Origin of the sequence: Brevundimonas intermedia, from assembly GCF_004614235.1 — a bacterium.
GTDB classification, from domain to species: Bacteria; Pseudomonadota; Alphaproteobacteria; order Caulobacterales; family Caulobacteraceae; genus Brevundimonas; species Brevundimonas intermedia_A.
Genome location: NZ_SPVH01000003.1, coordinates 1 through 44,086, shown reverse-complemented (window position 1 = coordinate 44,086; position 44,086 = coordinate 1). Strand labels below are relative to the sequence as shown.

General features: G+C 67.5%; 42 protein-coding genes. 25 read left to right on the top strand and 17 right to left on the bottom strand.

Annotation, left to right across the window (positions count from 1 at the left end; all coding sequences use genetic code 11):
* The 4 genes from EGY25_RS05950 to EGY25_RS05935 all read right to left on the bottom strand — a co-directional run.
* The coding region (locus EGY25_RS05950; RefSeq protein ID WP_135194145.1) for an efflux RND transporter permease subunit at positions 1–2,848 on the bottom strand (2,848 nt) is incomplete at its 3' end.
* Positions 2,845–4,146 carry an efflux RND transporter periplasmic adaptor subunit gene (locus EGY25_RS05945; protein ID WP_112863185.1) on the bottom strand — a complete coding sequence of 434 codons (1,302 nt, stop codon included), beginning with the start codon at positions 4,144–4,146 and terminating at the stop codon, positions 2,845–2,847. The genes EGY25_RS05945 and EGY25_RS05950, both read right to left, overlap by 4 nt.
* On the bottom strand, positions 4,143–5,501 hold the full coding sequence (locus EGY25_RS05940; protein ID WP_135194144.1) for a TolC family protein: 1,359 nt from the start codon (positions 5,499–5,501) through the stop codon (positions 4,143–4,145). The genes EGY25_RS05945 and EGY25_RS05940 overlap by 4 nt, the downstream gene beginning before the upstream one ends.
* A gap of 115 nt (positions 5,502–5,616) precedes the next feature.
* A complete protein-coding gene (locus EGY25_RS05935) occupies positions 5,617–5,979 on the bottom strand; it encodes a hypothetical protein (RefSeq protein WP_088582514.1) in 363 nt (120 codons plus the stop codon).
* 172 nt (positions 5,980–6,151) lie between these two features.
* On the opposite strand from EGY25_RS05935, the gene copC reads away from it, so the two are divergent.
* From copC to EGY25_RS05920, 3 genes are all read left to right on the top strand, one after another.
* Positions 6,152–6,514, top strand: a complete 363-nt coding sequence (copC, locus tag EGY25_RS05930) for a copper homeostasis periplasmic binding protein CopC (protein ID WP_088582513.1) — start codon at positions 6,152–6,154, stop codon at positions 6,512–6,514.
* 6 nt (positions 6,515–6,520) lie between these two features.
* Positions 6,521–7,456 (top strand): copper homeostasis membrane protein CopD, encoded by a 936-nt coding sequence (copD, locus tag EGY25_RS05925; RefSeq protein WP_135194143.1) that lies wholly within the window; start codon positions 6,521–6,523, stop codon positions 7,454–7,456.
* 126 nt (positions 7,457–7,582) lie between these two features.
* Positions 7,583–8,854: a type II restriction endonuclease gene (locus EGY25_RS05920; protein WP_088582921.1), complete on the top strand. Its 1,272-nt coding sequence runs from the start codon at positions 7,583–7,585 to the stop codon at positions 8,852–8,854.
* On the opposite strand, the gene EGY25_RS05915 is transcribed toward EGY25_RS05920, so the two are convergent.
* The 6 genes from EGY25_RS05915 to EGY25_RS05890 all read right to left on the bottom strand — a co-directional run bounded on the left by EGY25_RS05915 (position 8,817) and on the right by EGY25_RS05890 (position 12,040).
* Positions 8,817–9,140 carry an isoprenylcysteine carboxylmethyltransferase family protein gene (locus tag EGY25_RS05915; protein ID WP_205678542.1) on the bottom strand — a complete coding sequence of 108 codons (324 nt, stop codon included), beginning with the start codon at positions 9,138–9,140 and terminating at the stop codon, positions 8,817–8,819. The genes EGY25_RS05920 and EGY25_RS05915 overlap by 38 nt on opposite strands.
* Positions 9,137–9,478: a hypothetical protein gene (locus EGY25_RS05910; RefSeq protein ID WP_088582511.1), complete on the bottom strand. Its 342-nt coding sequence runs from the start codon at positions 9,476–9,478 to the stop codon at positions 9,137–9,139. Before EGY25_RS05910 ends, EGY25_RS05915 begins: the two co-directional genes overlap by 4 nt.
* Positions 9,475–10,197 carry a PepSY domain-containing protein gene (locus EGY25_RS05905; protein WP_088582510.1) on the bottom strand — a complete coding sequence of 241 codons (723 nt, stop codon included), beginning with the start codon at positions 10,195–10,197 and terminating at the stop codon, positions 9,475–9,477. The genes EGY25_RS05910 and EGY25_RS05905 overlap by 4 nt, the downstream gene beginning before the upstream one ends.
* 13 nt (positions 10,198–10,210) lie before the next feature.
* A complete protein-coding gene (locus EGY25_RS05900) occupies positions 10,211–10,681 on the bottom strand; it encodes a DUF411 domain-containing protein (protein ID WP_306418727.1) in 471 nt (156 codons plus the stop codon).
* A gap of 54 nt (positions 10,682–10,735) precedes the next feature.
* On the bottom strand, positions 10,736–11,290 hold the full coding sequence (locus EGY25_RS05895) for a YybH family protein (RefSeq protein WP_135194142.1): 555 nt from the start codon (positions 11,288–11,290) through the stop codon (positions 10,736–10,738).
* Positions 11,291–11,386: 96 nt separating this feature from the next.
* Entirely contained in the window at positions 11,387–12,040 is a 654-nt protein-coding gene (locus EGY25_RS05890) for a DUF2231 domain-containing protein (RefSeq protein WP_088582507.1), read from the bottom strand.
* A 116-nt stretch (positions 12,041–12,156) separates the two neighbouring features.
* Here EGY25_RS05890 and EGY25_RS05885 point away from each other — a divergent pair, with 116 nt between their 5' ends.
* From EGY25_RS05885 to EGY25_RS05865, 5 genes are all read left to right on the top strand, one after another.
* Positions 12,157–12,438, top strand: coding sequence for a hypothetical protein (locus EGY25_RS05885; protein WP_088582506.1), 282 nt, complete (start codon positions 12,157–12,159; stop codon positions 12,436–12,438).
* Complete coding sequence (locus EGY25_RS05880; protein WP_088582505.1) at positions 12,435–12,875, top strand: Spy/CpxP family protein refolding chaperone; 441 nt, start codon at positions 12,435–12,437, stop codon at positions 12,873–12,875. The genes EGY25_RS05885 and EGY25_RS05880 overlap by 4 nt, the downstream gene beginning before the upstream one ends.
* 8 nt (positions 12,876–12,883) lie before the next feature.
* Entirely contained in the window at positions 12,884–13,462 is a 579-nt protein-coding gene (locus EGY25_RS05875) for an RNA polymerase sigma factor (RefSeq protein ID WP_245159370.1), read from the top strand.
* 176 nt (positions 13,463–13,638) lie between these two features.
* Entirely contained in the window at positions 13,639–13,965 is a 327-nt protein-coding gene (locus tag EGY25_RS05870) for a hypothetical protein (RefSeq protein ID WP_135194141.1), read from the top strand.
* Between the two features lie 26 nt (positions 13,966–13,991).
* A complete protein-coding gene (locus EGY25_RS05865; protein WP_052004988.1) occupies positions 13,992–14,399 on the top strand; it encodes a copper resistance CopC family protein in 408 nt (135 codons plus the stop codon).
* 140 nt (positions 14,400–14,539) lie between these two features.
* Here EGY25_RS05865 and EGY25_RS05860 read toward each other — a convergent pair whose 3' ends face one another.
* The 6 genes from EGY25_RS05860 to EGY25_RS05835 form a co-directional block, all read right to left on the bottom strand.
* Positions 14,540–15,313: an HAD family hydrolase gene (locus EGY25_RS05860; protein ID WP_164952667.1), complete on the bottom strand. Its 774-nt coding sequence runs from the start codon at positions 15,311–15,313 to the stop codon at positions 14,540–14,542.
* Between the two features lie 171 nt (positions 15,314–15,484).
* Positions 15,485–17,008, bottom strand: a complete 1,524-nt coding sequence (locus tag EGY25_RS05855) for a copper resistance protein B (RefSeq protein ID WP_245159369.1) — start codon at positions 17,006–17,008, stop codon at positions 15,485–15,487.
* Positions 17,005–18,867: a copper resistance system multicopper oxidase gene (locus EGY25_RS05850; RefSeq protein WP_135194140.1), complete on the bottom strand. Its 1,863-nt coding sequence runs from the start codon at positions 18,865–18,867 to the stop codon at positions 17,005–17,007. The genes EGY25_RS05855 and EGY25_RS05850 overlap by 4 nt, the downstream gene beginning before the upstream one ends.
* Before the next feature lie 137 nt (positions 18,868–19,004).
* Positions 19,005–19,475: a DUF305 domain-containing protein gene (locus EGY25_RS05845; RefSeq protein ID WP_135194139.1), complete on the bottom strand. Its 471-nt coding sequence runs from the start codon at positions 19,473–19,475 to the stop codon at positions 19,005–19,007.
* A 55-nt stretch (positions 19,476–19,530) separates the two neighbouring features.
* Positions 19,531–20,211 (bottom strand): DUF305 domain-containing protein, encoded by a 681-nt coding sequence (locus EGY25_RS05840; protein ID WP_052004990.1) that lies wholly within the window; start codon positions 20,209–20,211, stop codon positions 19,531–19,533.
* A gap of 282 nt (positions 20,212–20,493) precedes the next feature.
* Entirely contained in the window at positions 20,494–22,842 is a 2,349-nt protein-coding gene (locus EGY25_RS05835) for a heavy metal translocating P-type ATPase (RefSeq protein WP_135194146.1), read from the bottom strand.
* 107 nt (positions 22,843–22,949) lie between these two features.
* Between EGY25_RS05835 and EGY25_RS05830 the strand changes: the two genes are divergently transcribed.
* The 8 genes from EGY25_RS05830 (at position 22,950) to EGY25_RS05795 (ending at position 33,278) form a co-directional block, all read left to right on the top strand.
* On the top strand, positions 22,950–23,225 hold the full coding sequence (locus EGY25_RS05830; protein WP_088582502.1) for a metal-sensitive transcriptional regulator: 276 nt from the start codon (positions 22,950–22,952) through the stop codon (positions 23,223–23,225).
* Positions 23,226–24,104: 879 nt separating this feature from the next.
* Positions 24,105–25,229 carry an acyltransferase family protein gene (locus EGY25_RS05825; RefSeq protein ID WP_088582501.1) on the top strand — a complete coding sequence of 375 codons (1,125 nt, stop codon included), beginning with the start codon at positions 24,105–24,107 and terminating at the stop codon, positions 25,227–25,229.
* Between the two features lie 315 nt (positions 25,230–25,544).
* Positions 25,545–25,991, top strand: a complete 447-nt coding sequence (locus tag EGY25_RS05820) for a hypothetical protein (protein ID WP_088582500.1) — start codon at positions 25,545–25,547, stop codon at positions 25,989–25,991.
* 53 nt (positions 25,992–26,044) lie between these two features.
* Positions 26,045–27,361 (top strand): TolC family protein, encoded by a 1,317-nt coding sequence (locus tag EGY25_RS05815; RefSeq protein WP_052004992.1) that lies wholly within the window; start codon positions 26,045–26,047, stop codon positions 27,359–27,361.
* Positions 27,358–28,620 (top strand): efflux RND transporter periplasmic adaptor subunit, encoded by a 1,263-nt coding sequence (locus tag EGY25_RS05810; RefSeq protein ID WP_035308110.1) that lies wholly within the window; start codon positions 27,358–27,360, stop codon positions 28,618–28,620. Before EGY25_RS05815 ends, EGY25_RS05810 begins: the two co-directional genes overlap by 4 nt.
* A gap of 14 nt (positions 28,621–28,634) precedes the next feature.
* Entirely contained in the window at positions 28,635–31,823 is a 3,189-nt protein-coding gene (locus EGY25_RS05805) for an efflux RND transporter permease subunit (protein ID WP_135194138.1), read from the top strand.
* Positions 31,820–32,548, top strand: coding sequence for a HupE/UreJ family protein (locus EGY25_RS05800; protein WP_035308114.1), 729 nt, complete (start codon positions 31,820–31,822; stop codon positions 32,546–32,548). The genes EGY25_RS05805 and EGY25_RS05800 overlap by 4 nt, the downstream gene beginning before the upstream one ends.
* A gap of 13 nt (positions 32,549–32,561) precedes the next feature.
* The gene (locus EGY25_RS05795) at positions 32,562–33,278 is read left to right on the top strand and encodes a transmembrane anchor protein (protein WP_135194137.1); all 717 of its coding nucleotides are present in this window, start codon (positions 32,562–32,564) and stop codon (positions 33,276–33,278) included.
* Positions 33,279–33,309: 31 nt separating this feature from the next.
* On the opposite strand, the gene EGY25_RS05790 is transcribed toward EGY25_RS05795, so the two are convergent.
* Positions 33,310–34,629, bottom strand: a complete 1,320-nt coding sequence (locus tag EGY25_RS05790) for an MFS transporter (RefSeq protein ID WP_135194136.1) — start codon at positions 34,627–34,629, stop codon at positions 33,310–33,312.
* A 67-nt stretch (positions 34,630–34,696) separates the two neighbouring features.
* On the opposite strand from EGY25_RS05790, the gene EGY25_RS05785 reads away from it, so the two are divergent.
* The 9 genes from EGY25_RS05785 to EGY25_RS05745 form a co-directional block, all read left to right on the top strand.
* On the top strand, positions 34,697–34,972 hold the full coding sequence (locus tag EGY25_RS05785) for a metal-sensing transcriptional repressor (RefSeq protein WP_088582496.1): 276 nt from the start codon (positions 34,697–34,699) through the stop codon (positions 34,970–34,972).
* Positions 34,973–34,979: 7 nt separating this feature from the next.
* On the top strand, positions 34,980–36,092 hold the full coding sequence (locus tag EGY25_RS05780; protein WP_135194135.1) for a nickel/cobalt efflux transporter: 1,113 nt from the start codon (positions 34,980–34,982) through the stop codon (positions 36,090–36,092).
* 7 nt (positions 36,093–36,099) lie between these two features.
* On the top strand, positions 36,100–36,294 hold the full coding sequence (locus tag EGY25_RS05775; protein ID WP_135194134.1) for a DUF1289 domain-containing protein: 195 nt from the start codon (positions 36,100–36,102) through the stop codon (positions 36,292–36,294).
* A gap of 310 nt (positions 36,295–36,604) precedes the next feature.
* On the top strand, positions 36,605–37,657 hold the full coding sequence (locus EGY25_RS05770; RefSeq protein ID WP_135194133.1) for a type III polyketide synthase: 1,053 nt from the start codon (positions 36,605–36,607) through the stop codon (positions 37,655–37,657).
* Positions 37,657–38,163, top strand: coding sequence for an isoprenylcysteine carboxyl methyltransferase family protein (locus EGY25_RS05765; RefSeq protein ID WP_245159367.1), 507 nt, complete (start codon positions 37,657–37,659; stop codon positions 38,161–38,163). Before EGY25_RS05770 ends, EGY25_RS05765 begins: the two co-directional genes overlap by 1 nt.
* 455 nt (positions 38,164–38,618) lie before the next feature.
* A complete protein-coding gene (gene radC / locus EGY25_RS05760; RefSeq protein ID WP_135194131.1) occupies positions 38,619–39,311 on the top strand; it encodes a RadC family protein in 693 nt (230 codons plus the stop codon).
* A gap of 7 nt (positions 39,312–39,318) precedes the next feature.
* Positions 39,319–40,224: a toprim domain-containing protein gene (locus EGY25_RS05755; protein ID WP_135194130.1), complete on the top strand. Its 906-nt coding sequence runs from the start codon at positions 39,319–39,321 to the stop codon at positions 40,222–40,224.
* A 51-nt stretch (positions 40,225–40,275) separates the two neighbouring features.
* On the top strand, positions 40,276–42,354 hold the full coding sequence (locus EGY25_RS05750; RefSeq protein ID WP_135194129.1) for a ParB/RepB/Spo0J family partition protein: 2,079 nt from the start codon (positions 40,276–40,278) through the stop codon (positions 42,352–42,354).
* Positions 42,355–42,518: 164 nt separating this feature from the next.
* The coding region (locus EGY25_RS05745; RefSeq protein WP_209308000.1) for a strawberry notch-like NTP hydrolase domain-containing protein at positions 42,519–44,086 on the top strand (1,568 nt) is incomplete at its 3' end.

The window sequence follows — 44,086 nt, the reverse complement described above, 5'->3', positions numbered from 1 at the left end:
GTTTGAGATAGATCAGCATCACGACGCCGAACTCCGCCGACAGGCCAGCGAGGGCGATGAAGCCAACCCCGGTCGCGACCGACTGATCGAAGCCCATCAGATAGAGCAACCAGAAGCCGCCGGTCAGGGCGAATGGCAGGGTGCCCATGATGAGGAGGGCTTCGTCGAAGCGCCCGAAGGTCAGATAGAGCAGGATGAAGATGATCACGAGCGTGGCCGGAACCACGATCTTTAGCCGCTCGGCCGCCCGTTCCAGATATTCGAACTGGCCGGAGTAGGCGATGCTGACGCCCGGCGCGAGATCCACCTCGCTGGCGACCGCCTGACGCAGATCGGCGACGACAGACGCGAGGTCGCGCCCCCGAGTGTCGACATAGACCCAGGTGGTCAGCCTGCCGTTCTCGGACTTGAGCATCGGCGGGCCGTCCGCGATCTGGATATTGGTGACCGTGCCAAGGGTGATCTGCTGGCCCGACGGCGTCAGCATCGGCAGGGCGCGCAGTTGCTCCAGACTGTCGCGCAATTCTCTCGGGTAACGGACGCTGATCGGATAGCGGGCGAGCCCCTCCACCGTCTGTCCGATCGTCTCGCCGCCCACGGCGCCCGATACGATCGATTGGACATCGGCGATGTTCAGGCCGTAGCGGGCCGCCGCGCGCCGGTCGATGTCGATGTCGACATAACGCCCGCCGGTCAGGCGTTCGGCCAAGGCGGAGGTCACGCCCGGTACGGTCCTGGCGACATCGGCCACCTGGGCCGCGATACGGTCCATCGCGGCCAGGTCAGAGCCGGACACCTTGACGCCGACGGGGCTCTTGATGCCCGTCGCCAGCATGTCGATGCGATTTCGGATGGGAGGGACCCAGACGTTGGACAGTCCGGGGACCTGAACCGCGCGATCGAGTTCTTCGATCAGTTTTTCCGGGGTCATGCCCGGCCGCCATTCATCGCGCGGCTTGAACTGGATGGTGGTCTCGAACATCTCCAGCGGAGCCGGATCCGTGGCGGTTTCCGCCCGGCCCGCCTTGCCGAACACGGTCGCCACTTCGGGCACGGTGCGGATCATCCGGTCCGTCTGTTGCAGCAGTTCCGCGGCCTTGGCCGGGGAGAGACCCGGCTGGGCCGAAGGCATATACAGCAGGTCGCCCTCGTCCATCGCCGGCATGAATTCGCCGCCGAGCTGGCTAAGAGGCCAGGCGGTGGTGGCGAAGATCAGCAAGGCTGCCACCAAGGTCTTTCTGGGATGATGCAGCACCCAGTCCAATGGCCCGCGATAGATGCGCGTGAGCCAGCGATTGATCGGATTGCTCTGTTCGGCCGGGATCCGTCCGCGGATCAGATAGCCCATCAGAACCGGCACGAGAGTGATGGACAGGATCGCCGCCGCCGCCATCGCATAGCTCTTGGTAAAGGCTAGGGGCGCGAACAGCCGGCCCTCCTGGGCCTGCAGGCTGAACACCGGGATGAACGACAGGGTGATGATCAGCAGGCTCAGGAACAGCGCGGGGCCGACCTCCACGGCCGCCTCGGTGATGACCTTCCAGCGATCTTCGCCCGCCAGCTTTTCATCCGGGTGATCGTGTTCCCATCGTTCGATGTGTTTGTGGGCGTTCTCGATCATGACCACCGCCGCATCCACCATGGCGCCGATGGCGATGGCGATGCCGCCCAGCGACATGATGTTGGCGTTCACGCCCTGAAGATTCATGATCAGGAAGGCCGCCAGGACGCCCAGCGGCAGGGTCAGGATGGCGACCAGCGCCGACCGGGCGTGCCAGAGGAACAGGCCGCAGACCAGGGCGACGACTATGAACTCCTCGATCAGCTTGCCGCTCAGATTGTCGATCGCCCGGTCGATGAGCTGCGAGCGATCGTAGGTCGTCACCACTTCGACTCCCGGGGGCAGTCCGGCTTTGAGCGTCTCGAGTTTCTCGGTCACGGCCGCGATCGTGGCGCGGGCGTTTGCGCCGGATCGAAGGATGACGACGCCGCCCGCGACCTCGCCTTCGCCGTTGAGCTCGGCTATGCCGCGTCTCATCTCCGGGCCGATCTGGATGGTCGCGACATCCCCGAGGCTGATCGGCACGCCTCCAGCCGCCGTGCGGAGCGGCACGGCCCGGAAGTCGTCGAGCTCGGTCAGATAGCCGTTGGCGCGGATCATGTATTCGGCTTCGGCGAGCTGGAGCACCGAGCCGCCCGTCTCGCCGTTGGCGCGCTGGAGAGCGTCCACCACCGCCTGATGGGTGACGCCGTAGGACGCGAGCCTGACGGGGTCGAGCACCACCTGGTATTGCCGCACCATGCCGCCCAGGCTGGCGACCTCGGCGACCCCCGGCACGGTCTTCAGCTCGTAGCGGAGGAACCAATCCTGCAGGCTTCGCAATTGCGCCAGATCGTTGCGGCCTGTGCGATCGACCAGGGCGTATTCATAGACCCAGCCTACGCCGGTGGCGTCCGGACCAAGTGCCGGTTGGGCGGTCGCGGGAAGCCGCGCCTGCACCTGGCTGAGGTATTCGAGGACCCGGGAACGCGCCCAGTAGAGGTCCGTCCCATCTTCGAACAGCACATAGACGAAGCTGTCGCCGAAGAAGGAATAGCCTCGAACCGTTCGCGCGCCGGGTACGGACAGCATGGTGGTCGCCAGAGGATAGGTGACCTGGTTCTCGACGATCTGGGGCGCCTGCCCCGGGTAGCTGGTGCGAATGATGACCTGCACGTCCGACAGGTCCGGCAAGGCGTCGACCGGCGTGCTGCGAACCGCGAACAGGCCGGCGGCGAGCAGGGCGACGGCGGCCATAAGGACGAGGAAGCGCCCCTTGACCGAGGCGCGAATGACCGCGGCGATCATTGGCTCGACCTCCCGCGCGAGGCGGGCGCGGCCATGGATGCGCCCGTTGGGGCGGCGGTGGCGGGCCGGGACGTCGGGCCGATCGGCCGCGCCGTTACGCCTGACAGGCTGGCTTCGGAATCGATCAGGAACTGCCCCGACGCGACGATCCGTTCGCCTTCCCTGAGACCGGCGAGGATCTCGGTTTGCCCCCCGGCTTCTCGCCCGACACGGACCTCGGCCGGTTGATACCGGCCTTCCGGCCGGGCGAGCATGACAATGTCCCGTTCACCCGTTCGGATCACCGCCTCGGTCGGCACGAGCAACGCCGTCGTCGAACCGCCGCCGAAGGTGATCCGGCCGAACATGCCGGGGCGCAAACGGCCCCCGCGATTGGCCATTTCGATCCGTCCCGTGACCGTGCGGCTGTCGCCGACGAGTTCCGGCAACAGGGCGGTCAGACGACCCGTGAACCGCTCTCCCGGGAACGCGGTCAAAGCCACCTCGACGGACTGTCCGACCCTTAGCCGGCTCCCCAGCGCCTCCGGGATGGCGGCATTGACCCAGACGGTGGCCAGGCCGTTGATCTCGGCCAAGGTCATGCCTTGGGTCACGCTCATGCCGGCGCGCACGCCCAGGGTCTTGATCACGCCGCCAGTGGGCGTTGAGATCGTGATCGTGTTTCGCGCCCGCCCGCTGCGCTCCACCGAGGCGATCAGGCTCTCGGACATGCCCATCAGCACCAGTCGCTGCCGCGCCGCCTGGATCAGGGGCGTGTTGCCGGTGCGCCGTACGGCCAGATATTCCGTCTGGGCGCCGCCCCAGGTCGGGATGAGCAAATCGACCAGAGGCGCGCCCGCAGCGATGACATCGCCCGGCGCGCGGTTGTAGACTCGCTGCACGAAGCCGTCGGCCCGCGACTGGACCACGGCGATGTCGCGTTCATTGTAATCGACCACCGCCGTGGCGCTCAGATCGCCCTCAAGGTCGCCACGGCGAGCCGTGGCATACCGGACCCCCAAATTCTGGGCCAGCGCCGGATCGATTCGAACGCCGGGGGTGGCGGTCGTTCCCCCCTCATCGGCATATTTGGGGATGGTCTCCATGTTCATGGACGACTTCCCCGGCCCCGGGTAGCGTTCGTTTGGAACCATGGGATCGTACCAATAGAGGATCTCGCGCTCCCCTCCCCCCTCGGCGGTCTCACCGCCGGCCCCATCCAGCCGCGGAGCGACGACGATGCCGGCCCCGACGCCGACCCCGACCAAAAGAAGCGCGCCCATGGCGATGCCCAGGCGTTTGTTGCGAAGGGCGTTCATCGGTCGTCGTTCCCATAGGTGAGAGTGATCTCGACCACTTGACGCATCACGGCGGCCTCGCGATCGAGCGTGTCGAGCCGGGCGTTGGCCACGGCGGTGAAGGCTTCGAGAACTTCAACGATGCCCGCCCGACCCGCCGCATAGCTCGCGGTTTCGAGATCGGAACGCTGAAGGACACTGGGCAGAACGACGTCGCGCGACCGGACCCATTGATCGTGAGCGGTCGCGTATTCGGCCAGGGCGCTTCGCAGCGACGCGGTCAACACGCGCTCAGCGTCCTCACGCTCGGCGGTGACCCGCAGCGCATCAGCGGCGCGCGCGGCGATGACGGGATCCTGCCTTCGACCGGGAAAGATCGGCAGCCGCACGCTCGCTCCGACGGAGAACAGATCGCCGAACCGCTCATCGCGGCGGGCGTAGCTGGCTTGGAACGACCAGTCCGGGCGACGTCCGGCGCGGGCCAGGTCGACCTCGGCTTCGGCGCGGCGCGCGGCGGCTCCATAGGCCCGCACGGTCGGCAGCTGGGCGATGCCGTTCCGCAAGGCGGTCAGGTCGAGATCGTCCTGCGGCGGCGGGCCAACCGTCTCGGGATCGGCGTCGCCCGTCCACCGGGCGAGTTCGGCTCGCGCCTTCTCGATGTCGGCGGCGAGACTGCTGCGGCGATCGTCAAGATCGGCTTTGAGCTGAACGGGCCCGAGAGCGTTGGCGGGCCGATAGGCGCCGGACGCGACTCCGGCCGGGGCGGCGTCCCACAGGGGTTGCAACGTCGCCAGCAGCTCTTCCAACGCCGCAAAGCGGCGTTCGGCATAGAACAGGTCGATCCACGCAAGGCCCACGGCGACCCGGACCTCTCGTCGCGCGACGGACTCCTCAGCGCCGGCGACGCCGATCGCCGCCTCGGCGATGTCTCGCTCGGCGCGACGACGCGCGCGGCTGGGCACCTCCTGCTCGACGCCGATCCTGAGCATGGTGAAGTCTTCATCGAATTGCCCCGCGAACGGCCCGGTCACCGGATATCCGTCGAGACCGACGGAGAGCCGGGGGTCCGGCAGAAGCCCCGCTGCCGGAACGGCCGCACGAGCGGCGTCGACACCCAATGCGCTGGCGCGCAGACTGGGTGCGCTGAACGCCGCGCGGGCCAGGGCCTCGTCGAACGTCTGGGGGTCAGCCTGGGCCGGCGCGGTCCAGACGCTCAGGAGCAGAACGGAAGCGGGAAGGATCGCCCAGCTTGCGGTTAGCTCACGGCACCGGGTGGGCGCCGAAGCCTCGGCTCGCCGCGTCGTGACGCGCGGCAGGCGGACACGGGGCGGCTGACAAGCAGACGCGCGTGTCGCCGTCCTCAAACGAATGGTCATGAAATTCCTCGAAACCATCGGACCCGCCGTGAGGGCAGGACACCGGCGAAGGGCTCAGATCGATCGGTTACCGCGGCGTAACGTCGCGCACGGCCTACCGTTCAGCGAAAGCGTTCTAAGCCAGCCGTTTCGGCGGATTCTTCAGTGGAAGCGGGCCTGCGCCCTCTCGCACGACATCGACGGCTGCGAACCGGAGTCCCCGCGGAGCCGAAGGCCGTTGAACGGTCGGCGCCGGCGGCATGGGCGCCGCGACGGCGGCGCAGCCCATCTTGGCGATGCAGTCGGGCGTCATCTCGTCGCAAGGGCTAGTAGCGCCGCCGGAAGGCCCGTCCGCCATCACCATCATCTCGGCGCAATCCATGTCCGCCATGCCGCCCGTCGCTTCGAATACCTGGAACGGCGTGGCGTGCGCGGACGACTGGCCGACGAAGCCGGCCACCGCCAGGGCGAACAGAAGGGTGCGGACGAGGTTCCACATGCGCGGTCATCCCACGCCCGTCGGCCGGCCGTGTCAAGCGACCGACGGGCTGGCGTCGGGCGCGCGCAACGCAATGCTCCGGATCAGCGCGCGCCCGCCCGCAGTTCGAACGAGGGATTCAACCCCGGCGCCCGTATAACTCATTGAACCCCTCTGGTTTCGGAGCCTCCCTATGACCACTCGCAAAATCCTTTCCGTCGTCGGCGCCGTCGGCGCCCTGCTGTTGGGGGCGACGCAGGCTGCCGCCCACGCGCGCGTCGTCGCCTCCAACCCGGCGGCGAGCGCGAGCATCGCCTCGCCGCGTTCGCTGACGGTCACCTTCAGCGAACGCGTCGTTCCCGCTTTCTCGGGCCTCGAGGTCGTGAACGCCGCCGGTGCCAAATTCCCGGTCGCGACCACCGTCTCCGATGACGGCATGACCGTTTCGGGACGGACGGCGCGACCGCTCGCGGCCGGCGCCTACAGCCTCAACTGGCACGCCGCCTCCGCAGACGGCCACCGTATGACCGGCGCCATCGCCTTCACGGTGCGCTGACCCATCGTGCTCGACGTTCTGGTCATCCTGCTCCGGCTCGCGCAGTACGGCGGCGCTGTCGTCCTGCTCGGGACGCCGCTGTTCCTCCTCTACGGGTTGCGCGGGTCGGACGCGGTGGCCCTCGGCTGGACGAGATCCTTGCTGGTCAGCGCGGCGGCCGTGGTCGCCATAGGCTCCGCCGCCGCCTTCGCGGCCCAGACCGCTGTGATGGCGGGCTCGCTGACTGAAGGTCTCAAGCCGGCGACGCTCGGCTTCATGCTCACGGGCACGAGCCTCGGACCCGCCTTTCTCGTCCGGACGCTGGCCGCGTTGCTCGCGCTTCTTGCGCTCATCCAAGACAAGCCGTCCCGCGGCCTGTGGGGATTCGTCGCCGTCGCCGGTCTGATCGTCGGCGCCAGCTTCGCCTGGACGGGACACGGCGCGGCCACCGAAGGCGCCGGGCGCTATGTGCATCTGACGGCCGCTATTTTGCACAGCTGGGCGGCGGCGGTGTGGCTCGGCGCGCTCGCGGCGCTGCTTATCCTGACCTTCGGGCGACGGTCAAAAACGGTTGATAGCGACAGGATCCTTCATCGAGCGCTTCACGGATTTGCCGGCGTCGGAACCGCATCGGTCGCCGTCCTGGTTCTGAGCGGACTGGTGAACAGCTGGTTCATGGTCGGACCCGATCGTATCGCTGGCCTCTTGAGCACGCCCTACGGTCTGCTGTTGACGGGCAAGCTCGTGCTCTTCGCGCTCATGCTGGTTCTGGCGGCCGCGAACCGCTTTTATCTGACGCCCCACCTCGGCAGCGCCCTGGACGATCCCGAGTATCTTGGCCCCGCCATTTCACGGCTGAAACGCAGCTTGGTGATGGAGACCCTCCTCGCCCTGGGGCTGCTGGCCCTGGTGTCCATCATGGGAACCCTGGCTCCGGTCTCGGCCATGGAAATGGCGATGTAGCCGTTGGCGCGCGCCGAACGCGCTGGAGCCAGGTGCGTCGCACGCGCTCTTGGGACCGGCTGCGAATGGCCGTTGGCCCAGCGACCTGGACCCGCCTAGACTGCTCAAGAATTGAGGGGGCGCGCCGTGTCAGATCGAGTTCGTGATCTTATTGAACAGTGGCGGCGCGACCCGGCTGCGACCTACCAGACCTGGTTCTTGTGGGACGAGCGTCTGAAGAATTTCCGCTCCATCCGTCGCGGCATCGGCCAGGTCGTCAAGGAGATCGAAGCAGGCCGGTTCGGCGTGGCCTATCGCGGGTCGTCGCTGGAGACGATCGTTCATTCGGTGGCCGAACAACGGCAGATCTTCAAGGGCGCGGACCATGCCTTCCTCTGGAAGCCCAAACTTCGCATCCCGGACATCTACGAAAACCCGGCCAATCAACGCGCTTTCGGCCGGCTCCTGCATCACTGCAGCTGTTGTTCGACAGCAACGGAAATTCTCGCGGGCATCCGCACGATCGACCAACTCCGAATCAAGGGACTCGGGCCTGCAGTGGCCAACCTGATCTATTTTCTCCATCCCACCCACGTTTCGCCGTTCAATACCGCGATCGTCAACGGCTACAACGCGATCACCGGATCAAAGGTCAAGCTCGGGAGCTGGGAGCACTACCTTGCGATGCGGCAAGGAATTTTGGCCCTCAACGCTCGCTACAGCGATCTTCTGTCCAACGATCTCGGGGCGATCGCGGGCTTCCTGTTCGACGTGGGCTCCGGCCGTTATCCCGCGCCGCCCCTGGACGACGAGAGTCTGTCCGCCAGCGGCTGGGACGCGCGGCTGGCCGAAGCGCGCGCCGAAGCGGTCAAGTTCGAGAAGACCGCGCTCCAGCAGGGCGAGACGGACCGGACCCACACAGAGATCCAGGCCTGGGTCCGTGATCTGGGTCGCGCGCTGGGCTACAGGGTCTGGATCGCGTCCAATGACCGCGGGCGCCAGCACGAGGGCGCACGCCTGAGCGAGGGCTGCCTAGAACAACTACCGCCGTCGCTGGCGAACGGTCCAGGCGCCGAGTCCATCCGGCTGATCGACGTACTCTGGCTGGAGGGAGACGCGGACCGCGTGGCGGCCGCCTTCGAGGTCGAGCATTCCACCACGATCTACTCCGGTGTCGTGCGAATGCTGGACCTCGCCCTGTCAGGCGAACTAAACATCTCCGCCGGCCTTTTCCTGGTCGCTCCCGACAGCCGCGAAAACGATGTGCGGGCGCAGTTGCAACGTCCGGCCTTCAGCCGGATCGCCGATCTCAATGTGCGCTATCTGCCCTACGGAGAACTGGAACGGCACCGGGCATCAATCGCCCGCTTCGGAACCGGTCTCAGGGCTCTGACCGAGATTTCGCACCGCGTGACCTGATCGTCGGTGACTGGCCCGCCTCGCATCCAGGTCGTTCTGGCTCACAGGCCTGATAGGCAAGAGCGCGATCCTCCAGCCGCACCCGCCAGGTGATCAGCATGGCATTAAGCGCGGTGAACACCACTGCTATCCAGACCTGGCCGAAAACCAGCGGCAGGATGGCGATCTCAAGAGATGCGATCCAGTAGTTGGGATGACGAATGACCCGGAAGGGCCGGATCGGACTAGCGGCGCGCCGGGCAGGTGATGATCCGAGTGGTCCAAAACCGGCCAAGGTCGCGATCACCCCGCTTGCTCCAGCGCGCTCGTCGTGCTCTCGGCCATCAGGGCGACTGCGTGTTCCAGGAACAGGTCGTTCCGCTCCGCGAAGCTGTGCGGCTGCAGATACCAGTCCATTGGGACGCACGAATGCCGTGTGTCGATCAAGGCGTTTCGATAGATAGGCGCCAGCCGCTCGAAACCGCCGTGGGTCGTGGCGAACATTTCGGCCCCGTTGGCCGCGACGTCCTCTTGCCGCAGGATGTGCGGCGGCCAGGCGGTGGTCAGGGCGGCGAGACGCGGTGGTGAAGTCCGGTCGTTGTCTCTTGGCAGAGCTTCCTGTGATCGAGCCGTCGCCTGCCTCATGGCTCCCGCTTGCGAACCGCACGCGCCATTTTCAGGTCGCGGGAGATCCGTATCCACAGCAGGATGAAGCCCGAAATCACAATGCTCAGGGTCAAGGCGGTAGTGATGATGATCAGGGGGTGATTGAAGTCCTCGCCGTCGTTCCAGTCCATGACGTGCAGTCGCCAGAAGAAGTCGAAGATCCGCCACACGCCCGAGCGGCGCGTCACCACTTCGCCTGTCGCTGGCGACAGGTAGAAGGCCGTCTTTTCGCGGTCGGCGAAGTCTACCCGCCACAGCGGTCCGGTGCGTCCCGTCTCCTCGGGCGCCGTCGCCAGAAGAACCGCGCCGGAAACCCGCGCCTCGCCCTTGTACGCGCCCTTGGCGAAGGCCGAGGCGTCGGCGGCCGACATCGGTCCGAACGGCCGGCCGGTCGCGGCGGACACGACGACTGGCTCGCCCGACGCCGGCTTCAAGGTCCAGGCCGCCCCCCGCGGCGTCGTGTGAAGCTCCGCCTGGACAGGCGCGACGCCCGCTCGGCGCGCGATCTCGCTCAGTGCCGGAAGCGCGCCGAGCTCCAGCGGGCTCGGCTTGAGGTCAACCGCCCGATGTTCGCCGCGCACCGTCTCGATCGGAATGGCCGTCATCACCAGACCGCCGCCGACCCAGAACAGGACCTGAAGGCCGACGACGAGCGCAATCCATTTGTGCAGCTGGGTGGAGAGCTTGAGAACCTTCATCCCTGGGCCTCGCCTAGCCGTGACGCGCGAAGACGCGCGTACCGCCGCCCTTGAGGATCAGCAGGGTCTCATAGGGCTCACGTTGGCCGTCTGGCGTCTCCATGCCGGGAGACCCCAGCGGCATCGCCGGCACTGCGAGGCCCACGGCCTCGGGACGTTCGGCCAGAAGCTTGCGGACATCCTCGGCCGGCACATGGCCCTCGAGGACATAGCCGCCGATCATGGCCGTGTGGCAGGAGGCGAGCGCCTCGGGCACGCCTTGGGTGCTGCGTATAGAGCGAAGGCTCGGGAGTTCGTTGACCCGCGCCTTGAAGCCGGCGGCGCGCATGTGATCCACCCAGGCCGTGCAACAGGCGCAGGTCGGGGTCTTGTAGACCGCGAGCTCGGTCGATGAACGGGCGCCCGGAGCGCAGGCCGCGACGGCGACGGAGCCGGCCCCCGCGGCCAGAAACGCACGGCGTGAAAGGGTGGGCATCGATCTCATGGGTCCCTCTGGCGAGCGATATCTGGAGGCCGCCGATGACGGTCGCCGCCGCGATCAGGCGGCGGGGCGGAAGGGCCGGGCCGAGGAGTGATAGACGTCGAACCTCCACTCGTCACCCCGCTTGCGCAGGACGCTCGTGGCGGCGCCGCGGCGCTCTATGGGGGCCCGGGCTCCGTCCTTGAAGGTGATGTGGAAGGTGTAGGTCTCGCTCACGAAGGCGGTGTCGCCGTCAACCTCGACTTTCATTTCGTGGTTGCGGAAGTCGAAGCCGGCCAGATCGGCGAATTCGGGCCCGAGATGGTGCTCCAGATAATAGGCGAACGATCCCTCCACGCCGCCGTTCTCGAAGATCTCCGAGTCGGTCCAGAACAGGGCCGGCGTCTGCGACACGTCCATCCGCTCGATGGCGTCCTTGTAGGCGGTGACGACCGCTCGGACCTGGGCCTCGTCAGCGGATTGCGCATCGCCGGGGGCGTGCGCCGAGCCTGGCGTATGGGCCGAGCCGGGGGCGTGGGAGCGGGCCGGCGCCTGTGATTGAGCTTGCGCTTGGCCGGAGGTCGCGAGGAGGGCGGCGACCGCCGATCCGGCGAGTGCTGAACGGAACATCATGGTGCAGTCTCCTGGTTTGCCGCGGCCGCAGTAGAACCCGGTCCGGCGAAGTAGATGAAGAACGAGGCGTTCGGGCGACGACGGACCCCAAGGCCGTCAGAACATCAGATGCCTCATGCCATGGGTCAGCATCCCGCCCAGCAGGCCGTTGACCACCACGGCGGCGGCGGTCACGGTCAAAAGACCGATGTAGATCAGCTCGCGCCCGCGCCCCGGCCGGCGGACCCATTGTTCCTTCGCCCACCAGCTCAGCAGGCCGAGCGCGGCGATCGAGGTGCCGAGCCACCGATGGTAGAGGTGAGTCACATCGTCCTTCCCGGGCAGCCCCATAGCGAACCATCCCAGCGCCACCGCGGCGACCGCGGAGATCGCCGCCAGGGCGATGATCACCCGCGTGCCCTGGGTCAGGACCGGCCGACGCAGCGTCAGGGCGGCGATCTCGAGGAGCGCGGCGACGAGGAACAGCGCGATCGGGAAATGGACGGCGGCGGGATGCATGGCGCCGAGCCAGCGATACAGGCGCTGGGGCATTGGCTTGGGACCCTCGTCCGCCGTCATGGCCCCGTGGTCCATGTCCATAGCCATCCCCGGCATGGCCATCACGCCGCCTTCTGGCACGGCGCCCGCCGGCGCGGCGGCCTGGGCACGGGCCGCGGCCTGCTTGTCATGATCCTCGTGCGCGAACGCGGGCGCGCTGACAGACAGCGCCACCACCAGGGCGATCCCCGACAGAAGTTTGCGTATCGACATTGTTCTCTCCCATCCCGTCCCTTCTGCTAACTACGCACCGGGGAGGCCGTCCCCTCGTTTGAGGGATTTGGCTTGTTTCGGCGTAGTAGGGATTAGGGGCGCAAGGAGAGTGTTCGATGGCGCGTAATTTGGATGATCTTTTGGCCGGATCGGCGGCGACGCCCTTGGGCCGGTCGCTCGACGGGCTCGAACCGCTCGTCTGGAGCCGGGTCGACGCGCTTCGCGGCGAAAGGCTCGCGTCGCAACTGCGTTTGGGGGCCGTCGCCATGGCCCTGGTCACCGGCCTGACGGCAGGCGGCGTCGGCGCGGTCGCCGCCCCCAGACCGGCCGGGGAGATGGCCATTTTCACGGTCGACGCGGGCCTGTCGCCTCTGGTGAGACTGGAAACCGGCCGATGAAGCGCGGCTGGCAGGCCATCGCCCTGACGGCCGTCCTGGCGGCGGTCGCCAGCGGCGCGGGCACTTGGATCAGCGCCAGCTGGGTGCTGAGCCGGCGCGAACCGCCATCCCTGCACGACATCGTGCACCACGACCTGAAGCTCTCGCCCGACCAGCTGACCCGCATCGACGCAGTCGAAGCCCGGTTCGCCGCGCGCCGGCCCGCGCTCGAAGCGGACGTCCGCGCGGCCAATCAGGAACTGGCGCGCGCGATCGCACGGAGCGACGGCGACGGTCCCCAGGTCCAGGCGGCGGTGGACCATTTCCACGTCGCCATGGGCGCCTTGCAGAAGGAGACGATCGCCCACGTCTTCGAGATGCGGTCCGTTCTGACGCCGGCCCAGGCCGAGGTATTCGACGACCGTATCGTCGAGGCCCTCGCGCCCGACGAAGGCTAGCGTTCCGCGTGGACAGCCCCAACGACCTGTCAGCCCGCGCCGCCGGCGGGGACCGGGCGGCCTTCAGCGAGTTGATGCGGCAGACCAAGACTTCTCTGTTCCGTTTCGTCCGGCGCTATGTCGGCGATGAACAGGACGCCTGGGACCTGTTGCAGGACACCTATGCGGCGGCCTGGATCAACATTCGCCGCTACGACCCGGTCCGACCCTTCGAGGCCTGGATCCGGACCATCGCACTCAATAAATGCCGGGACTGGAGCCGTCGCCGCTTCGTTCGGCGGCTCATCCGGGGCGGCGTCGACCTGTCGTCGCCGGAAGCCATGTCCGTGCCGGACGGGGCCGAGGCGGTGGATGACCGGATGGATGCCAGCGCAAGGCTGGCGCGGTTGAACGAGGCTGTGAGCCATCTGCCGCCGCACCTCAAGGCTCCGCTTCTGCTGACGGCGATCGAGGGGCGCAGTCAGGCGGAAACGGCCGGGATGCTGGGTGTCTCCATCAAGACCGTGGAGACCCGCGTGGCGCGGGCTCGTCGCAAGCTGTCCGAGGCGCTGGACGACACGCCCGCTGTCCGGGCCGCTCTTGAGTGATCAGCTCGAGGGTCCTCGGAACCTTCGTCGCGCCTTAGCCCCGCTCGGGCCGCAGCGGCGCTCCGTCGATCGACCTCCAGGCGGCGAGGGATGCGGCGCCCGTCCGCGTATTCTAGTATGAGGGCGTCGCGGGAAATCGACCCGATCATCGCCCTTTTCTTTCAGGAGCTTGTCACATGAGAGTCCCGATCCTAGCCGCCGCAGCGGCGATCACCTTGGGCGCCTGCCAGCCGGCCGCCGACCCTCAACCGGTCGAGGCCCAGACGGCGCCGGGCGCCTCGGCGACGACCCCGATGGAGGCCGCGCCGGTCGCCACGCCCGAGCCGACCCCGCAGCCGCAGGCCGCCGCATCAGCCCCGGCGCCGTCCCCCCGGGCCTCGACGCCCCGACCGACCCGCCCCGCGCCGGCGCCAGCACCCGCCCCGACGCCGCCGCCGGCCGATCCGATGGCCGGCCATGACATGTCGAAGATGGACGGCATGACCATGCCGCCCAACCAGTAGTCCACGTAAGCATCAGGAAGTCTCTCATGAACCGTTCAATCCTCACCAGCCTGGCCGCTCTGGCGGCGCTGGCTCCCGTCTCCCTCGCCCAGGCCCAGAGCCATTCGCACGCGGGCATGTCGGCGCAGGATCACGCCGCCATGCAGGCCCCCGCCAACGGCGTCGTCACCGCGCCCGCGGACAACGCCATGCTAGCGGTCGCGCCGACGACCTTCTCGGCGACGTTCCCGCACGCCATGACCCTGACCTCTCTCAGGCTGACGGGCCCTGACGCCCGGTCCATCGACGTGGCTGTGGTCGACGACGCGGCGCCGGTCACCACGGTCAGCGCGCCCCTCCCCATCCTGGCCCCCGGATCCTATTCCGCCGCCTGGGCCGCGAAGGGCGCCGACGGCCACCAGATGAACGGCCTCGTCCGTTTCATGGTTCACTGAGGGATCGGCCTCCCGCCTCCTGAGGGGCCGAAGCCGGATGTGGAAGGAACGCCGCGCGACCTGCCGCGCGGCGTTTTTCCGTCGTCGATCAGCGGTCGGCTCCCCGGCTGACCCCTCGCGATGGTCTTTCAGCCCTGGGCTCAGTCGGCGCGCCGTGATCGCCGGCCGGCGCGATCCATCCGGCCGGGGGGCGAACTACGCTCCTGAAGGTGGGGCGCCAAGCTCGCCAATGTCCGGGTCACAACGTGGGCGTCGCCGAAACCGCGTCCTACAGCTTGGCCAGCCTCCGGGTCGTACAGAATGGTGAAACAGCCCAGCGCCTTGGCCGGGCGAATGTCCCATTCCAGACTGTCTCCGACGACACAGACCTCGGGCGGATCGACGTTCAAGGCGGCAAACACTCGCCTGAACGCGCCCGGATCGGGCTTGCCAACGCCGACCTCGCCTTCAATCTGGATATGATGGAAACGCGAAGCCAGACCGAAACGCTCGATCTTGGCGCGCTGCAGTGGACCGGCGCCGTTGGTGAGCAGCGCGAGCCGGTATCCAGCGTCCCGCAGTTGGACCAACACGGCGTCCGCCTTGGGTTCGAGCCGCATCTGCCGGTCGCGATGGAGGCTGAAGGCGTCGGCGATGCGCTCTGCGATCTCGGGAGATACCGTTGGACTACTGTCGCGCCGCAAGGCCTCGAAGGCTTTGGCTGCGATGACGCGCCGGGCCTGCTTCGGGTCTGCGCGGCCCACGGCGTGGCTGTCCGGATCGCTCCAGAAGGCCCGCCCCGCCTCCGTCAGGGCGCGCGCTGCAACGTCCGGAGCGAGGTCGCCAAGCTCGGTCTGGTATACCTGACAGACGCTGCGCCACGCCAGATCAGGGCGGCGATAGGCTGAGAGCAGGGTGTCATCCAGATCGATCACGACGGCCCGGATCCGCCGCCCCGCTGTCATTGGACAACACCGGGCCGGTCACCGGCCGGCGCAAGGCACAGGCTGTAGCGAGGCCCTGGCCCCGGCGGGGGCGTCCTGACAACCGACCCGTTGCGTGCCTGTGGGGGCGCCGGCGTCAAGACAAGACCCGCCGCCGCTTCGCTAGAACCACGCCCGAATGCCGACGACCAGCCGGGTGTCTTCCGAGCTTCGCCCGTCAGCTTCCAGGAAGTCCGCCGTATTGCCGAAGCTCTTGGTCCATTCGACGCCGACATAGGGTGCGAATTCCTTGCGGAACTCGTAGCGCAAGCGGGCCCCGATCTGGAGCGTCGACAGGCCGGACCCGATCCGGAGTTCGGGGATGTCCTCCGCCGACAGCACCACCTCGGCCCGGGGCTGCACGATCCAGCGATTGGTGATCCGCTGATCATATTCGGCCTCCGCCCTCGCCGTCAGTTCGCCCTTGTTGGACAGGAAGGCCGCCGCATCGACCTCGAACCAGTAGGGCGCCAGACCCTGAATGCCGACGACCAGATCGGTCCGGTCGCCCTCGGGCCGGTAGGTCTGCCGCAGGCCGGTCTGGAAGTCGAAGAAGGGCCGGAACGCCCGGCTGTAAAGGGCTTGGACCTCGGCTTCCTCGACCTCGCCGTCGAAGTCGCCCTCGACTTCCGACTTCCACCAGAAGCGGTTGATGTCGCCGCCGGTCCAGCCCTGCGCGTCCAGCGCGTAGCCTTCTTCGCCGTCTCCGAAACTCGCTTCGAGCTGGTCGATGATCACCGCGGTGGTCCGCACGTCGCCATTCTCGACGCGAAGCTGTTCGCGGGCCGCCGCCATCTCCGCGGGATCGAACAGGGTATCGGCGGCGTGAGCGGGGCCGCTGGTCGCCCCGGGCGGAAGGGGCATTTCCGGAGGGCGTCCCGGGTTGTCCGCGCTGGTCGGCACGTCGGGCGGCATCGCCATGGCCGACATGTCATGACCCGGGGGCATCTGCCCCATGGTCGACATGTCATGTCCCGCCGGCATGGCCGACGCGGGCGCGGTCTGCCGCATCGTTGACATGTCGTGCCCGGCGTGGGGATCCGGCTGAGCGGCGGCGGCCGGCTGCTGGCCGCTCTGCATGGTCGACATGTCATGTCCCGCCGGCATGGCCGGCGCCGGCGCGGTCTGGCCCATCGTCGACATGTCATGTCCGGCGTGGGGATCCGGCTGACCGGCGGCGGCCGGCCGCTGGCCGCTCTGCATGGTCGACATGTCGTGGCCCGCCGGCGTGGCCGGCGCGGGCGCGGTCTGCCGCATCGTCGACATGTCGTGCCCGGCGTGGGGATCCGGCTGACCGGCGGCGGCCGGCTGTTGGCCGCTCTGCATGGTCGACATGTCATGTCCCGCCGGCATGGCCGGCGCGGGCGCGGTCTGGCTCATCGTCGACATGTCGTGCCCGGCGTGGGGATCCGCCGACGCCGGCGCGCGCTCGGGCACGGCGCCGGTCGGGCAGACCGGCGCCCCGGGCGTTCCGACGCGGGACGGATCCGCCGTCGGCGCGCCGCGCCGGACGCAACCGGCGGGCAGCTGGACGGCGGTCTGGACGGCGTTAGCCGCCGCGCCGTGCCCGGCGTGGCTCTGGGCGAACACCGGGCCGGCCGAGGCCGCGAGGAGCAGAGGGACGAGACCCACGGACCGACGGATCATGACGAGGCTCCTGACATCGGGCGGACGGTGACGACGTTGAACATGCCCGCGTGCATGTGCATCAGCATGTGACAGTGGAAGGCCCAGTCCCCGGGATTGTCGGCGGTCAGGTCAAAGGTGACCTTGCCGCCGGGGAGAACGTTGACCGTATGCTTCAGCGGTTGGTGGCCCGCCGGTCCGCCGGTCACCAGTTCGAAGAAGTGGCCGTGCAGATGGATGGGGTGGGCCATCATGGTGTCGTTGACCAGGGTCACCCTCACCCGCTCGTTCCGCTCAAAGCGGATCGGCTCGACCAGTTCGCTGAACTTCCTCCCGTCGAAGCCCCACATGAACCGCTCCATGTTGCCGGTCAGGTGGATCTCCATGGTCCGCGACGGGGGACGCTGGTCCTTGTTGGGCGTCAGCGAGACCAGGTCGGTGTAGACCAGCACGCGGTGGGGTACGTCGGCCAGTCCCGTCGGGCGCTCGCCCATGCGGTTGGCCGGCGCCATGGCGATGGCGTCCACGCCGACCCCCACCGCCATGTCCGGCGGGGCGTTGGCGGGATCGCGCATGTTCATGCCGGCCATGGAGCCGTGGTCCATCCCGGTCATCGCACCCGTGGACTGGGGCGCCATGGCGCCGTGATCCATCCCGGCCATGGTGCCGCCGGAGGCGCCGGTCATGGCGCTATGATCCATCCCCGCCATGGCGCCGCCCGGCTGGCCCCCCATCGAGCCGTGGTCCATGCCGCCCATGCCGCCCATGTCCCCCATGCCCATGTCCTTCATGGTCAGGTTGGGAACCTCGCGGAGCGGCGGAACCTCGGCGGTCATCCCCAGGCGCGGAGCAAGGGTCGCCCGCCCCATGCCGGAACGGTCAATGGCTTCCGACACGATGGTGTAGGCCCGGTCCTCGGTCGGCCGGACGATAACGTCATAGGTCTCGGCGACGGAGATCTGGAACTCGTCGGTCTCGACCGGACGCACGTTCTCGCCGTCGGCCTGGACCACCGTCATCGGCAGGCCGGGGATGCGGACGTTGAAGATCGACATGGCCGAGGCGTTGATGATGCGCAGTCGCACCCGTTCGCCGGGTCGGAACAGGCCGGTCCAGTTCTCCTGCGGGCCGTGTCCATTGATCAGATAGGTGTAGGTCGTCCCATTCACGTCGAGGATGTCGCGCGGGTCCATCCGCATCTGGCCCCACATGCGCCGTTCTTCCAGGCTCATGCGGTCCTCGCCGGAGAAGAGGCCCGCCAGGGTCGTGCGCTGCCGGTTGAAGTAGCCGGGGCTCTTCTTCAGCTTGTCGAGGATTTCGTGCGGATGCATGAAACTCCAGTCCGACAGGACCAGCACATGCTCGCGGTCGTAGGCGACCGGATCGGCGCCGGCCGGATCGATGACGATCGGCCCGTAGTGGCCGAGCGCCTCCTGCAGGCCGGAGTGGCTGTGATACCAGAAGGTGCCGGACTGCCTGATCGGAAACTCGTAGACGAAGGTCTCGCGCGGCTTGATGCCTGGGAAGCTGATCCCGGGCACCCCGTCCATCTGGAAGGGTAGAAGAAACCCATGCCAGTGGATCGAGGTGTCTTCGTCCAGGGTGTTCGTCACCGCCAGACGGACGTTCTGGCCTTCGCGCAGCCGCAACACCGGCGCCGGCAGCACGCCGTTGATGGTCGTGGACGTCGCGGTGCGCCCGTTCACGGTGAAGGGCGTCTGACCGATGGTCAGATCGATATTCGGCCCAGTCAGGGTAGGCAGGTCCGACCGCAGCCCCGGCGAGCCCGTCTGCGCCCAGGCGGGCATCAGGCCCTGCAAGGCGGCGAGACCGCCGCCCGCGACGGCGCCGCGCAGCAGCAGTCGACGATCCAGCTTCATAAGATACTCCTTAAAGTCAGAACCGCGCCTCGGCGAGGCGACGATCTATATGGTTTTACGCAGGCGACCCGGTCGCCCCTCGCGACACGCTGCCGCAGAGCCGACCGGGCCGGAAACTCCCGTCGCCTAGCGCTGGATCAGCGCCGCGCCAGAAGAGCCTTCATCTGGGCGATCTCCTGTTCCTGGGAGCGGACGATTTCCTCGCACAGACCGAGCACTTCCGGATCCGTCAGCGAGGCTTGCTGGCACATCAGGATGGCGCCGGAGTGGTGCGGGATCATCGAACGCAGGAACTCCGTGTCTCCCACCGCCGCCTGGGTCCGCATACCCCAGAAGCTGACCGCAAACACCAGGGCGGCAGCCCCGCCGATCAGCAGATTCGTCCGTTTCGACGGATACATCGACCGCATGAACACCATCATGAGGATCGCCATAGGCGAGACCATCATCAGCGTCATGTAGACGTTGTTGAGGTTGAAATAGAAGTGATTGAGGGACGCGATCATCGTGTACATCACCAGGTACATGATGATGAAATCCAGGACGAGCTCGAAGCCGAAGGAACGGTAGCTCCCCTTCATGGCGTGCATGGTCTTCATGTTTTCCATCGATTGTTCTTCCTCTACTCGCAAATCTGCAACGGGACTTCTCGCCGACGCCGGATCATCCTGCGCTGGCGGGATGAGCCTCCAGCCAGGCGCGCAGCTCCGCGATGTCCGCGGTCTGCATCTCGATCGTCTTCTGCGCCATGCGCCGGATGTCGGCGTCCTGGCTTTCGCGCAGCACCACCTGGGCCATGTCGAGGGCGCCCTGGTGATGCGCGATCATCTTGCGAGCCCAGGTCTGGTCCGTGTCGACCCCGGTCGCGGCCATCATGGCCTCCATCATTTTCGCTTCGGCCGGCGCGAACGGCGGCTCACCGCCTCCGCCCGGCGCTGCCGCACCGGCTGCGGCCCCCACGTTTGTTTCGAGCCAACGCTGGAGCTCGGCGATGTCCCCGGTCTGCATCTCGACGGTCTTCTGCGCCATCCGGCGAATGTCGGCATCCCGCGTGTCGCGCAGCACGATCTGGGACATATCGAGGGCGCCTTGGTGATGGGGGATCATCTTGCGGGCCCATGCCTCTCCGGCGCTGGCTCCCGTCGCCGACCTCATGGCCTCGTGCATCCTCGCCTCGGCGGCGGAGAAGGGCGTCTGCGCCATCGCCATGGGCTCCGGAGTCTGCGCCGACTCGTCGGCCTTGGAGGCCGCCGGCGGCTCGGCGGCCGGGCTGCACGCCGCCACGAGGAGAGCGGAACAGCCGGCGAGCAGAACGGACGAGCGTGTGAAGGTCAGGTTGAACATCGGGTGTCTCCGGCGTGGGGCGGCGCCGGCGAATCGGCCGGCGGCTAGTTGAAGAGGGCGCCGGCGAGGCGGCGGCGGGACGCGGACTTGAACCGGGATCTCGGCGCCGATGCGCAACCGGACATGAACGCCAGTTAAATCCGGGTCCTCCGACACGGTTCCGCCTTGATCAAATATACCCGAACGCTGTTGGATCAGGCGAGGGATCGGCTGCCGGAGTGCGTAATGGCGCAAACGCCGGTCGTCGCCTTCTCCTGGCCCCGGTCCCCCATGCCGCCCCCGTTAAAGTCTGACCGCACGAAGCCGCAGCGCATTGCCGATGACGCTCACGGAGGACAGGGCCATCGCCAACGCCGCCAGAGCCGGCGACAGCAGGAGGCCAAAGATCGGGTACAGCAGCCCCGCCGCGACCGGGATGCCCAGGGCGTTGTACCCGAAGGCGAAGACGAGATTCTGGCGGATGTTGCTCATCACCGCCTTCGACAGCTTGCGCGCCCGGACAATGCCCTGGAGATCGCCCCCCAGCAGGGTGACGCCGGCGCTCTCGATGGCCACGTCCGACCCGGCGCCCATGGCGACCCCGACATCGGCGGCGGCCAGGGCCGGGGCGTCATTGACCCCGTCGCCGGCCATGGCCACGATGCGGCCCTCGGCCCGCAGACGCTCGACGACCGCCGCCTTGTCCTGCGGCAGGACCTCGGCCTGGACATCGTCTATGCCGAGCCGGCGCGCCACCGCCTCGGCCGTGGTCCGGTTGTCCCCGGTCATCATCACCAGGCGCAGGCCCGCGGCCTTCAGAGCGCGAATGGCCTCGGCGGTCGTCGCTTTGACCGGGTCGGCGATGCCGAGGACTCCGGCCGCCACCCCGTCAACGGCCACGAAGATCGCGGTGGCGCCGTTCTGGCGTAGCGCCTCGGCCTCGGCCTCGAGCGCCGCGACCTCGACGCCGATCTCCTTGAGGTAGCGGCCGTTGCCGAGCGCCACGCGGCGGCCATCGACCACCCCGGTGACGCCGCGCCCGACCGGGCTGTCGAACTCCGACGCCTCCGACAGCACGAGCTTGCGATCCGCCGCGGCGCGGACGACGGCGTCGGCCAGCGGGTGCTCGCTGCCCCGCTCCAGACTGGCGGAGAGTCTCAAAAGCTCGGCCTCGTCGAACCCGGCGGCGGGCCGGATGGCCGTCACCGACGGTCGCCCCTCCGTCAGGGTACCGGTCTTGTCGAGCACCAAGGTGTCGACCTTTTCGAAACGCTCCAGCGCCTCGGCGTTCTTGATCAGCACGCCGGCGTGGGCGCCGCGCCCCACCCCGACCATGATGGAGATCGGCGTCGCCAGGCCCAGGGCGCAGGGACAGGCGATGATCAGCACCGAGACCGCGGCGACCAGCGCGTAGGACAGGCGCGGTTCGGGACCGACCAGGCCCCAGACGAGGGCGGCGAGAACCGCGATGCCGATCACTGCCGGCACGAACCAGCCGGACACCTTGTCGGCCAGCCGCTGGATCGGCGCGCGGCTGCGCTGGGCCTGGGCCACCATCTGGACGATCTGCGCCAGCAGGGTGTCGGCGCCGACCTTGTCAGCCCGCATCACGAACGAGCCGGTCTTGTTGAGGGAACCGGCGACGACCTTGTCCCCGACGCCCTTGGTCACCGGCATGGATTCACCCGTGACCAGGGACTCGTCGATGGTTACGCGACCGTCCAGAATCTCGCCATCGACCGCCACCTTCTCGCCGGGGCGGACGCGCAGTCGGTCCCCGACGGCGACCATGTCGAGCGTGACGTCCTCGTCGCCGCCGTCGTCACGGAGCCGCCGCGCGGTCTTGGGCGCCAAATCAAGCAGCGCCCGGATGGCGCCGGACGTCTGTTCGCGGGCGCGCAGCTCAAGAATCTGGCCCACCAGAACCAGGACGGTGATGATGGCCGCTGCCTCGAAATAGACCGGCGCGCTGCCGTCCATCCGGCGGACCGCCGCCGGGAACAGAGCCGGCGCCAGCACCGCGACCACGCTGTAGATCCAGGCCGCGCCGACGCCGATGGCGATCAGGGTGAACATGTTGAGGCTGCGGTTGCGGAGGGAAGCCCAGCCCCGCTGGAAGAACGGCCAGCCAGCCCACAGCACCACGGGCGTCGCCAGCGCGAACTGGATCCAGTTGGAGGTTTGGCCCGAAATCCGCATCGCCAGTCCGGTCAGATGGCCGCCCATCTCGAGCGCGAAGACGGGCAGGGTCAGGACCGCGGCAACCCAGAGGCGGCGGGTGAAGTCGATCAGTTCGTGATTGACCGGCGCCTCGGCGGTGACGGTCTCCGGCTCCAGCGCCATGCCGCAGATCGGGCAGGAGCCCGGGCCCTCCTGGCGCACCTCCGGATGCATCGGGCAGGTGTAGATGGCGCCCGGGATGACAGGCGCCGGTTGCCGGGCCTCGCCGAGATAGCGGTCCGGATCGGCGATGAATTTGGTCCGGCAGCCCGCCGAACAGAAGAAATAGTCCTTATCGTCGTGGGCCGCCCGATGCGCTGTGGTCGCCGGATCGACGGTCATGCCGCAGACCGGATCGACCGCCTTCGCGCCGCTGTCCGCCGATTTGGCCGAACAGCAGCTGTGGTCGGGCGGATGCGAAGGGGAGGGCATGGACATGGCGGGCTCCTTGAAACAGCTGGACGCCATATATACCCTAAGGGGGTATCGCGCAAGGCGCTGTCCTGGGGTAGGGTCGAACGGTCAGAGCGAGGAATTGGATGCAGACGGAAACAAAACCCAAGGTGTTGAACCGCCTGAACCGGATCGAGGGCCAGGTGCGCGGCATCGCCCGGATGGTCGAGGAGGACCGCTACTGCGTGGAGGTCCTCACCCAGCTCCAGGCCGTACGGGCGGCCCTGCTGCGCGTCGAGAGCGAGGTGCTCAGAGACCACCTTGACCACTGCGTCATGGGGGCGATGACCGGCGACGATCTCTCCGATCGCAAGGCCAAGGCCACAGAACTGATCGACCTTCTCGGACGCGCCTCGCGCTAGCGCAGGACATTTCCCTAGACATCCCGTCGGATTGGTTCGGCGAGCGTCTTAAAATATCCTCTCGGGTAGTCGGGCCGACCGCCGATCTGGCCTGCCCGGGGCGTGTGGACCCCGGACCGGAAACTTGCCCAAGAGATGATCCCACAGGCTGGTGAACAGGCCGAAAAACCCACGGAAAATCACGGGAGCGTAGCAAAGACGTGGAGCCTGCATCTGCGCCTAGGCCAGGACCTTGAGGCGCCGACCGCCCAGGCTCCCGGGCGACGGCTCCGGGCGCCGGGTCCTCAGACGGCTTGAGGAGCGCCCCTTCAAGGCGTGCATCCAGCTTACATACCTTGACGCCGAGCTGTTCTTTGAAGCCCGCCACGATGCGGTCCGGCTGGGCCTCAGGGCTCGACAGGGCCGTCGGAGAGGGCGGAATGACGAGGCGAGGGCCGGCCGATCAGCGCCAGAAGGCCCGATGACGATCGCCTGACGGCTCAGGGCGGACGGTCGTCCAGAACCACGCGGACCGAGCCCGCGCGAGCCACGGTCAGCTGGATTGCGACATGGGTGGGCGACGTGGTCTTCGTGCGCGCCCGCATAGACGGCCCATCCATCGCCCATGGAGAAAACCGCGCTCGATGAGATCCAGGCCATCGTTCACCACGGCCCGCGCTGAACTGTGGGCTGAGCCGGTGGCACGCGTCATCCCGCCTTCCGATGAAACCTGCAAGCCGACCGCCATGAGCCCGCGAGCGGCGCAGGATCAGATCATGGCCTTTTCTCCAGCGCGGCAGGCCTGACCCCCGGATGCGAGAGGATGAGGGATGGCGGCGACCGATGCGTAGACCAATTAAGCGGTCCGTCCTGTGCCGCCCGCCGTGGGGGCCATCGTTCATGACGTCCGTTTCTCCGACTCACGAAGGCTACCCGGCTGATCTGAGGGCCCTGACCAGCCTGCGGGCCTTCCTGGCCATGGGCGTGGTGCTGTTCCACTACCAGCTTCAGTGGGATCCGGCCCTGGGCTACAGCCCGATCATCGAGCGAAGCCGGCTGGGGGTCGACGCCTTCTTCATGCTGTCGGGCTTCATTCTGGCCCACGTCTACGGCCCCGCTTTCGCCGCAGGAACGTTCAGCTACAGGCGCTTCCTCGTGGCCCGCTTGGCTCGGCTCTATCCCCTCCATCTGGCGATTTTAGGCGGTGTTCTGATCATGGTGCTCGGAGCTTCAATCTCTGGCGTTCCGTTCGATCTCTCGACCTACACGACAGAGGGCTTCTTCAAGACCCTGTTCCTGGTACAGGCGTGGTTTCCAAGCGAAATCGGATACAATTGGAGCGGCCCGTCCTGGTCGCTCTCGGCGGAATGGTTCGCCTATCTGCTGTTCCCGGCCTACGCCCTTCTCTCGATCCGGATGAGACATCGTCCTTGGTTCCTGCTCGGCTTGGGCATCGTCAGCTATGTTGTCATCGACGCGGCCTACGTCTCAACCTTCGGCAAGGTTCTGCCTCGGGCCGAGGACGACATGGGCATCTTGCGCATAGCGCCGGCCTTTCTGATCGGCATGGCGCTCTACGGCTTGGGCCATCGCTGGCGCTGGAGCCGGCCCGTCGCCATCGCCGCCGCCCTGGCTGCTACCCTCGTGTTGCTCGGCGCTATGCAGCTGTCGTTGGACGACCGGATCATCGTCGCCCTCTCAGCCCCCGTTATCCTGACCTGGTCCCTGCTCGCACGCGCGGACTGCGAGGGGCCTCTCGCCGCCCCTGCGCTGGTTTTCGCCGGTGAAGCCTCCTTCGCCCTCTATCTCGTGCACATGCCCGTCCTCGTCGCCTTCAAGGGCGTGGTCGCCGAACTGCGCGGCATCGACAGCGCCTTCCGCATCACGCCAGTCGAACTGGCAGGGTTGTTCGTCGTCACGGCGCTGATCGCGGCGGCCCTGCATCTGCTCGTTGAGAAACCTGGGCGAACCTGGATCCGACGCCGGTTCGAAAGCCGGCGAGCCCGGCCCGCAGCGCCGGCCTGACCCCGGGCCACGAGACGTGGGTACTGCCTCGGCGTCGGTCAATCCCGACCGGTCGGCGCCGCACTGGCGCCGCAGCGACCCGCAGCCCACCAAGAAAACATTTTGAGAATGATAGTGAGTCACTCCCATGCCGCCCCTTACCACGACTGGCGGATCGATCAATGTTCGCATCGTCGCAGCCGTCAACGGAGCTCCCGACCTCCGCCATCACGTATCCACCTGAAGGACGAATCCTAGCCATATCGTGATGCGGCAACCTCGACCGTTGCCATTGGGATCGGGTCGCACTATGGCGGATGAAGGAGCCGTTCAATCTTGTCTCGCCTGTTTCGCACCATTTGCGTCAGCCTGTGCGCCGCCCTCGTGGCGACGTTGAGCCTGCATGGGGTTCAGGAAGGGCGGCACCAGATTGCCCATGCGTCGGATTGGCCGGCAGTCGCGATCGGCCACGGTGATCACGCAGAGATCGCGGACGTCGATCATGGCTCGCTGCACGTCCATATCGCCCCCGACGCGCCGGCCGAGGATCCACTGGATCAAGCCGAAGACGGCGAAGACGAGGGCGAGGCCGGGCGTCCAGCAAGCCATCACCACCATACGAGCGGCGACAGCCACACCGCCATCCCGATCCTCAACCGCGATCTGAGCCCCCTCGTCGCCATGAACGCCGTGCTGATCCAGCCGGCGGGCGATGGCGCACGTCCGGCCCACGACGGCGACGGGCCTGAATACCCTCCCAGACGGACGCGCACGATCATCTGATCCGACGCGGCCAATCGGTCGCGCGTGCACCCCCGTTTCCCGGAGAGAATCCCTTGAAGACCCCATCGTCCGGCATTGCCGGGCCGTGGGCGCGACTGACGGCCGTGTCGGCCCTCGCGCTCATTCTGGCGGCCTCGCTGCCGCCGACCCTTGCTGTCGCACAGGATGCGGCGGCCACGTCCACCGCGCCTGTACTGTCGCTGGACGAGGCGCTGCGTCGAGCCGCCCTGGTCGATCCCTCACTGGCACCGACCCAGGCCCGGCGACAGGCGTCGCGGGCAGCCGTGCGTCAGGCGGACGTTCGTCCCAACCCCACGCTTGGGGTGATGGTCGAGAACTTTCCGACCATCGGCGGAGGCGACCTGTTCCGTCGGACCGAGACCACGCTCACAGTCGAGCAACGGTTCGAGCGGGGCGGTGACAGGTCCGCCCGTGTCTCTCTCGCCGAAGCCGAAGGGCTGCTGGTCGACGCCACCGCGCGCATTCGCCAGTTGGACCGGCTCGAACAGGTGCAGCGCGCCTGGGCGGAAGCTCTGGCGGCTCAGGCCGAGTTGGAGATCGCCCGCGAGCGCCTTGACCTCGCCGAACGGTTCCAGACCGAGGTCGGTCGCCGCGTGGACATGGCGCGCGATCCTCTGTTCGCCGGGGCGCGCGCCGAGGCCGAACTGGCTCAGGCCCAGATCGACTTCGATCAGGCCGGGATTACCGTCCGGGTCGCCAACATTTCGCTGGCCCGGTTCTGGGATGGGTCATCGGACTTCACCCTTGGCGCCGAGACCTTCGCCGACACCCGGTCGGCGCTCGACGTCACGGATGGGGTCGCCCAGGCGGACCTGGACATCTTCGTCGCACAGCGCGACATCGCCGTCGCCCGGGTGGCGGTGGAGACGGCCCGCGCCCGGTCGGACGCCACGGTCAGCGCCGGCGTCCGTCACTTCGGGGACGGCAACGACCTCGGCTTTGTCGTCGGCGCGTCGATTCCCCTTGGTCGCTACGACCAGAACCTCGGGGCCATCGACCGCGCCCGAGCGGAGGGGCTGGCCGCCGAGGGTGATCTCGCCGCCGCCCGCATCGACCGTGAACGTGAGATCGCGCGCCTGCAGGTTCAGGTCATGGCCCGAGCCAGCGAAGCTCGCAGGATCGGGCAGGAAACCCTTCCCCAGGCCGAGCGCGCCGTCGTTCTGGTGCGCGACGGCTTCAACAGGGGCGGCTTCACCTACAACGACGTCATCTCCGCCCAGACCGCCCTGCTGCAGACCCGCGCCCGCCGCGTCGCGGTGCTCAAGCAATTCCATATCGATCGCGCCCGCCTCGACAGACTGACCGGCGCGCACGGCGCCCTGATCCTCGCCCTGGAGACTCAACCATGATCCGCCTGACACCTTCGCGGCGCTGGCTCGTTGCGTCCGCGATCGTCCTCGCCTTCGCCGCCGCCGCTTGCGGAGACAAGCCCGCCGAAAAGGCAGGCGAAAACGGCGAGGCTGCCGCCGCCGACTATGAGCGTGGCCCTCACCGAGGCCGGATGCTCCGCGACGGAGACTTCGCCCTTGAGATCACCATCTTCGAGGAAGGACCAGAGCCCCTGTTCCGGCTCTATCCCTATCTGAAGGACAAGCCGCTCGATCCACGTCAGGTCCAGGCGACCATGGCCCTGACCCGTCTCGGGCCGAAGGTCGATCGGTTCACCTTCATCCCGACCGAGGACTATCTCGCCAGCCCCGGTGTCGTCTCCGAGCCGCACTCCTTCGACGTGGCGGTCGCGGCGACCCAGAACGGCAAGCGATCGACCTGGGCCTACCAGTCCTATGAGGGTCGCACCGTCATCTCAGCCGACGCCGCCCGCGCCGGTGGCGTCACCACGCAGCGCGCCGGTTCCGCAGTCCTGGGCGAGTCTCTGCCGTTGAGCGGTCGGGTCGAGATCACGCCTGAGGGCCAGAGCGATGTCTTCGCCCGCTATCCGGGTCGGGTGATGGCGTTGAACGTCGAACTGGGCCAGCGCGTATCGCGAGGCCAGGTTGTGGCGCGGGTCGAGTCCAGCGAGAGCCTCCAGACCTATTCCGTCACCGCGCCGATCTCCGGCGTCATCATGGCCAAGAACGTCAACGCCGGGGCCATCACCGGCGCGGGCGGCGAGCCGATGCTGGTGATCGGCGACCCAACCCGCCTCCATGCCGAGTTCGCCCTCTATCCGCGCGATGCAGAACGTGTCCGCCGGGGCCAGCGGGTCGAGGTCACCAGTCTGGCAGGTGACCACCGTTTCAATGGCGTCATCGAAACCATCCTGCCCGGCTCTGATCCGATGAGCCAGACCCTGATCGCCCATGTCGAACTGGCCTATCAGGGCGGCGTCTGGCGGCCGGGCCTGGGAGTACAGGGCACCGTTCAGGTCGGTGAGGGTGCAGTGCCTCTCGCCGTCCAGACCAAGGCCATCCAGCCGTTCCGCGATTTCCAGGTCGTCTACGCCAAGGTCGGCAACACCTATGAGGTGCGGATGCTCGAACTGGGCCGAAGGACCGACGAGTGGACCGAGGTGCTTGGCGGGCTCGAACCCCGAACCGAATACGTCGTGGACGGCGCCTTCCTCATTCGCGCGGACATCGAAAAGTCCGGCGCGAGCCATGATCACTAGGGGGCGCGAGAACCATGCTTGCACGCATCATCGCCCTGTCGATCCGCTTCCGATGGGCGGTCATGGGGCTCGTCCTCCTGGCCTGCGCCATCGGCGTCTGGAGCTTCCAGCGCCTGCCGATCGACGCCACTCCGGACATCACCAACGTCCAGATTCAGATCAACACCGAAGCCCCCGGCTATTCGCCGCTGGAGGCCGAACAGCGCATCACCTTCCCCGTCGAGACCGCCGTCGCAGGCGTTCCGGGCCTTCAATACACCCGCTCGGTTTCGCGATACGGGTTGAGCCAGGTGACCGTCATCTTCGACGACGGCACCGACATCTATTTCGCACGCCAACTGGTGAATGAGCGCCTCCAAAGCGCCCTCGGTCAGCTTCCCCCCGGCGTCACCCCTGAACTTGGCCCTATCGCCACCGGCCTCGGGGAGATCTTCATGTATACGGTCGAGGCCGAGCCGGGTGCACGACGTCCCGACGGCCAGCCCTATACGACCGAAGACCTGCGCACGCTTCAGGACTGGGTCATCCGGCCCCAGCTTCGCAACACGCGCGGTGTCACCGAGGTCAACACCGTCGGCGGCTACGAGCGTCAGTATCACGTCACACCCGATCCGCAGCGGCTGGCGGCCTACGGGGTGACCATGGCCGAGGTGGTCGAAGCGCTGGACAACAACAACGCCAACGTCGGCGCGGGCTATGTCGAGCGCTTCGGCGAACAGTATCTGATCCGGGTGCCGGGGCAGGCTTCGACGAGTGAAGACCTGGGCAACATCGTGATCGCCACGCGTGGGGGCATTCCGATCCGCATCCTGGACTTCGCCGACATCGGAATGGGCCAGGAACTTCGCACCGGCGCCGCGACCGAGAACGGCAAGGAGACGGTCCTTGCGACGGTTCTAATGCTGGCTGGCGAGAACAGCCGTATCGTCGCCCAGGCCGCCGCCGCCAGCCTGCATGAAGCCGCCAAGGCCCTGCCGCCCGGTGTCGTCGCCACGCCGGTCTACGACCGCACCGAACTGGTGGAACGCGCCATCCACACCGTCGAAAAGAACCTCGTCGAGGGCGCCCTGCTGGTCATCGTCGTGCTGTTCCTGCTGCTCGGCAACATCCGCGCGGCCCTGATCACGGCGGCGGTCATTCCCGTCACCATGCTGATGACCATCACCGGCATGGTGCGGACCGGAACCTCCGGCAATCTGATGAGCCTCGGCGCGCTCGACTTCGGCCTGATCGTGGACGGCGCCGTCATCATCGTCGAGAACTGCCTCAGGCGCTACGGCGAGGCCCAGCATCGCCTGGGTCGTATCCTGACCCGCGAGGAACGGTTCGATCTGGCGGCGACCGCCTCCAGCGAGGTAATCCGGCCCTCGCTATTCGGGGTCATGATCATCACCCTGGTCTATGTCCCCATCTTCGCCCTGACCGGGGTGGAGGGGAAGACCTTCCACCCGATGGCGATCACCGTCGTCATCGCCCTGACGGCAGCGCTCCTGCTGTCCCTGACCTTCGTACCCGCCGCCGTCGCCATGTTCGTCACCGGCAAGGTCGAGGAGAAGGACAGCTTCCTGATGCGCTGGGCCCGGGTGGGTTATCAGCCGGCGCTCGACTTCGCGCTCAGGACCCGCAGCCTGATGATCGGCATTGCGGTCGTGCTGGTGCTGCTCGCCGGGTTCGGGGCGTCGCGGATGGGCTCGGAGTTCGTGCCCAATCTCGACGAAGGCGACATCGCCATGCACGCCCTGCGCATCCCGGGCACCAGCCTGACCCAGGCCGTGCAGATGCAGACTGCGTTGGAAGCCCGCATCGCCCGCTTCCCCGAGGTGGAGCGGGTCGTGGCCAAGATCGGCACCGCCGAGGTCGCCACCGATCCGGTGCCGCCCTCGGTCGCCGACACCTTCATCATGCTGAAGGACAGGAAGGATTGGCCGAACCCTCGCAAGTCTCGCGGCGACCTCGTCGCCGAGATGGAAGAGGCCGTGAATGAGATTCCCGGCAGCAAATACGAGTTCACCCAGCCGATCCAGATGCGGTTCAACGAACTGCTGAGCGGGGTGCGGGCCGACGTCGCCATCAAGGTCTATGGCGACGATCTCGACGAACTGCTGCGCCTCGGCGCCGAGATCGAAGCCATCGTGGCCTCGGTGGACGGGGCCGCCGATCCCCAGACCGAACAGATCACCGGCCTGCCGGTGCTCCAGATCACACCCAACCGACCCGCCATGGCGCGCCTTGGCCTGAGCATCGAAGACGTCCAGTCGGTTATCTCCACCTCGATGGGCGGCACGACCGCCGGGCAAATCTTCGAGGGTGACCGTCGTTTCGACGTCGTTGTCCGCCTGCCCGAGCGTCTGCGCGCCGACACCAACGCCATCGGTCGTCTCCAGGTCCCGCTCCCGGCGGGCGAAGGACAGCCGCGTCAGTTCGTGCCCCTGAATGAGGTCGCCACGATCGAACTCACAAAGGGTCCGAACCAGATCAGCCGAGAGAACGGCAAACGCCGCATCGTGACCACGGCCAATGTCCGCGACCGCGACCTGGGTTCGTTCATCCGCGAGGTTCAGGACCGGGTCGATGCTGAGGTCGCCATACCGGCCGGCTATTGGGTCACCTATGGCGGAACGTTCGAGCAGTTGATCTCGGCCGCCAAACGATTGCAACTCGTGGTTCCCGCGGTGTTGCTGCTGATCTTCGGCCTGCTGTTCGCCTTGTTCCGCTCGGTCAAGGACTCGGCCATCGTTTTCTCCGGCGTGCCTCTGGCCCTGACCGGAGGGGTGGCCGCCCTGATGCTGCGTGGGCTGCCTCTGTCGATCTCGGCGGGGGTCGGATTCATCGCCCTGTCCGGGGTCGCCGTGCTCAACGGTGTCGTCATGGTCACCTTCATCCGCAGCCTGATCGCCGAAGGGAAGCCTCTTGGCGAGGCAATCCGGGAGGGGGCGCTGACCCGTCTTCGCCCGGTGCTGATGACGGCGCTCGTCGCCAGCCTCGGCTTCGTGCCCATGGCCTTGAACGTCGGAGCCGGCGCCGAGGTCCAGCGCCCGCTGGCCACGGTCGTCATCGGCGGGATCATCTCCTCGACCCTGCTGACCCTGCTCGTGCTCCCCGCCCTCTACAGCCTCGTCCACGGCCGCCCGTCTTCGCCGAACGGCGTCAGACGGTCGTGGCGTGAGCGGCTTCCCTTCGCATACTCCCGGAGGACTTCATGAACCCGCGTCTCCAGCGCGCGACCGCCTGGTTGCGAACGCCCATCGGCCTGCTGAGCGCAGGCCTGTTGGTGCTCTTCCTCAACGGCCTGTTCACCGCCACCCTGGCGCACGGGGTGGCGGCAGGGGACAAGGGCTACATCCAGGAGACGTCCGGCATCGTCTTCTGGCCCTTCGTCTATCTGGGGGCCAAGCACATGGTCACCGGTTACGACCATCTGCTGTTCCTGTTCGGGGTGATCTTCTACCTCTACCGCCTCAAGGATATCAGCCTCTACGTCACCATGTTCGCCGTCGGGCATTCGACGACCCTGCTGCTGGGCGTGATGCTGAACGTCAACGTCTCCAGTTATCTGATCGACGCCATCATCGGCCTGTCCGTCGTCTACAAGGCGCTCGACAACATGGGGGCCTACCGACGCTGGTTCGGTGTCCAGCCGGACGCCAGGGCCGCGACCCTGGCGTTCGGTCTGTTCCACGGCCTGGGTCTGGCGACCAAACTGCAGGACTTCCAGCTGTCTTCAGACGGCCTCTTGGTCAACCTGATCGCCTTCAACATCGGCGTGGAGATCGGCCAGCTTCTGGCGCTCGGAGCCATCCTGATCGCCATGGGATTCTGGCGCCGGACCGCCAGCTTCGGGCGCCACGCCTATCTGGCCAACGTCATCCTCATGATCCTCGGTTTCATCCTGACGGGCTATCAGCTCGTCGGCTTCTTCGTCGCCTGACGGGAGACCTTCCATGCAAAATCTCAATCAACCCGATCCCGCCGAACTGCCGTCGACGGCCAAGCTGCTCAAGTCTACCGGCGTCGCCGTCGTCATCGCCTCGGCCCTGCTGGTCACCGTGGTCCTTCCAGCCGAGTACGGCGTCGATCCTACCCGCATCGGCTCGGTCTTCGGGCTGACCGAGATGGGCCGGATCAAGCGCCAACTCGCCGTTGAAGCTGCGGCTGAAGCGGCCTCAACGGCGGCGGTCATTACATCCACGAGGACCGCGCCTGCCTTGCCGGCAGCCGCACCAGTGGGCTCACCAGACACCGCAACTCAGGAGCCGGCCAGGTCTGGCAAGACCGAAGCCGTCCCGCCAGCGGTCACGACCCAGACGGCAGCCGCAGCTACGACAACCAATGGCGCATCGGCGGGTCGCAGCCATCGCACGTCCCTGACCCTTGAGCCTGACGAGGGGGCCGAGATCAAAATGGCCATGGGGGACGGCGCGAAGGCGAACTTCACCTGGTCCACCAGTGGCCCGGCGGTGAACTATGACACCCATGGTGACGGCCAAGGGATCACCTATCACGGCTATAGCAAGGGAACCTCCGCCCGCGAGACGGGGGTGCTAACGGCCGCTTTCGCGGGTCATCACGGCTGGTTCTGGCGTAACCGCAGCGGCGAGCGTGTCACCATCACGCTTCAAACCTCGGGCGACTACGAGAGCGTCGATTTCGTCGACTGAGGCTTACGGTCGGATGTCTCCCGCCTTGGGCTCACTCCTTCGTCGTCGGCCATCGCGGGTGGCGCTCGTCGATGACGAAGGGATGGCTGTGCAACGCCTCTCCGGATTGACCGTCCAGATGCGGATCGTCTTCGGCCGGTGCGTCATGCCGATGCGGCAGGTCCGTCGGGTCGTTCGCAGGCCAGACTACAAATCCTAGGACCGTTCCGAACGCGCACAGGGCGGCCAGCACCAGAAAGGCCGCGCTGGGGTCCGCAGCCGCGCTGACCAGACCGGCGACCGGATAGGCGATCAGCCAGGCGGCGTGGGACAGGGCGAACTGCGCCGCGAACAGGGCCGGACGATCCTGTGCGTTGGAAGACCGACGCAAGGCGCGACCCGCCGGTGTGAGGGTCAGCGAATAGCCGACGCCCATGACGGCCCAGAGGATGAGCAGGGCGACATAGGTGGTCGCCAGCACCGATCCCCCAAGCAGCACCAGGGTCATGATCGCGGCGCCCCACAACATGGCGGTCCGGTCTGCGACCCGGTCCAGCAGGCGAGGCAGGGCGATCGCCGCCGCCATCGACCCCGCCCCGAAAGCCGCTAGCGCCCAGGCGGCGGCTTGGCCGGACATGGCGAAGCGGGACTGCACCAGGACGACCGTGTTGACGAACACCATGGCCCCGCCGGCGGCCGCGGCGATGCTGATGGCGATCAGACCGCGCAGACGTGGCGTCAAAGCGAACAGGCGAACCCCGCCCGTGAGCCGCTGGATGAAGGGTTTCTGAGCCGTCTGCGTCAGTACCGGCAGTGCAGCCGTGACGACGAAAAGGGCCGAGATAACGAAGCCGAGGGACGTCCCGGCGAACAGATTGTTGTAGCTCATGAAGGCGAGGAGCACGGCCGCCAGCACGGGACTGGCCACGCTCTCGAGATCGGCCGCGAGGCGCGAGAGCGACAGGGCCTTGGTGTATTCCGCCTCGTCAGGCAGCAGGTCGGGGATCATCGCCTGGAACGCCGGGGTGAAGGCCGCCGAGGCGACGTACAGCACCGTCATCAGGGCATAGACCTCCCAGGCCTCGCCAACGAACGGCAAGGCGCCGGCGACACAGGCCCGGACGACATCCAGCGAGACCAGCAGGGCCTTGCGGGGAAGCCTGGCCGCCAGGGCGTTCGCGAAGGGCGCGACGCCGATATAGGCGATCATCTTGATGGCCAGGGCCATCCCCAAGACTTCGCCGGCATTGGCCCCGGCCAGATCATGCGCCAGCAGACCCAGCGCCACCGTCGCCATGCCCGTGCCGAGCAGGGCCGCGACCTGAGCCGTAAACAGGTGCCGATAACCGGCATGTCGGAGCGGGGAAAACATCGAAGATCATCCTGCGGGTCGAGCCAGGGGGCTAGCCTTATCCCCTCCGGGGGGATAGCATCTTGCTATGGCCCACGTCGTCCATAAATCCCATCCCGAGATCGTCAATCGGCTCAAACGCGCCGAGGGACATCTGCGGAAAACCATCGCCATGATCGAGGGCGGCCGCACCTGCCTCGACCTCGCCCAGCAGCTTCACGCAATCGAGAAGGCCGTGGCGGCGGCCAAGAAGGCCCTGATCCACGATCACATCGACCATTGCCTCGCCCATGCGGCGGAGGGCGATCCGGCTGAGGCGCGGCAGGCCATGGCCGAGTTCAAAGACATCACCAAATACCTGTGAGACGCCGATGACTCCGTTTGCGGACCTGCTCGCGCAGGGCTCGGCCCATGCCTGGCTGTTCATTCCCTCGGCCCTCCTTCTCGGGGCGCTTCACGGTCTTGAGCCGGGGCATTCCAAGACCATGATGGCGGCCTTCATCGTCGCCGTGCGCGGGACGGTCTGGCAGGCGGTATTGCTCGGGCTTTCGGCGACCTTGTCGCACACGGCCATCGTCTGGGCGATCGCCCTGACCGGTCTTTACTTCGGTCAGTTCTTCGACATCGAAGCCTCGGAGGGCTGGTTCCAACTGGCCTCGGCCGTGATCATCCTCGGTGTCGCCGCATGGATGCTGTTGGCCACATGGCGCGAGCAGAACGCCGTCCATAACGAGCATGATCATGACCACACCCACGACGAGACGCGCTGGATCGACACGGGCCATGGCGTCGTCAGCCTGAGTATCTTCGAGGACGGTATTCCGCCGCGCTTCCGGTTTGCCCCCGATCACGGTCCTGTCCCGAGGGCCGGCGACATCAAGGTCGCCACCACGCGCGCGGACGGTTCCGTCCAGACATTCCACTTCGAGACACGCGACGGCTATCTCGAATCGGCTGACGTCATTCCCGAACCCCACGCCTTCACGGCGCGGCTGGTTCTGGGCCACGGCAATCACACCCATGACTTCGACGTCGAGTTCGCCGAACACGATCACGAGCATGGTCATGACCACGGCGGCCTGGATGTCTCAAACCCCGGCCACCAGGACGCCCATGAACGCGCCCACGCCAACGACATCAAGAAACGGTTCGCCAACCGCAAGGTGACCACCTGGCAGATCATGCTCTTCGGCCTGACAGGCGGCCTGATCCCGTGCCCGGCCTCGATCACCGTCCTGCTGCTCTGCCTGCAGCTGAAGCAGGTGGCCTTGGGTGCGACCCTCGTCCTGTGCTTTTCGATCGGATTGGCGGCGACCATGGTCACCGTCGGTGTCGCAGCGGCGATCGGGATGCGGCATGCGGAGAAGCGCTGGTCGGGAGGTTTCGCGGCTTTTGCGCGGAAAGCGCCCTATTTTTCAGGCGGGCTGATCGCCATCGTCGGCCTGGTTCTCACCTGGCAGGCCGTCGTGGCCCTGGCCGGGTAGTTCCTTCATGACCGGCACGCCCTGTATCGATATCTGCACCTTCGACGGCCGCTCGGGTCAGTGCGAAGGCTGTGGTCGAACGCGCCCGGAGATAGCGGGCTGGCGCAAGCTTAGTCCCTATCAGAAGAGAACCATCGAACGGGATCTGCCGCGTCGTCTCGCCAGGCTTTCAGCCAACCTCACACCGAAACCGACGGTGTGAAAAGAGACGTGAGGCCGTGGCCATCGCTCCGGTCCACCTTGCGGGTTACGGCGTTTGAGACCCGACGACGTCTCATTCTGACCGGCGCTGGCGAGATAGCGGTCGAGAATGAACTGGTCGAGAGGCACGCCGACCGCCCATCTCGGGAGCTGTTTCGTGCTTCATCCTCGAACGCTATGCTTCCGCTTCTGGGTGCTTTTGCGAGTGATGCCGGTTCTTATCTAGCTGTACTGTAAGCCTTTTTGGAACCTTGAAGCTTTCGCGCGATTAGCGTTCGGGTCGCAACCGATGCCGACCGGAGCGAACCTCGATGCCGGCTTCCGCCAAACTTCTCTCCATCGCGACCGCAAACGCGCCGAATGTCATGACCCAGACGGACGTGGTCCGGGTCGCTCAGGCGCTGTTTAGAGACCGGTTTCCCGGAATCGACCGGATGCTGCCCGTGTTCGACACTGCGGGGATCAGGACGCGGCAATCGGCCATGCCCCTGGATTGGTATCTCACTCCACGGAGTTGGCCGGAACGGACCCAGGCCTATCTCGACATCGCGGTCGGCATGTTCGCCAGAGCCGCGGAAGCGGCTCTCGATCAAGCAGGCCTGAAAGGTTCCGATGTCGACGTGGTCATCACGGTCTCATCGACGGGCATCGCCACGCCCAGCCTTGAGGCCCGCGCCATGGCCCGGATGGGATTTCGCTCCGATGCAGCGCGGGTCCCGGTCTTCGGCCTCGGCTGCGCCGGCGGAGCGACGGGCCTCGCCCTTGCGGGAAGGCTGGCCCAGGCCTCGCCGGGGGCCGTGATCCTCGTGGTCGTGGTCGAGCTCTGCACCCTTTCGTTCCGGATGGAGGATCTGACCAAGGCGGACATTGTTGCGACGGCGCTGTTCGGCGACGGGTCGGCCGCCTGTGTGGTGCGCTGCGGCGAGGCGGGCTTCGCCTCGATCGAGGCGGCGGGCGAACACACCTGGCCCGGAAGTCTGGACGTCATGGGCTGGCGCGTCGGCCCGACCGGTCTGGGCGTGATCTTCGACCGCGCCATTCCTCCGTTCGCCCGCGAAAACCTCCGACCGGCGATGGTCGGGATGCTCGAACGCCAGGGCCTGGAGCTTGAGGATGTTGATCGTTTCATCTGTCACCCGGGCGGAATGAAGGTCATCGACGCCCTGGAGGGATCCCTGTCCCTCGATCAGGGCAGTCTGGATCACGAACGGGAGGTTCTGGCCGACCACGGCAACATGTCCGCGCCGACGGTCCTCTACGTCCTCGACCGGGCGAGACGACAGGGCCTGCCGAACCGGTCGGTCGTGACCGCCCTGGGGCCAGGTTTCACCCTCAGCACCGTGACCCTGAGGGCGGCGGCGTGATGTTGTCCATCGTCGTCCTCGCCCTGGTGACCGCGCAGCGGCTCGGGGAACTGGTTCTGGCCGAGTATAACACTCACCGTCTGCGCGCCCAGGGCGCCGTCGAGACGGGCGCGGACCACTACGTCTTCATCGTCCTCCTGCACGGGGCCTGGCTTCTGGGACTGTGGGCGTTCGCGTGGGACAGGCCGGTCAACCTTGCCCTGCTCGCCGTCTTCGTTCTGCTCCAGGCAGGCCGGGTCTGGGTGATCGCCACTCTCGGTTCCCGCTGGACGACCCGGATCATCACCTTGCCAGGCGCGCCGCTGGTCACTCGGGGGCCTTATCGCTTCGTCTCCCATCCCAACTATGTCGTGGTCGCCCTCGAGATCGCGGTCCTGCCGCTGGCCTTCGGACTGGTCGGCTATGCGATCATATTCAGCCTTCTCAACGCAGCGATGATGTGGGTGCGCATCCGCAGCGAGGCCCGGGCTCTTTCGGCGGCAACCGCCGGAGCGCAGCCGGGATAGGAGACCGCTCGAGGCCTTCCTGTCGTGTCAGCAGGCGCGGATCCTGGCGGTGAGCTTAGCAACTCTGGTGCGAAGCCCCGTCCACCAGCCAAGCGGCTTTTTGGTTTTAGGCGGTCCAGCAAGTTCGCGGCGCCTGGCTCAGGGCAGTGTGAACACCGTCTGGATCCAGCCGCTCGTCTGGGCATGTTCGAGCAGCTCGAAGATCGGGATCGCAAACAGGAAGATCAGGCCATTCCTGAGGGTGACCAGAAAAAAGATGGGGCGGACTTCGAGGGTCTCGGCGTCCCGCCACTTCGAGACGTCTGGCCAGAAACGAGGCGTGGCCGGCGAGCATGAGGAGCCATTTCAGGAGCCAACCTGACGCCCGCGGCGTACCTCGCCAACAGTGAACCGGAGAAAAAGGAAGGGCGGAGGCGGCCGCCCCGAGCGGGGGTGGAACAGTCCAGGAGCCCGTGATGCGACCCTTGCCCTCATCGACGCCCCAGCCTTCCGATCGTCTCTCGGCGTCGCTTTTTGATCTACCGGGAGCCCTTCAGCCGGAGTTGGACGACGCGTCCCTACTCTCCCTGCTGATGACACGCACCTTGCCACAGCGTGACATTCCCCGGGCCGTTGAGACTTTGCTGAAGGTCTTCGGCTCGGTGGCAGCCGTCGTCGCTGCCGACCCGCCGGAACTCGCCCGGGCCGCTTCACTGAACGCGACCACGATCACCGACCTCAAACTACTGCAGCAGTTGAGCGTCCGTCTGGCCCGGTCGGAAGCTTGCCGACGTCCCGTCGTATCGTCCTGGTCATGCCTTATAGCCTATGTGCGCTCAGCGTTGGCCCACGCACCCCGGGAGCAGTTCCGCGCCCTCTACCTGGATCGAAAGAACGTCCTCCTCCGGGACGAATTCCTCGCAGAAGGGACCGTTGACCACGCGCCGGTCTACCCCCGGGAAGTTATCCGGCGCGCGCTCGAAGTCTCGGCCTCCGCGCTCATTCTGGTCCACAACCATCCGTCCGGCGATCCGACGCCTTCGCGCGCTGACATCGAAATGACGCGGCAGATCAACGATGCTGCGCGCGTCTTCGGCCTGCAGGTCCACGACCATCTCGTCATCGGCCGCCAGGGTACGGCGAGCTTCAAACAGCTCGGCCTGATCTGAGGCCGCCATGACCCTGAAAGCCATCGTCACCGCCCTGGGCGGCGACCTTTACGCCGGGGGCTCACGCGCCAGCATCCCCGCACCCGGTCACAGCACGGCGGATCGTTCGGTTTCTCTGATGCTGGCCGATGATCGCGTCATCATCCACGGATTCGGCGGCGCCGACTGGCGCACTGCCCGGGATGATCTTCGCGGTCGAGGCTTCATCGACGACGCCGGTCGGCTCACCGGCGGCGGGCGCGGACGGTCCTCATCGCCGAGACCGGACCGGCGCTTTCGCGTGGAGACCGCGTCGCGTCTGTGGACCGCGACGACGGGGCGAACACCCCACGGTCCGGCCGCTCTCTATCTACAGCGGCGCGCCGTTCTGGCCGGGGACGCGGTCTCCAATCTTCGGCTGCACCCGGCCGCGCCACTCTCGGTGTATCGGAGCGGCGGGCGCTCGCGTCCGGCTCTGATCGCCCGGATCAGCGACGCCGACGATCGTCTGACGGCGGTCGAACTGACATATCTCGAGACCAACGGGCTGCTCGCTGCCGGTCTGCGCCTGGCTCGCAAGACCGTGGGTCAGGTGCCCCCCGGCGCGGCCGTTCGCCTCTCGCCTGCGGCCGAAAACATGCTGGTGGGCGAAGGGGTCGTCACGACCTTGTCGGCAATGGACCGCTTCGGTCTTCCCGGCTGGGCCCTCATGGCCGCCAACAACCTCGCCGTCTGGAGCCCGCCCGCCTGCGTGCGCAGGGTCCTGATCGCCGCCGATCGAGGCGAGGCCGGTGAGGCGGCGGCGACCCGGCTCCGCCGCCGCCTGGTCCGCGATGGACTTGATGTCGAGGCGTCATGGCCCGACCCGCCGTTCGGCGACTGGAACGAGGTCGCGGTCGCGGCAACGTCGCAAAAGGGGGAGCGAGGGCGCTGAGGGGCGCCGGAGCGGCAGGGATGGGCCCCGACGCCCGGCAGGAGAGACCTCATGAGCGACCTCGTTCCCGTCATCACCCCAACAACCTCTATTCCTGAAACCCCGACCCCGGCCGTCATCTTCACGCCCGTGGAACGCATCGTCCGCCTCGGGGATCTCGGCATCGCGCGAGAGAACCTGCGCTATGGCGAACCGCCCGACGACGATATTCCGACCCTGGCCGCTACCCTGAAGGCGGCCGGTCAGTTGCAGCCCGTGACCGTCAGGCCCGGTCGCGGCAAAAAGGAGCAGCCGTTCATGGCCCTCGACGGTCGTCGTCGTCGTCTGGCGCTGGCTATCCTGCTGGAGGCCGGCGACATCGACGAGGACTATCCGGTCCGGACCTATGTCGAGACCGATCCGGCGCGCCAGGCGGCGGCGGTCCTGCTGACCAATACCGCCGTCCCGGTCCACGTGGCCGACGTCATCGCGGCCATCGGCCGGATGCTGAAGTCGAAACTGACGATCACCGCCATGGCGCGGGCGCTCGGTTATGACGAGATCGAGATCAAACGGCTGGCCGCCTTGTCCGGGGTCGCGCCGGCCGCTCTGGTGGCGCTGAAGGCGGGCCGCATCACCCTTCGCCAGACCCGGTTGCTGGCACGGCTGCCGGATCGCCAGGAGCAGGAGGCTCTCGCCCAGATGACCTTGGACGGCCATGGGTTTCAGGAATGGCGGGTCAGCGAACGTCTCGACGACAGCCGGGTCACCACGCGCGATCGCCGCTGCGCCCTGGTCGATCCTCGGGCCTATGCCGACGCCGGGGGGCGGACGGAGAGCGATCTGTTCGGCGAGCTTCCGCCGGTCCTGCTCGACCCGGACATTCTGACCGACGTCTGGACCCGTCGCGCACGCGGGATCGCGGCCGTGTTCGAGGCCGAAGGGATCTCGGTTCACGTGACCGCCGGCCCGGAGCCAGAGCTTACCGATGATCTGGAGGCGCTCGGTTATGTGTATGGCGGTTCACTCCCCGCCGAAGAGATGGCGCGCTATCGGGCGCAGCGGGAGGTGTTCAACGATCGGACAGAGAAAGCGCGCATCGCCCTGGCGGACGTCGAGCACCCCGACGTCGCCGATCTGGCGATCGTCGATATGATCCACGCCAGGATCGCATCAGACCAGACTGGATGCGGGGGCCGGGTCGTAACGACGATGGTCCTGTGGCCGGCCGCGGAGGCAGGCGTCGATGTCCGCTGCTACACGCCGGAGGAACCCGAGATCGACGATGAGGATGAGGACGCCGCGCCGGAGGCCGCGCGTCGGACCTCGGCGCCACCGGCCTATGTCCCGCCGGAAGTCGAGGCTCCGGAGCCGGAGACCGAAGGCGTGAACCACGCCCTTCACACCGTGCGGACCGATGTAGCGACGCGCGGCCTGATCCGCGCCTTGGCCGACGATCCCGGGGCGGGGCTGACGGCCTTGATCGCCCGGCTGTTCACCGTCCTCGTCCGGCGCGCCCACATCGGGCGCGTGGACTCAGCCCTGGCCATCACGGCCTGTGGGTTCAATCCCGCCAATGGCCGGGTCATTGAGACCCTGGACGGGGACGTGCGTCGCCGGCTCGAAGATCGCCGCACGGCCTGGGAAGCGTCCGGCAAGACGGTGATCGGCTGGGTGCATGGGCTGGCCCACGGCGAGAAGATGGGATTGCTGGCGGAGTTGACCGCCATCAGCCTCGACGTCCGGGAGGAGAAGACCTTCTCCATCCGCCGCAGCGCCCGGGCCGAGGCGGCGGAGCTGGCCGCTCTCTGCCAGGCGGACATCACTCTACACTGGACACCCGACGCCCCCTTCCTGCAGCCCCACTCCAAGGGCCTGCTGACCGGCATGCTCGAGACCATGGGCGCAGAGGACGAGCGGGCGAAGACGCTCCGCAAGACCGAGCTGGTCGACTGGGTGGCCGAACAGGCCGCGCAACGGACCTGGGCTCCGGCCGCCCTGTCCTGGGCCGCCCCGATCGACGCCGATCAGGACGCCCCGGACGTCGAGGACCAGGCCGCCGGCGATGGCGTCGATGAGGACGACGAGGGGGCCGGCGCCTTCGTCGTCACTCCGGCGGGCAAGGCGGCCCTGGACGTCGCCGCCGCCTGATTATCCGCACACGGAAACACCGCCCCGGCGACCTGCCGGGACGGTGTTTCTCTGTCGTCGTGCGCGTCGACGCGACTGTCGGGGAGACGAAGGGAGGGCGGGGCGAAGCGAGCCTGGAGGACCGAGAGGGAGGAGCCCTCCGCTCCAGGCGATCGGAGCCTTCCATGTCAACGATCCGCAACCTGTCGCTGTTCGCCGACCTCGCCGTCGGGAATCTCCCCGCCAACATCCTGGCCGCTGCCCGTGCATTGGCCATCCATCTTGCCCGCTCGCGCCCGCTGGATCGACGTCTCGTGGCCGAGGTGATGACCACCGCGTTCGGAGCGTCCGACGCCGAGGGCGGCTGGACCTGGCGCGACGCCTATGACGCTATCGAGGCCGCGACGGTGCTTCAGATCCGCCGCCTCGCGCCGCAGATCGCCCGGCTCGAGGACGCCCCGGCCGAGATCGCCGCTCTGCTCGCCGCGGTCTCAGCGCTTGGCCTGACCCACAGCCGGCGCAGTGAGGAACAGGTCGCGCTGGACCAGTTCTCCACCCCGCCCCAACTCGCCGCCCTCGCGGTGCTGGCGTCGCAGGTTCGGCCGGGCGACCTCGTGCTGGAGCCCTCGGCCGGGACCGGATTGCTGGCCGTAGTGGCCGAAGCGTGCGGGGCGAGCCTGACGTTAAACGAGCTTGCGCCCACGCGCGCCGCGCTCCTCGACGGACTGTTCGCCAAGGCGACGCGCCGGCGGCACGATGGCCGCCATCTACCCGACCTCCTCGGGGACGCCGGGGCGTTCGACGTCGTGGTCTGCAACCCGCCGTTCTCGGATCTTCAGGCCCATCTTATCGCGTCGGTCAAGGTTCTGGCGGACGGCGGCCGGATGGCGGCGATCGTGCCCCTCACCGCCCTTGCCGACACCGATCTGAGGCGGGTGCTCGAAGGCCACGGCGTCATGGTGGCCGCCGTGGCGTTTCCCGCGCGCGCTTTCGCCAAACACGGCACCTCGGTCGAGACCGGCCTGCTGGTCATGGATCGCGGCGGGGCAGCCGTCTGGGACGGCCTTCTCCATCAGCCTGAAGATCTGGAGGCGACCGCCCGGATTCTCGCGAGCCTTCCGGATCGCGGCACCGCCCGTCCGCGCGTGCGGTTGACGCTGGACGCCGCCGCCTTCCTGGCGCCGCGCGACCGCGGGCTCGCCCTTCCCGCAGGCCGACTTGCCTTCCTGGCCGGAGCAGCACCGCTGGCCTATGAGGCGCGGCCCTGGGCCGGAGAGGGCCGGGACGTCGGCCTCTATCAGACGCATGCCCTGGCGCGGATCGTCCTGCCTGATCCCCGGCCTCACCCTTCGCCTCTGGTCGAGTCCGGCCCGATGGCGTCCGTCGCGCCGCCCGCGCCGACCTATCGGCCGGTGTTGCCGCCGGCCGCGCGCGGCGAAGCCCGGATCTCCGACGCCCAGACGGAGTCGGTGATCTACGCCGGCGAGGCCCATGCGGCCTTCCTGCCCGGCCGGTTCCGCCTCGTCGAGGCACCGCATGAGGTGGCGCTTGTGCGCGATGATCAAAGCGACGCGTTCGCCTTCCGTCGGGGTTTCTTCCTCGGCGACGGCACAGGCTGCGGCAAGGGGCGTCAGATCGCCGCCATCGTCGCCGACAACATGAGCCAGGGGCGCGTGCGCGCGGTCTGGCTATCCCGCAATGACGCCCTGCTGGAGGACGCCCGGCGCGACTGGGGCGCCATCGGCGGCGGCGC

What these genes read in the sequence shown, in the direction of transcription:
- EGY25_RS05885 (WP_088582506.1), top strand. Translation starts at nt 12,157, where the DNA reads ATGGCGCGTAATTTGGATGATCTTTTGGCCGGATCGGCGGCGACGCCC.
- EGY25_RS05780 (WP_135194135.1), top strand. Translation starts at nt 34,980, where the DNA reads ATGACTCCGTTTGCGGACCTGCTCGCGCAGGGCTCGGCCCATGCCTGG.
- EGY25_RS05865 (WP_052004988.1), top strand. Translation starts at nt 13,992, where the DNA reads ATGAACCGTTCAATCCTCACCAGCCTGGCCGCTCTGGCGGCGCTGGCT.
- EGY25_RS05840 (WP_052004990.1), bottom strand. Translation starts at nt 20,211, where the DNA reads ATGTTCAACCTGACCTTCACACGCTCGTCCGTTCTGCTCGCCGGCTGT.
- EGY25_RS05850 (WP_135194140.1), bottom strand. Translation starts at nt 18,867, where the DNA reads ATGAAGCTGGATCGTCGACTGCTGCTGCGCGGCGCCGTCGCGGGCGGC.
- EGY25_RS05795 (WP_135194137.1), top strand. Translation starts at nt 32,562, where the DNA reads ATGCAAAATCTCAATCAACCCGATCCCGCCGAACTGCCGTCGACGGCC.
- EGY25_RS05905 (WP_088582510.1), bottom strand. Translation starts at nt 10,197, where the DNA reads ATGAAGGTTCTCAAGCTCTCCACCCAGCTGCACAAATGGATTGCGCTC.
- EGY25_RS05895 (WP_135194142.1), bottom strand. Translation starts at nt 11,290, where the DNA reads ATGATGTTCCGTTCAGCACTCGCCGGATCGGCGGTCGCCGCCCTCCTC.
- EGY25_RS05880 (WP_088582505.1), top strand. Translation starts at nt 12,435, where the DNA reads ATGAAGCGCGGCTGGCAGGCCATCGCCCTGACGGCCGTCCTGGCGGCG.
- EGY25_RS05805 (WP_135194138.1), top strand. Translation starts at nt 28,635, where the DNA reads ATGCTTGCACGCATCATCGCCCTGTCGATCCGCTTCCGATGGGCGGTC.
- EGY25_RS05810 (WP_035308110.1), top strand. Translation starts at nt 27,358, where the DNA reads ATGATCCGCCTGACACCTTCGCGGCGCTGGCTCGTTGCGTCCGCGATC.
- EGY25_RS05750 (WP_135194129.1), top strand. Translation starts at nt 40,276, where the DNA reads ATGAGCGACCTCGTTCCCGTCATCACCCCAACAACCTCTATTCCTGAA.
- EGY25_RS05825 (WP_088582501.1), top strand. Translation starts at nt 24,105, where the DNA reads ATGACGTCCGTTTCTCCGACTCACGAAGGCTACCCGGCTGATCTGAGG.
- EGY25_RS05835 (WP_135194146.1), bottom strand. Translation starts at nt 22,842, where the DNA reads ATGCCCTCCCCTTCGCATCCGCCCGACCACAGCTGCTGTTCGGCCAAA.
- EGY25_RS05900 (WP_306418727.1), bottom strand. Translation starts at nt 10,681, where the DNA reads ATGAGATCGATGCCCACCCTTTCACGCCGTGCGTTTCTGGCCGCGGGG.
- EGY25_RS05855 (WP_245159369.1), bottom strand. Translation starts at nt 17,008, where the DNA reads ATGATCCGTCGGTCCGTGGGTCTCGTCCCTCTGCTCCTCGCGGCCTCG.
- EGY25_RS05770 (WP_135194133.1), top strand. Translation starts at nt 36,605, where the DNA reads ATGCCGGCTTCCGCCAAACTTCTCTCCATCGCGACCGCAAACGCGCCG.
- EGY25_RS05935 (WP_088582514.1), bottom strand. Translation starts at nt 5,979, where the DNA reads ATGTGGAACCTCGTCCGCACCCTTCTGTTCGCCCTGGCGGTGGCCGGC.
- copC (WP_088582513.1), top strand. Translation starts at nt 6,152, where the DNA reads ATGACCACTCGCAAAATCCTTTCCGTCGTCGGCGCCGTCGGCGCCCTG.
- EGY25_RS05785 (WP_088582496.1), top strand. Translation starts at nt 34,697, where the DNA reads ATGGCCCACGTCGTCCATAAATCCCATCCCGAGATCGTCAATCGGCTC.
- EGY25_RS05845 (WP_135194139.1), bottom strand. Translation starts at nt 19,475, where the DNA reads ATGGAAAACATGAAGACCATGCACGCCATGAAGGGGAGCTACCGTTCC.
- radC (WP_135194131.1), top strand. Translation starts at nt 38,619, where the DNA reads ATGCGACCCTTGCCCTCATCGACGCCCCAGCCTTCCGATCGTCTCTCG.
- EGY25_RS05945 (WP_112863185.1), bottom strand. Translation starts at nt 4,146, where the DNA reads ATGAACGCCCTTCGCAACAAACGCCTGGGCATCGCCATGGGCGCGCTT.
- EGY25_RS05830 (WP_088582502.1), top strand. Translation starts at nt 22,950, where the DNA reads ATGCAGACGGAAACAAAACCCAAGGTGTTGAACCGCCTGAACCGGATC.
- EGY25_RS05755 (WP_135194130.1), top strand. Translation starts at nt 39,319, where the DNA reads ATGACCCTGAAAGCCATCGTCACCGCCCTGGGCGGCGACCTTTACGCC.
- EGY25_RS05765 (WP_245159367.1), top strand. Translation starts at nt 37,657, where the DNA reads ATGTTGTCCATCGTCGTCCTCGCCCTGGTGACCGCGCAGCGGCTCGGG.
- EGY25_RS05910 (WP_088582511.1), bottom strand. Translation starts at nt 9,478, where the DNA reads ATGAGGCAGGCGACGGCTCGATCACAGGAAGCTCTGCCAAGAGACAAC.
- EGY25_RS05800 (WP_035308114.1), top strand. Translation starts at nt 31,820, where the DNA reads ATGAACCCGCGTCTCCAGCGCGCGACCGCCTGGTTGCGAACGCCCATC.
- EGY25_RS05890 (WP_088582507.1), bottom strand. Translation starts at nt 12,040, where the DNA reads ATGTCGATACGCAAACTTCTGTCGGGGATCGCCCTGGTGGTGGCGCTG.
- EGY25_RS05775 (WP_135194134.1), top strand. Translation starts at nt 36,100, where the DNA reads ATGACCGGCACGCCCTGTATCGATATCTGCACCTTCGACGGCCGCTCG.
- EGY25_RS05790 (WP_135194136.1), bottom strand. Translation starts at nt 34,629, where the DNA reads ATGTTTTCCCCGCTCCGACATGCCGGTTATCGGCACCTGTTTACGGCT.
- EGY25_RS05940 (WP_135194144.1), bottom strand. Translation starts at nt 5,501, where the DNA reads ATGACCATTCGTTTGAGGACGGCGACACGCGCGTCTGCTTGTCAGCCG.
- EGY25_RS05870 (WP_135194141.1), top strand. Translation starts at nt 13,639, where the DNA reads ATGAGAGTCCCGATCCTAGCCGCCGCAGCGGCGATCACCTTGGGCGCC.